Source organism: Nocardioides pacificus, from assembly GCF_054775955.1.
Genome location: NZ_BAAHCI010000008.1, coordinates 115344 through 170789 on the forward strand (window position 1 = coordinate 115344; position 55446 = coordinate 170789).

Here is a 55446-nt window from a genome sequence, read left to right on the forward strand (position 1 = left end):
GCCAACTCACACTCATCGAGGAGATTTGGTCGCTGACCGAGTCGTGCTCCCACCTCCAGGTGAGCGCTCAGACGATCTATGACCTGCGCAGCCAGGGCTGGGGCCCCAGGGGCTGGGTCTGCCCCCGAGCCCGTCGCAGGCCGGCCTGGTGGAGTTGCCCGATCGGTCTGCGGGCAGATTGCATCTCTAGGCGCTGTGCGCCACGAGCACCGGCAGGCGTGCGTTCTTGACGACGTTTTCCGCGACGCTGCCCAGCACACGCTGGGAGAGCCCTCGGCCACGTCGTCCGACCACCAGCAGATCCATGTCCTGTTCGCGGGCCAAGGTGCAGAGGGCCTTAGCCGGTGGCCCCGCGAGCACTTCGAAGGTCGCTTCAGCCACGCCGAGGGAAGAGGTCATTTCAGAAAGTCGGCGGCGGGCGGCTTCGACGTCCGCGTGGTTCTGTTCCTCGGCCGCGTCGTAGGACACGACCTGTGCCAGCACCAACTCTCCGGTGCACGAGGCGAAGAGTCGGCGAGCCGCTGCAACCGCTTCTCGGGACTGAGGCGATCCGTCGTACCCGACCAGCACCCGCAGGCCGCGATTGTGGACCGGGGTGGGGACGTCACCGATCACGATGGGGTGGCTTCGGACGCGTTCTATAGCGATCGGCACGAAGATCGGGCCCAGCAGGGCACCAAGGTAGATCCAACGAGGATCGTGGCCGCGACGTACCATCCAGAATCCCGAGATCAGCCCCAGCGCCCACAGCACGATGAACAACACGGTCCGCTCGTCCATATCCCCATGGTTTCACTGCCGGGCGAATAACGCAGCGGTCATCCGTCCAGAGTGGGGAGGACCTAGGACTCTGGTCCCTCTCGTGCCAGTTCGCGATGCTGCAAGGGCAAGGGCGACGAAGCGTTGCTTGATGTCGTCCCCGGCAACGCCGCGGGAGGGAACCACCATGTGCGCTGAACAGGAAGAGCAGTCGGGTGCCGCGCCGTGGGGTTCGGCGTCTGCCGTCCCGAGGCTGGTGGTGGGCGACGATGGCTCTCCAGCCGCCGACGTGGTGTGGCTCTGGGTGAACAACCACCGCTGGCCGGGATGGCGAATCTCCGTCGTGACTGCCCGCCCCCCCAAGATCGGTGCACCCGTGGGGCCGGAGAGGGCCCACCTCCATCCCTGGGAGCCCCCGAACCCGCGACTACTCCTCGCCGAGGAGGTCGAGGTTGAGCATCTGATCGCCGAGACCGATCCGCGCCTGGCGCTCGACTCGTGCGACGACGCTGCGCTGGTAGCGGTCGGTCCCCGCGGTCATGGACTGTTCCAGCAGTTACACGTCGGGAGTACTACGAGGTGGCTCATTGGGGCACATCGTCCCCTGGCGCCAGTGGTCGTAGTGCGCTCGGCGAAGACCACCAGGAATGTGCTGCTCTGCACGGACGGGTCCGACCACGCGAAGGCGGCACTTGAAACGCTGTTGGCGCTGCCCTGGCTCGCGTCCTGCAGCGTCGCGGTCCTGGGAGTTGATAACGAGCGGAACCAGACCGCAGCCGCAGTGGAGCAGGCCGTCACGCAGCTGCGCCGGCATGGGGTCGAACAGGTCACGCACGAAGTGATCGCCGCGCTTGCCCATACCGCGGAGTTCGACACCCGGTCCGCAATCTTGACCACCATCGCCGACCTTTCCCCCGACTTGGTGGCGGTGGGCGCGCGCGGCACGGGAGGCATTCGAGGGTTGCTCGTTGGCTCGGTGACCGCTGCGGTTGTACAGCACGCTCCGTGCTCAGTGCTTGTCGCCAAGAGTGGGTGACTTCTGGCCGGATGGAGCCTCACGTCCCCATATACACCGTGCCGAGCATGTACACGCCGGCGACGACGAGTAGAAGGACTCCCCGGATCCTGCCATGCGCTGAACCTCGGAAGGGTGTGATCAGCGCCAGCGCGACGAGGCACGCCAGGATAGCGAGCAGCACCTCTGCCACGTCGGCTCTGATCGGATGGATAGACGCCGCCGCGCCTACGATCCATAGGTTGTTGAAGACGTTGCTTCCCAACAGGGTGCCCACACCGATCTCCATGTGGCCGCGGTGGCGGGAGATGATCGTTGTGGCTAGCTCGGGCGTCGACGTGCCAACAGCGACGAGGGTGGCACCGACGACGAAGGGGTCGAGTCCCAAGTCTGCGCCGATACCCTTGGCGGCCAGCACGATGAGACGACCGGCGAGGACCAGGAGTGCCAGACCTGCGATAGAGCTCAACAGCGCGGTCCACCGCGTGCTCGCGCCGAGTTCTTCGACCGCGTCTTGTCGCGCCTTGCGGGCGGCGTTGGTCACGAGCACCAGCCAGCCCATGAAGACCCCGATCAGGATGACTGCCTCCAACCGCACCAGCTCACCGTCGACGAGCGCTAGCAACGTCAGCACCGGCGCGAGGGCAGCGAAGCTGAGCTCGCGGCGCAGCTCGCGCCTGTCCACCACCAGCGGTCCCATGACGAGCACGATCCCCAGAACGCAGGCGATGTTGATCACGTTGCTGCCGAGCGCATCGCCAAGCGCAATGACAGGGGTCCCGGCTAAGGCGGACTGCACGCCCACCGAGAACTCGGGACTGGACGTGGCGAATGCCGCCACAGTAGCGCCGATGATGCCCGGCGGGACCCGCGCCCAGAGGGCCACCCCCACGGCCCCGCGCACAAACAGTTCCCCGCCGGCCGCGGCAGCCAACACCCCCGCTGCCAGCACCAGTAGGTTCATCGGGGGCTGATCGGTGTCGCGGGTGCCTGGGCGGTCTCTGTTGGGAGATGGGCCGCACGGCTGCGGTTCTCGCCGGACGTAGGGGCGTGTCTCACCGGATGCACACTGGCGTTGACGTCGTGCCGGTGAGCGATCGCCGTGTGCCTCAATGGGCTGCGCGACTTGGTGCTGCTACGCGTCTTCATAGTTTGGCTCCCAGCTCGCCTCATTCACACAAGAACCCGGGTGCCCTCGGGCTGAGATCACCCCACACGGTGACGTCTCGCCGCACTGCGTCGACGGATCGCCTTGTCGATCTCTCCTGTGAGCAGCGCCAGCGATGCGATCCCGGTTGCGGCGACCCAGTGCATGGGGTCGAGGGCCACGGTGGCGAACAGGTCCTGGGCGACCGAAACGTGGACCACGAGCACCTGAAGGGCCACTACGAGCGCCAGGCTGCCGAGCAGCGAGAGATTGATGGGCACAGCACTCGAGAAGGCCGACTCATGCTCGCTGCGGACGTTGAATGCGTTCGCGACCTGGAACAGCACGAACGTGGTGAACGCGAGGGTGGTTGCGTAGGGGATGCCACGACTCTGGTCGACGCTTGCCAGGACGGTGAGGGTGCCTGCCGCCATGACTGCGGCGATGATCGCCATTCTGGTCAACCGCGGCCAGGACAGGATGCGCTCGTTGGGGGGCCGTGGTGGTCGGTCCATCGTGCCCTGGTTTGGTCTGTCCAGGCCGAGGGCGAGCGCCGGCGGCCCGTCGGTGATCAGGTTGACCCATAGCACCTGTACGGCGGTCATCGGTGCCGCGAGCCCCGCCAGGACGGCTGCGACGAAGGTGAGAATGGCTGCGATGTTGGTGGTCAACTGGAACCTGATGAACTTGACGATGTTGTCGTAGATTCCGCGCCCTTGCCGGACCGCACGGACGATGGTGGCGAAGTTGTCATCGGTCAGGACGAGGTCGGCGGCCTCCTTGGTGACGTCGGTTCCGGTGCGACCCATCGCAACGCCTACGTGTGCGGCGCGGACGGCCGCGGCATCGTTCTGGCCGTCCCCGGTCATGGCGGTGACATGACCACCTGCGGTGAGCGCGGCAACGATGGCGACCTTATGTGCGGGGGTCACCCGGGCAAAGACGCCTAAGTCGTCGACGAGGCTCTCGAGTTCGCTTGCGCTCATGGTGTCGAGTTGCTCACCGGTGATGGCCCGACCAGTGATGCCGACCTCGGCGGCGATGGCGGCCGCAGTGGCCACGTGATCACCGGTGATCATCTTGACCGCGATGCCGGCTCGGTGGCAGAGAGCCACCGCCTCGACTGCTTCTCGGCGGGGTGGGTCGGCGATGCCTGCGATACCCAGGAAGACCAGGTCTTGTGCCGCGCCAGCGAGGGCTTTCGTGGTCCACTCGGGGGGTGCCGCAACTGCATGCGCGTCGGCGGCGGCCAGGACCCGCAACCCTGCGGAGGCCATCTCTTCGACCGCCTGGAGTATCTGCGTCCTGAGTCCGTTGTCCAGGCGGACCTCTGTGCCGTTGACGAGTGCTCGTCCACAGCGGCGTAGCAGCACGTCGGGGGCCCCCTTGGCCATCAGATCGACGATGCCTGCGTCGCGGGGATGAGCCGTGGCCATGTACTTCGCCTCGGCGGAGAACGGTAGCTCAGCCACTCGCGGTGCAGACGTCCTGAGGGTGGGCACATCGAGGCCGTGCTCGGCCGCGGCGGTGATAAGGGCCACTTCCATCGGGTCACCGACCGCATCGGCGCCGACGCCGGCCGCGTCGTTGCACAGCGCGAATGCTGAAAGGAGCCGTTGGGCCGTACCCGGGTCGTCGACCTGCTCACCCACCGTCTCGGTGGCGGTCGTGAGCTGCCGCACCGTCATCTGGTTGCAGGTCAGGGTGCCTGTCTTGTCGGTGCAGATGACAGTGGCGGAGCCGAGGGTCTCCACGGATGCCAAACGTCGGACGATGGCGCCATGGTCCGCCATTCGGTGCACTCCCACTGCGAGAACGAGCGCAAGAACCGCCGGCAACCCTTCGGGGACTGCTGCCACCGCCAGAGCGACGCCGCGCAAGGCGATATCCGCCAGCTCTTCGCCGCGCAGTGCTGCGGCGGCGGAGTAGAGGATCACCGCGGCGATGCCGATGAGCGCGATTCGGCGTCCAGCGACATCGAGTTGTCTTTGCAGGGGAGTACGCGGCGAGACGGTGTCAGACAGCATCCCTGCGATCTTTCCGACCTCGGTGTGCATTCCGGTGGCAGTGACGAGCAGCTCCGATCGGCCCCGCACCAGCACTGTGCCCGCGTGCAGCATGTTCGTGCGGTCGGCCAAGGCCACCTCGCCGACCAACGTCTCAGTGCGCTTGACGACCGGCATGGATTCCCCGGTCAACGAGGACTGGTCGACCGCAGCGTCATGGGCTTCCAGCAGCCGGCCATCCGCTGGAACCCGGGTGCCAGCATCCAGCACCACTACGTCCCCGGGGACCAATTCGGCCGACGGCACGGTGACGAGAGCGTGATCGCGACGGGTGGGCGCCATCGCGACCAGCAGCTGCTTGAGCGCGGCGAGGCTCCGGGTCGCTTTGCGTTCTTCAACGAAGCCGATGGTCGCGTTGATGAGCACCACGACGCCGATGATCGCCGCATCCTTGAAGTCGCCCACTAGGGAGGCGAGCACGGCGGCGGCGAGCAGGATCAGGAAGAGTCCGCTGCGCAACTGGTCGCCAAACACTCTCCATCCCGCGCGAGGTGGCTTCTCGGCAAGTCGGTTGGGTCCGAACTGCTCCAGTCGCAGGGCAACCTGCGCATCTGTGAGGCCGTACGCCGGGTCGACCCCCAGCTCATCAGCGACCATCGCGGAGTCCAGCAGATGCGCCCCCGCCGGGATGGAGCGATCGGCATGCGTCTCACCAGCACCGACGACGTTCATCGGAGCACCCGACGCGTCAGCTCTGGAAGCCCCTGGTGGCGCCATCGAAGTCGGCGTGTGCAATGCGAGACATCGAAAGCGACGCGAATGCCGCCGCCGGGATTCAAGACGATCCCGCGAGTGCCTGGGGTGTCGTGCATGGTTCGCCTCAATCGGTAGTCGGAACCCCGATGAAGGTCTTCCCCGGCGGTGAGACCGCCCCGTACGCCGGGCTAGTTGGGCCGGGCTGACGACGCATGGTTGTTGGGGTACTCCCCTTCAGTACCTTCAACCTTCCGGATCGAGGGCCCCCAACCAAGGGTCAAATGTCCCTTGCAGGTCCCCCCCGGTCGGTCAAGCCGCTCAACGTCAGCACCGGCGCAGCTCACGGCCAAGCAGCTTCACGTGTGCCGCGGCCATGCGGGCAACTCGAGTTCGATCCGGTGCTGACCCTCGGATGCTTGAGGCACCTACGAGATCCGCCGGCTAGTCCGGCCGCGCCTGCTCGGGCACCACGACCACTGTCGAGTGAGCCCGCTCGATCACCGCGGAGGCGATGGAGTCGATGAGCACGCAACTTAGCGAAGGTATGGGGTGGCGTCCCACGACAATCATGTCGGAGCCGCCACGACGTGGACTGAGCGCTTCATCGACCAAGCCGTGCTTGAGGGACAGCGTCACGTCCACGTCTGGGTACCGCTAGGAGAGTCCCGCGACAGACGCCGAAAGGACGGCGCGCAGATCCTCCAACTCCGGCTCGACAGCCGTCTCACCCCTGGCCTCGCGGAACTGGGCTACGGCGGCTGCTGCATCCCAGAAGCAGTGAAGAACAGTGAGGTGAACCTCGCGCAGGGAGGCTTGGCGATAGGCGAACTCGAGGACCGGTCGCGACTCAGGTGTGGCGTCGGCCCCTACCACTATCCCGGGTCGAGCGTGGGTGTCGGCCGCGGGTCGACAAACCGCCACCGGGCATGCCGCGTGCGCACTCACCGCAGTACTGACGGATCCCAGCAGCAGACTCCGCAGTGCTCCACGGCCGCGCGATCGGGACTGCTGCACGGATAGGTGACATCTGATCTGTGGTGCAGTCCCCTGCGTTGGTACTGGACTGCCAGGGGTTGGTCGGGAGCGTCAGCCCTGGGACGTCACCCTCGTGCGCCTCCGGTCTGATGCATGGTGAGGGGGCCCGTGGCGATCGGGCCGTTCGTCCAGGATCTCGGCCTTCGTCAGTTGGCCCACGCTTCGGCCCACTGTCGCCACGCTCAGGGGGAGGGTGCAGCGATCTCGTCGCGATGCAGGACGTCGCCGACGCGGACCTGCTCGAGCACCTGGGGCGCGGTCGACCCCAAGTTGCCACGCGTCATGGTGATCATCGGGGGACGGGTGCACGCGCACGTGCGTTGCCTCGATGGGGAGGGCGGACCCTCCGTCGGACCCTCGGCCATGCCTCATATTGTCGCCAAAGACTACCAAATCACGTAACATAGGCGTATCAGAGCACTTAGAGACCTTTGGAGTCCCGAATGAAGCCTTCGTCCCCCATGGCCCGCCGGCCACGCGTTACCGCACTGGCAGCCGTCTCGATTCTCGTCTTGAGCCTCGCCGCCTGCGGTGGTGACTCCGACGCCGACACAGGGTCTGGCGGGGCCTCCGTCTCCGGGGAGGGGGGTGAGGTGCGACTCGGCTACTTCCCCAATCTGACCCACGGCACTCCGCTGGTCGGTCTGGCGGAGGGCTTCTACGTGGATGCTCTAGCCGAGGACGGCGCGAAACTGATCGCCCAGGACTTCAACTCCGGGACGGACACCATCGAGGCTCTGCTCGGGGGTGGCCTCGACGCGACCTACATCGGCCCTTCGCCGACGGTCACCGCCTTCGCTCAGTCCGGCGGTGAGGGAGTGCGTGTGATCGCCGGGGCCACCTCGGGCGGCGCAGCGCTCGTCGTCCAACCTGAGATCGAGTCGATCGAGGATCTGCGCGGCAAGATCGTGGCTACCCCGTCGGTGGGGAACACCCAGGACATCGCGGCCCGCTACTACTTCCAGAGCGAGGGATTTGAGACCGACACCGACGGCGGGGGCGATCTCTCGATCCTCGGGCAGGACAACAGCGTCACCGTGCAGGCCTTCCAGCAGGGCGATATCGCGGGCGCCTGGGTGCCGGAGCCCTACGTCGCCATCCTGACTGAAGCTGGCGGCAAGGTCCTCCTCGACGAGGCCGAGCTGTGGCCGGACGGGGAGTTCGTCACCACCCAGCTCATCGTGCGCACTGAGTTCTTGGAGGAGGAGCCCGACCTCGTCGCCAGCCTTCTCGAGGCCCACGCCGAAGCGACCAGTTTCATCAACGACAACCCCGACGAGGCCAAGGCCATCATCGGTGAGCAGTTGCTCGAGCTGACCCAGTCCGAGCTGCCTGCCGAGACGCTCACCTCAGCCTTCGAGTCACTCACCTTCACTAACGACCCGTTGGCCAGCACCCTGCTCGAGAGTGCGCGTCACGCCGAGGAGGTAGAGGTCATCGATCCTGTCGAGGCAGACTTCGCCGACCTCTACGACCTGGGCGCGCTCAACGAGCTCCTGGCCGCGGCCGGCGAGCAGGAGGTGTCGGGGCCATGACCTCGACCCGTGCTCGACGTTCCTTGACGCGATCAGCGCCTCCCCGCGAGCCAGTGCGCTCGGGCGGGCCCGCGGTCACGATCGCGGGCGTGTCCAAGAAGTTCGGCGCCGGCAACCAGTACACGGTTGCGCTCCACGACGTGGACATCACCGTTCACGAAGGCGAGTTTCTGTGTCTGGTGGGTGCCAGTGGCTGCGGCAAGAGCACCCTGCTCAACCTCATCGCCGGTCTCGACATGCCGAGTGCGGGAACCGTCGACGTCGGGGGGCGCAAGGTCGCCTTCATGTTCCAGGAGTCAGCCCTCTTTCCCTGGCTCACGCTGGAGCAGAACGTCGACCTGGCCCTCAAACTTCAGGGGATGCCGCGCTCCGAGCGAGGTCCCCGAGTCCAGGAGCTGCTCGAGATGGTGCGACTCGGGGGACGAGGCACTCGCCGTCCCCACGAGCTGTCGGGGGGGATGCGGCAGCGTGGTGCGCTGGCTCGGGTCCTAGCCCAGGACGCCGACATCGTGCTGATGGACGAGCCGTTCGCCGCCCTCGATGCGATGACCCGCGACAACATGCACGACGAGCTCGAACGTATCTGGACCGATGTCGGCCTGACGGTCGTCTTCGTGACACACAACGTCCGCGAGGCGGTACGGCTCGGGGACCGGACCATCTTGATGGAGTCCGGTCCCGGACGGGTCAAGCGCGAGTACAACATCAACCTGCCGCGCCCGCGCCATCAAGACGACCCCCAGGTGGCGGAGATGTCCGGTCGCCTGACCGAAGAGCTGAAGGCTGAGGTGGCCCGACATGTCCGCTGACATCTTGGAGCGGGCGGAATCAAAGGTTCCGCCTACGTTCGAGCCCCCCAAGCCAAGGGGTGTGGGGGTACGGCTGTGGGCGGCTATGTGGCCCAAGGTGCTGGCCGTCGGGATCGCTGTCGGCGTCTGGCAGGTCGTCGCGTGGTCGGGCTGGAAGCCTGACTATCTACTGCCCGGCCCCGGGCCGACGTTCTCTCGGCTCTGGGAGGCGGCAGCCGATCCGGACGGCCGGCTGTGGAGCTCGCTCGCAACCACTCTGCGCCGGGGAATCTTCGGGTTCATGATCGCGCTCGTCATCGGCAGCCTGCTGGGGATTGCGGTCTCCCGGTGGCGCGTACTTCGGGCCGGGATCGGGTCGATGATCACCGGGCTGCAGACGATGCCGTCCGTGGCCTGGTTCCCGCTAGCGCTGCTGCTCTTCGGCCTGACCGAGAACGCGATCACCTTTGTGATCGTCCTGGGCGCCGCCCCGTCGATCGCCAACGGCATCATCAGCGGTATCGACGAGGTGCCGCCGAATCTTCTGCGGGCCGGTCACATGCTGGGGGCGCGGGGTGTCGACCAATACCGCTACGTGGTGCTGCCGGCCGCATTGCCAACGTACGTCTCGGGCCTCAAGCAGGGCTGGGCATTCTCCTGGCGCAGCCTGCTGGCAGGCGAGCTGCTGGTCAGTGTGCCCGGTGTCGTTGCGCTCGGAAGCGACATGAGCAACGCCCGCAACCTGGGACAGGCTGACCTGGTCCTTGCTCTGATGATCGTCATCCTGATCATCGGCATGGTCGTCGATGCGATCTTCTCCTCGTTCACCAACCGGGTCCGCCGCACGCGCGGCCTGACGGGCCTGGAGAGTGTTCCGTCCTAAGGTCATGGACGGGCCAAGCTCAGGGGGACGCGGAGCGGGAGACGATCTCTCATCAGGGAGAGTTGGGCGACGGTTTCGCATTCAGGCGGAGATGAACGGCGCTCACGCCTGGGTGCGAACGGCGCCGCGGACCACTCCGAACACGTCCCGGCAGACCGAAGCCAGGTGAATGCGCCGGTCCGAACCAAGCGACAGGTGTTCGGGTGGTGGGGAGAATGGGGGATCTCGTGCTTGCGGATCTCGTCTTGGGGTTTGCCGCCGGGCTGGTGATCGCTACCTTGACGGCTCCTGTGGGTGTATCTGGGGCCGTGTTCATGCTGCCCATCCAACTATCCGTCCTCGCTGTCCCGAACCCAGCGGTGACTGCAACGAACCTGCTCTATAACGTGATCGCCAGTCCCGGAGCGTTGTTCAAGTACTCCCGAAACGGGCTCCTATCCGGGCCAATGACGAGTCTGATGCTCGCAGGAACAGTGCCAGGAGTCATGGTTGGCGCCGCGATCCGAGTCTTCCTCTTGCCGGGCCCGCGGACCTTCCGCACGATCGCAGGTGTGGTCTTGCTGGTGTTGGGGCTCTGGCTGGTGTGGCGCACGATCTCGCAGCAGAGACGAGCTCGCCGGCTGGCACCCCGTAGCGTCTTCACGCTGTCACTCGGCGTTGGCGCGCTCGGTGGCGTCTACGGGATCGGCGGTGGATCGATCCTGAGTCCCATCCTGGTCGGATCTGGCATGGCCGTTGCAGTGGTGGCCCCGGCAGCCCTTGCTTGCACGTTTGTGACGTCGATCGTCGGTGCGGGAACATTCACCGTGCTTGCCCTGTTCGCGGACGGCGCGATTGCGCCCCACTGGGTTGTCGGACTGGCCTGCGGACTGGGTGGGCTGGTTGGGGGCTACTTGGGCGCCCGACTCCAGGCGCAGTTGCCCGACCGTGCTCTCCGCCTTCTCCTGGGCTGCATGGCCATCAGCATCGGCGGACTGTACCTGGGGCAGGCCCTCGTCTGATCGGCCCCGGATCCACCCAGCGCCGGGCGTCCTGTCAACGCCTAGCCAAGACTGACCCCCTATTGCCGGGCGGGTTCTACGGCGGGTTCTACGGCGGATTCGAGGTGGTGTGGCGCAGGTCTTCAACTGTGTAGGTCCTGAGGTCCGCACCTTTCGGGAGTACTGGCGCAGCAGGCTGTTGCTGTTCTCGTTGGTCGGGCGTTGCCAGGGCTTACCGGGGTGTGCGAAGAAGACGCCGTCTCGGAAGAGATCGGCGATCAGGTCGTGGGAGGCCTTCTCCGATCCCTGGTCCCAGGTCAGCGTCGGCACATGAGGGTGCCGATGGCCGACGCGCCCCCGGTGCCGGTGATCAGGTCACCTTCCCAGTCACCGACCCGCTCGCGCCGGAGGACGACCTCGGGACGTTCGTCGATCAGCAGGGCAGCAGCAATAGACCTCGGAGTGCGCTCATTGGCTCGACGTCGGCGTCTACGCAACGGGCGCCCAGTCCTGGACTTCGCGGCAAGTTGCCGACACCAGGCTCCAGACGAACCGCCGTCCGAGCTCAGTCTGGCCGGTGAGAGCGAGTCGGAGCAGACCTGCCGACGGTCACCCCAGCGGCCCACCCGGGCGCTTGCCCACCGTCGGGCGCCTGGATCGCCGCGAGGTCGTGCCCACTGCGGGTGAGAAGCCAGGAGGTGAGCGAGTTGGAGTTCCACATTTCACCTGTGTGCAGCTCGTCGCGGCCCCAGGTCGCCGCAGGAAAGGTCGGCACTTGGGCGAGCACCCGGAGGGCCTGGGCCCGGGTGTGGCCGACGCGGCAGGGACTGTCGACCGCCGTGGCGGCGTCAGGGATCGTTCCGTCTCTCCAGCAGCGAACCTCATAGCGGAACAGGGGGCAGCGGCCCCACGACGAGAAGCCGACCGGCCCTTCGAGGACGACGCCGCGGTCGTGGTCCCCGGTTGACCACGCCGGTGCCATCTCGATGGCATGGTCGTGTCCGTCCAGGCGGACGATCAGGGCGGAGTGGTAGAGGTCAGTGGGCTGCCGGTGCTGTCGGCGGGCTGCGAGGGCTTCGTAAAGGCGGCCGCTGCCCCGCACGCATTGTCCGCCGACGCCGGCTCCCAAAGGGAGCCAGTACAGGTCGACGCTCGCGTTGTGACCGAGGTCTTGCTCCGTGGTCACCGTGACCCCGCGTTCCCCGCTGGTGCGTCCTGGGCGGAGCAGATATGGGTCAGGTCCATGTGAAGACGCCGCCGCCGCAGCCTCCGAGCAGCGGAGGAACAGTCGGATTGGAACGACATACCCACCACTCCTGTCCGGTGTCGTAGCTCTTGTCTACTCGGGTGCATCGGCATGCGCCATGGGCGCTTGGCCCGAGACTTGCTGCGGCACGTGCCTTTCGGAGCGAGCCAGGGCGTCGACGACAATGACCGACCCTGCCAGTATCCATATTCGGGGATATGTCAGTCAGCCGCACCGCCGACCTCAGTGGCTTGATTGGAAGCTTGTCCGTTCGGGTGACCCATCACAGTCCTGCCTCACCTTCTCGGCGGAGTCTGTCCGCCGCATCGTAAGGAACAAGGAGTGTCACTCGCGGAACTCGTCGATCACGTCATCGGCGTCGACCCCGACAGGGACCGCATCACCGCCGACAACGGTCGTGGTCATCTGCGAAGTGAGCTGCTGGTTTGGGTCTGCTCCGAGCATGTGCCCTGCTTCATGGGCCGGCCGCGCGCCGCTCGGTCACGCGCGCGATTCGGTCCAGGTCGTGTGCACGCTACGGCGCAGGGCGGCCATGTCTCGGGCCTGAGAAAGGACGCCGATGATGGCGAGTACCACGACCGCGGCGTACCGCCACCAGTCATCGTCAAGGCGGCTGGTGAAATCGCTGTCGGTGAAGCTGGCCGAGTCCAGGGCCCCGGTGAACAGCATGAACCCAGTGACGATCGTGACCGCTCCGGCGGCGGCGCTGAGCAGGACGAGCACAAGCATGGGCACGTCGGCGACCAACGCCCCCACGCCCAGCAGCGCACCGACGACGACCCCGACCAGCACGGCAACCCAGTTCCAGTCGATCCCCAGGGCGATGACCAGGCCAGAACCCAACGTGAAGCCGATCGAGGCCATCACGAGCATCACGCTCACCGCGAAGTAGGAGTACGCAAGCACGGCGAAGACCAGCGCGAAGAATGTCCCGAGCACCCATCCGGTAACGCTGCCCAGGACGTGCTCGTCAGTGAAACCCGCGACGAGTCCCGCGCCGAAGGCGAAGCCCGCAAAGGCTCCCCAGATCGGGAAGACGACACGCAGCAGCAGGCCTCCGCGGAAACAGAGCAGTGTGCCCACAAGGATGGCGAGGACACCCAACGAGACGTCGGTCATGTTCCGAGCGTAGGTATCTCCCCGGGACCCGGACATCATCCCTGAGAGGTGATGTTCGCCCTCGCTCCGCGCGTCAGAGTCCTCTTGCGAGAGGGGTGATCCGGGCCTGGCAGGCCGCAGCGCCTCATCTCATGGCGTGACGATCGGGAACCCCGGGTCCATGGGCGCGAGCATGCTCAGCACACGCTGCAGGGCGCTGGCGTCGCCGTCGACCGCGAGGGACCCGTCGCCGAGGGCCGCAGCCGGGTCCTGCTGGCCGGTGGCCATCGAGATCAACAAGGGGCGGGTGAGGTGCAGCGTCGCGTCCACGTCGGACGGGGGCGTCTCGACCCGCCTGGCGAGGAAGGTGCCGTTGCGGAGCTCGGTGAGATAGGCCGCGTCGAGGTCGGAGAAGATCCAGGCAAGCCGGACCCGGTGATCCCACGCGCGGGGGCCGTCGATGCGGATCGCGAGACTGGCGAACACCTGCTCGACGGTCAGTGCCGAGACCAGCCCGCTCGCAGACACCGGGGTGCCGAATACGCCGTGCCGGAGCTCGTGTGCGCCCGCGAGGTAGGAGCTGCGCCAGGTGCCGTTCTCGGCACCGTAGGCGAGCTGCTCGAAGGTGCGGGCTTGGAGCTCGCGCGCTTCGGCGTGGTGCTCGTCGGCGAAGAGCAGGCGGTCGAGCACCTCCGCGGCCCAGCGATAGTCGCCTGAGTCGAATGCCTCTCGGCCGAGCTCCAGCACAGCGTCGGCACCGCCCATCGCGGCGACGTACCGGGTGGCCAGCTCGACCGGTGGGTGTCGCCAGAGGTGTGCGGGGTTGCCGTCGTACCAGCCGAGGTAGCGCTGGTAGATCGCCTTGACGTTGTGGCTGAGCGAGCCGTAGTACCCGTGCGTGTGCCATGCGGCGTCGAGGGCCGGCGGCATCCGGAGCTGTTCGGCGATCTCCGCGCCGAGGAAGCCCTGGTTGATCAGTCGCAGTGTCTGGTCGTGGACGTAGGAGTAGAGGTCGCGCTGGAGCTCGAGAAACTCCACCGCTCGATCCCGTCCCCAGGTCGGCCAGTGGTGGGAGGCGAAGACGACCTCGAGGTCGTCCCCGAAGAGGACTACCGCCTCGGTGATGTAGTCGGCCCACGCGCGGGAGTCGCGGACCTCCGCGCCCCGGAGCGTGAGGATGTTGTGGAAGGTGTGAGTGGTGTTCTCGGCCATGCACAGCGCGTGGCACTCGGGCAAGTAGAAGTTCATCTCCGCGGGCGCCTCGGTGCCCGGCGTGCACTGGAACACCAGCCTCAGCCCGTCGAAGGTCCGCTCCTGCCCGGTGCGCTCGATGCTCACCGTGGGGGGGACGAGACTCGCAGTGCCGGTCGAAGTGGTCTGTCCGAGGCCGGCCCCGATCTGGCCGGCCGGACCGCGCTCGATCCCGGCGCCGTACATGTAGCCCGCTCGGCGGGTCATCGCTGTGCCCGCGAAGATGTTCTCGGACACCGCGTGGGCCGTGAATCCGGCCGGCGCGACCACCGTCACCCGCCCGGAAGTCACGTCGTCCTCGGAGATGATGCCCAGCGCCCCGCCGAAGTGGTCGACGTGGGAATGGGTGTAGATCATCCCCACCACCGGACGGTGTCCCCGATGAGCTCGATAGAGCTCGTGGGCCGCGGCTGCGGTCTCGGCGCTGATGAGCGGGTCGACCACGACGACCCCGGTGTCACTCTCCAGGAAGCTGATGACCGACAGGTCGTAGCCGCGGACCTGGTAGACGCCGGGCACCACTTCGAAGAGGCCGTCCTCGGCCAGCAGTCGGCTCTGCCGCCACAGACTCGGGTTCGCTGTGTCAGGGCACGGGGTGTCCAGGAAGGCGTACGCGTCCAGGTCCCACACGACGCGGCCGTCGGCTGCGCGGATCTGTCGGGTCTCGCTCCTGCCGAGGAAGCCCCGGGCGACGTCCTCGAGGTCGGCCGTGTCGTGCAACGGCAGATGCTCGGCGGCCTGCCTCAGCCGGTCCCTCGTGGTTGCGCTCGCGCGCTGCTCCATCGTCATGTCCGCGGACCACCTTCAAGGGAGACAACCGTCGTGGCTACTGCCCATCGTGACCGCGGTACGACGATTGGGACTCACACAGCGTGGGTGAAGTGTCAGGCCTCGGATGCGCCCAGGAGACGGCGTACACCTGAGCGAGCGAGGAGGAGCACCAGCACTAGCCCTGTCACCGACACGAACCCGCCCAGGCTCACAGCATCGCCGAAGATGACGTTCACCAACGCGAGCACCACGGCCTTGCTCCCGGCAGCGACGCCCCACAGCGAGAGCGAGGCCAGCACCTGGGCACGGCGCGTGGTCGCGGCGCGGATTCGGGCGAGGATGCGGCCCTTGGCCATGATGACGACCTCGAGCGTGATCTTGAGCAGAGCTGCCGTGAGCAGAGACAGCGTGAACCCCTCACTGATGATGGAGGGCACGTGCTCTACGGCGAGATTGAGGACGATGACGTAGACGAACACGTCGACGACGTCGACAGCGCGGGCATGAGCCTCGTGCCGCGGACGGACGTGCGGGCGGGGGCTCATCTCGACCTCCTAAGGGGGCGCCGCCCGAGGTACCCCTCGGTGCCTGGTCGTGCCGTCACGCCGTGGGCAACGACGCTCATCACGACGGTCATGGCGAAAAACGTCAGGATGCCGTTCGTCTCCACTCGGGGAGCGTTCCACGGCTCAGGCGCCGGCGCCTCACCCGCTCCGGAGTATGTCGTCCTCCCTCGGTGAGCATGGACCACCCGCACCGATGCTGCACCGTGACCGTCGTTCGGGTGACTCCACCCGGAAAGGGGGAGGCGTCCGCATCCGGGCGAGCCAAGACTGGGACCAGATCGGGGCACAAGGCCTCGGCGAGGGAGGGTTCGGCCATGTCGTTCTTGGACATCGTGTGGTTCATCCTGATCAGCTTCGCGTTCGTGGCATACCTCATTGTGATGTTCGCGATCATCGGCGACCTGTTCGCAGACCCCGAGGCCTCGGGCCTCGCCAAGGCCGCCTGGTTCATCGCGCTCATCCTCCTGCCATTCCTCACGTCGATCGCCTACCTGCTCGTGAGGGGCAACAAGATGGGGGAGAGGAAGCTCCGTGAAGCGGAGCTGCGGCGACAGCAGCAGGAGACCTACATCAAGCAGGTCGCCGGTTCTGCGGGCCCGGCGGGGGAGATCGTTCAGGCCAAGGCGATGCTCGACCTCGGCGCCATCACGCCGACGGAGTTCGAGCGACTCAAGGAGAAGGCGCTGGCGTAACTCCCTGCGGTCGTATCGAACGCAGTTCGAGTCGACGTTCCTGGATGCCGACATGGAAGCGAGGCGGGCGTGAGGGAGCGCGAGACGCAGGTGCGGCCCGTCGATGTCGTCACGGGAGTGGGCATCGAGGTACTCGGCGTGACTGTGGGCGTCACGCGTCGAGCCGGCTCGGCGCTGTCCCCTCTCGCCTCTGCCGTTCTGCGACCGCGTCAGCTGCATGCGGGCTCGCGCTGGGTGGCTCTGGGGGAGCGTGGGCGAGCCTTCCGCACACACCTGCTCGACGAGCTCGCAGGACGCCTGGATGTGCTCGTGCCTCTCGTGCTCACGGAGGTGCTGCGCCGTGCGGACCTGACCGACCTGATCCTGCAGAACGTCGACCTCGACGGGGTCGCACGGGGCTTGGATGTGGATGGGCTTGTGAAGCGGGTGGACCTCGACCCCATCATCGACAGGGTCGACCTGAATGCCGCCGCGGAGCGGCTCGACCTCGACGCGGTGATGGCCCGGCTCGACCTCACAGCGATCATCCTCGAGCGCGTGGACCTCGATGGGGTTGTCCGAGCTGTGCTGGATCGACTCGACCTGGTGGGCCTGGCTGCCCAGGTCATCGACGGTGTGGACCTTCCAGAGATCATCCGTGAGTCCACCGGCTCCATGGCCACCGACACCGTCCAAGGTGTTCGGATGCAGGCCATCGTGGCGGACGAGGCGGTGGGCCGTGCCGTGGACAGACTCCTACTGCGGCGCCGAGGCAGGACCACTGAGACCTCGTCCGCTGACGTAGCGTCTCTCCTCGGTCCGGCGAGCGTCCCCGCCCAGCACGACCGCCCTCACTGAGGTGCACGGTGGTCGAGAGCGGAGTCTCCCCACTGCCGCGGGGGGCACGGCCCTACCAGGGTCGGCGCGCCGGGCTCGTGAGCCGGCTGGTCGCGGCAGGCATCGACGCCCTCGTAGTGGTCCTCTCCTTCCTCGTCGGCTCTCTCGGGATCGCGGTCTTCCTCTTCCTGTTCGACCCTCGCAGCTTCACCGTCCCGGCTCTGGGCCCTGTCGCCGGCCTGACCTGGGGCTTCCTGGTGCTGGTCGTCTACGAGACGCTTGCCTGGTGCCTCACTGGCCGCACTTACGGAGGCCGCGTGCTCGGGCTGAGGATCGTCGGCCCCACCGGACGGCGGCTGGGGATCACGGCCGCGTTCGCCCGCGCACTCCTCACCGCCTGCTTCCCCATCGGCATACTGTGGGTCGCTGTCAGTCGCGAGAACAGGTCGGTCCAGGACGTGGTGCTCCGTACGTCGGTCATCTACGACTGGCAGTCGCAAGGCGAACTGCGCCTCCCACGCAGTGACGCGGAGCGTGCGCCCGACTCTGCGTAGCGGCGGACCCGTCCACATCCTCGACAGCTGGTCGGCACCCGACGACTGACGGCCGGATCCTCACCCTCTGCGGGGGACGCCCATCGCCTGCGCCGGCCCTAGCGTGGATGCATGAGCCACGGGTCTCGCGGTGCGTGACATGGTCGACCCCAGTCCACACGCGACAGTTGGTGGACGGCAGTCCGGGCCGGGGCGCCCGCTGGCCCACGCGGCGACCCTCGTCGGCCTGCTGGCCCTGTTCTTCTCGATGCCGGTCACAGCCGGCGAGCCCGTAGTGGTGCTCCTGCGGAGCGGTTCGATCGCTCTCCTGGGGGTCGTCCTCGTCGCCTGGATCGTCGTCCGGCAGCTGCGTGGCTCCGGGCGGCGAGAGCTGGGCCCGCTCCAGCTGGTGATGCTGGCCGAGATCGTCGCCTGCGCCTTCGCGCTCGCCTACTACGTGTTGGCCACGCAAGGTGACCACGTCGCGGGCGTGCACACTCGCCTCGATGCGCTCTACTTCACGCTGACGACGATGACGACAGTGGGTTATGGCGACGTCCGCGCCACCTCCCAGCTGGCTCGCGGAATCGTGTGCGTCCAGCTCGCCTTCAACCTCGCCTTCCTCGGAGCGCTGGCGCGCCTGATTCAGCACCGGTTGGGTGCCCCACGAGGCTGATCGTCGCCGGATCGTCCAGGGGGCGGTCGGGACCTTCGGCTCTCCCTGCCCTCGTCACAGCCTCACTAGCGTGGAGAAATGACCGACACGCGCGTGGCGGTGACCTCCGCGGAACGACTGGACCCTCCAGCTTCCACCGCACCGTCGGCCTCGCGGTTCCGCACGCCCCCACCGTCCTCCCGCGAGTTCATGGTCCTGCGACCGCGACTCCTCGCCCAGGTGGACGAGGGCCTTTGCCAGCCGCTCACCGTGATCACGGGGCCGGCGGGGACCGGCAAGACGTCCCTTGCCGAGTCCTGGGTGTCGGAGAATCGGGACCAGGTCCACGTGGCCTGGCTGACCCTCGACGTCGAGCACAACCAGGCAGGCGTCTTCTGGCGCGATGTCCTCGAGGCCCTGCGCGGCAACGGCATCGATCTCGCCCACGTCGGTCCTCCGCTGCTTCCCGACGTCGTTGATCGTTCCTTCCTGGAGGACGTGGCGGCCCTTCTGGGTGATCTGCCCGACCCCGTCGTCCTGGTCCTGGACCAGCTCGAGCGCATCACTGACGAGCGGGTGCTGCAACAGATGGGTTTCGTGCTGGACGCGGCGCAGCCGGGTGTCCGGGTGATCGCTACCGCGCGTGGCGAACCGGGTGTGCTGACCCGTCGACGGCGGCTCCGTGGGGACATGGCCGTCATCCAGGCGGCCGACCTCGCCTTCACGTCGGTGGAGACCACCCAGCTGCTCGAAAGGCACGGCCTGGACCCACCGGACGACGCTGTGGCGGCACTCCAGCAGAACACCCAGGGCTGGGCCGCAGGTCTTCGGTTGTGCGCCCTCGCCATGCGCGAGCACGGTCTCGAGGCCGCCCCGACCGGTGGCCCGTGGGCGGAGCGTCGTCTCGCCGGCTACCTCGTCGACGAGGTGCTCGACGCGATGTCCGGCAACACCCGTGACCTGCTGCTGCGGATGTGTGTGGTCGACCGGGTCGAGCCCGGCCTCGCGCAGGCCCTCACCGAGCGCTCGGACGCAGACCGGGTCCTGCGCGAGCTCGCGGGTGACGACCTCTTCGTCACCACGGGCAACGTGGTGGAGGGGCGGTGGTTCCGGATCCATCCGCTCATGCTCGAGGTGCTCCGCGAGGAGCTCTCTGCCCAGGGCCACGTCGTCGTCGCAAGTCAGCACGGGAGAGCTGCTCGGTGGTACGACGCGCAGGGCGACTTCACGCGCGCTGCGGTGCACCACGTGGCTGCGGGATCCTGGCGTGAGTCCTGTGCGAGCGTGGTGCGCAATCTGGGGGTGGTCGAGCTTCTCGAGCACCGGGCGCCGAGGCATCTGGCGGAGGTGCTCGAGCAGCTCCCTGAGGGCCACGATGCGCCTGAGGTGCGCGCCGTCCAAGCTGCCATGGACCTGGGCGCCCAACGGCTCGACCGTGCGACCGAGCGCTTGGTCGGGCTGGAAACGCTGGGGGAGGCCCCTCTAACCGGCGGCGGGTTGCGCGCGTCCGTGGCGCTCATCCGGCTCGTCAAGGCCGCACCGCTGTGTGACATCCCCGCGGCGGTCGACGCGTGGGAGGCGATGGAGCCCGCCTTGACCGGGGTCTCGTCCCCGAAGGCTCGGGCCCAGGCACGGGCCGTTGCCCTCACGGCCCTGTCCAGCGCCCTGCTGTGGGGCGGGGATCACGCGGCGTTCGAGCAGACACTGGGCGCGGCGAGCGAGGCGACCGAGGCCGATGGGTGTGAGTACAGCCGGATCTCCGTACGCGGGCAGCAGGCGCTTGCGGCGTACCGGCGCGGTGCGCTCCGCGATGCCGCACGGCTGGGCGAGGAGGCGTTGCGCCTGGGGCGGGCGCACGGCCTGGCAGCGTCGCACCGGACGGGGGTTGGCCACCTGGCCATGTCGGCCGTGGCGTTGGAGTGGAACGACCGAATCGGTTCCCAACGTCACATCGAGAACGCTGCACTGACTGCCCAGGTCCAGAACGAGCCTGCTCTCGGCGCGGCCGTCAAGCTCGTGGTCGCGTACCATCACGCACTGGACGGCCGTCGCACGCTGGCGCTGTCGACGATCGCGGACGTGCGGGCAAGCGCCAAGGGCAATGCTCTGCCTACGTGGATCGGGGAGCGTGTGGTGGTCGCCGACGCGATGGTCCGGATTCGGTGCGGTGACGTGGAGGGCGCGGCGTCGGTGCTGGACACCGCCCCCAGTGCTGGCGCCGATTGGCTGCTCGCGCGTGCGGTGGCTGCCTACAACAGCGGCGATGCCATCCATGCCCAATCCCTTCTCACCTCGATCGCCACCGACGACCAACTCACTGTCGAGGGTGGGGACGTCTATGCGCACCTGTTGCAGGCACGCATCCAGTTCGACCATGGAGACGTGCCTGCCGCACGCCGCGCCGTGCGCGATGCTCTTCGGGCTGCTCGCCCCGAGGGACGACGACGACCATTCGTGGAAGCGCGCGCCTGGCTCGAGCCACTCCTCACCAAGGACTCTGAGCTTGCCCGTTCGAGCACCTGGATCGGTACGGGGCTCGCGTCACGCACACGTAGCGATGACGACGTCGTACCGGTACTGGTCGAGCCGCTCACGTCACGAGAGATAGCCGTACTGGGCTTGATGGCCCAGGTGATGACCGTTGCCGACATCGCCGAGGACCTGCACATCTCGGCCAACACCATCAAGACTCACCAGAAGAACCTCTACCGCAAGCTCTCAGTTGCTCGCGCGCACGACGCCGTACGCCGGGGGCGCGACCTCGGACTCATCTGACGGGCGACAGGACCTGAGGCAGGGGCAGTCAACCGCTCATCGAGCCAGATGCTTCGTCCTGCCCCCTCGTCGGAAGTCCTCGAACCCCAGCCGCAGACCTTCGGTGACTTGTCCGTCCAGAAGGTCCTCGGCGATCGCCGCGTCCAGGGCACCTGGACCGCTTGCCACGCCGATCACCTGCAGGTCCGCTCGGAGTTCCTCGTCACCGGGCAGCGCCGGCATCAGGGCCAGCATCCAGTCCAGAACCTTCAGGAACGCCATGGTGGGGGGCCGACAGACGTTGACCGGCGGGACCGGCGGCGGCAACCACAACGGCTCGTCGTCCTCTCCCGAGACGGGTCGGACCGCAAGGACTCTGGAGGGGGCCCTGTCCCCGGTCGCGTCGTGCTCCCGACGACACTGACCCACTGCCAGGCAGAGGTCCGTGGCGCACCTGAGCACAGCCACGGCATCGGTGGACCCCTCCGATTGCCACGACGGCCCCGTCAGCAAGGACGCCCGCCGGGAAGCCTCGGGATCCTCGGGTACGTGACCGACCACGTCGGCGTACAGGTCGAGAAACGTCGTGGAGGCGCTTCTACCGACCGGAGTGTCGTGTCGAACCTCGACGAGCACCGGTCCCCGACGCAGGTCCAGCCAAGCGCAGAACCGAGCGGCAGGGGCCCCCGTCTGCTCCACCAGGCCGGCGACTGCCAGGGGAAGCTCGCCGTGCAGTACCCGATTCATGCGGTACCCACTCGCACCGCCCTCAGGTGTCAGGACCAGCTCATGCAGGACGCCGTAGAGCCTGACCGTCGGCAGGCCGGACACGAATGCCTGGCGCGCGACCTCCGCCCGCAGCGACATCACACCTCCTCGTAAGGCTGTGTCCCCGCTCTGGGTTCACCGGGCTCTCAGCGTCCCCTCGCCGTCGAGTCAGCTGCGGTGTGACCGTGGCCTCTCGTAGCGATCCAACAGCACCCAGGCGAGCCTCGTCAGAGCGACCGAGAAGACGGACACCATCAGCGTGAACGTCACCGCAGGGACGAACCCACCGATGTGCAGGCTCGACGTGAACGCGGAGGCGATCCAGATAGCCATGCCGTTGACGACGAGCGTGAGAGTGGCGAGCACGAGGAGGTTGCTCGGCTTGGGAAGCACACGCAGGGCCCCGTGAGCGATGACGTTCGCCAGACCGATCAGGACGGCCACGAACAGAGCCGTCGCGGGTCCACCTCGGAAGTGGGCATCCGGGGTCGCCCACGCCCCCAGCACCACCGCTGCGGCGAGCAGCACCCATCGCACAAGGAGCGACAGGAGCAGCCCGAAGCCTCGAGACGGCTCGGACGCAGCGGCAGCCGCAGGGACGTCCTTCATCCGGCGAAGACCTCGCGGAGCGCCGCCTCCTGCTCGTCACTGACATTGGTGAAGATGAGCTCCGGTCGGTGGTCGGCGAACGCCTGCTTGACCTTGTCGACGACGGCGTCGGACGACATGACGAACAGCGCGGACGTTCCGGGCGTGACCTGGTCTCGAACCCTGTCGATGAACCGGTCGTCGATGCCGACGTCCTTCAGGGACCCGGTGAGTGCTCCGGAGGCCGCTCCGATAGCGGCTCCCAGCAGCGGCACGAGGAAGATCATGCGGAACAGCAGGCCCCAGAAGGCTCCGCCCAACGCGCCGGCCCCGGCGAGGTTGTGCAACTGCCGGGTCTTGGGACGCTTCTTGCCTTGTTCCCAGCTGACGGTCGCGGCGTCGTGGATCGTGATCAGGTGCTGACTGGACAGTTCCGCAAGGATGTCGGTCGCCCCATCGGCGCCTTCAGCTGTGTCGAACCTCCAGACGGTGAGCGTGCTCATCCTCGTCTCCTTCTCCGAGTTCCTTCCGTCGATTCTCGCCACCACATCGCGCCGCAGCCTCCCCTGTTCCGGGTGACGGGCTCGGTCAGCGCGGTGCCACCGGTACGCCGTAAGGGTCGCCCTGGGCAGAGCCGATCGGCACCACTCGGCTGCCGAGGGGCAGCAGGGCAAGCGGCACCATCTTCCAGCAGGCGATCCCGAAGGGGATCCCGATGACCGTCACGCACAGCAACAGGCCGGCGAGGAGGTGAAGGATGGCGAGCTCCCAGCCGAAGACCAGGATCCAGACGACATTGCCGAGTAGGGACCACACCCCGGCGTCATGGGCACGGACCACGGTGCGCCCGAAGGGCCAGACGACGAAGCCGGCCAGACGGAAGGCGGCGATCCCGAAGGGGATGGTGACGATCAGCACGAAGGCGACTGTGCCCGCGACCACGTAGCCGAGGGCGAGCCAGAACCCCGCGAGAACGAACCAGAGGACGTTGCCGATCGTGCGCACGTCTTCAACCTAGGTGACCACGCGACGACCCGTCTCGCCCAAAACGGGGGAGCCGCCTTCCGAGTCTGGCGCCGGGGGACCCGTCCTAGCGAGAGATAGCGGCCAGGCGCTCGCGCAGGTCCTCGATGCGGCCCTGGTCCCAGCCGGATGGTTGCACCACCGCGTACCACCCACTCAACGGCTGGGTGCCGTACCGGTGGCCGTGGTCCTCATCGAAGTCGTTGCTCACCGCCATGTCGACGGCGAGCTGTAGGAACGTGGTGACGGGCGTCCATGTCATCGCAGGGTTCACCGCGGGGTCCAGCGGCTCCTCGAGCCAGTCGGGCTCGTCGTACGTCGTGTGCCAGTCCCACCACACGATGGGGTCGTCGGCCTGCTGGAGGAACACCGAGTGTGCCGTCTTCCCGACGATGTCGCGCTCGCGGGTGACGAAGCGGAAGGTCCGGCCGTCCCCGACGAGGGGACGGATCTGGGGCGATCCCGGCCGGCGGATCCGCTCGGCCTCCCGTCGCAGGTGCATGGTCTCTGGAGGTCCCACCCACAGGGCGCCATCGACTCGCTCTCGGCTGTCGGCCAGGGAGTCGAAGGCCTGGGCGCCACCGAAGGAGCCGAGGCTCTCGCCAGCGATGTAGAGATGGGGTCGTTCGGTTCCCAGCGTCGCCAGATGCTCCTCCACGGCATCGACCAGGGCCACAGCAGTGTCGCCCGCGGCCGAGGACTCCGACACGAAGGCGAGGGGGCTGGGCAGGTGCGAATACTGAACCGTGACGGTGGCGATATCGCCATCGTGGAAGTACTCCAGCGGCTGCACGATCTGCTCGTTGACCCACCCCGTCCCGGTCGGGATGACCACCAGCACCGCCTCCCGCTCGAAGCCACCGAACGCCTCGAGCTCCTCCATCGCCAGGTCCACCCGCCCCTCGACATCGTCCGCGGAGGCACGACCCACGAAGACCCGGATCGGCTCCTGGACCTGGCCGATGGCGAAGTCCTCGAGCTCGTCGGCGGTGGGGCCGCGGGTCAGGAAGCGGCGCCCCTCGCGGCCGGCCTCGTCCCACTCGACGGCTGAGTCGGGCCCGCCGGAGCGGAGCGTGGAGGTGGGCGGGGAGGGGGCGCCGTCCAGGTTGAGGTCGCCGAGGGCGAATCCGGAGTTCAGGCCATCGAGGGTGCGTTGGAGGACGAAGGCGTTGAGGGAGGCCAGTGTCACCCAGGCCACCAGCACCAGTGCGAGGCCGCCGGCGATCCAGGCCGGGAGCATCCGGGCCCCGAACCGCGTGGTCCTTGCCCAGACAAGCTTCAGTACCCGGCCGACGAGGAAGAGGAGGGCAGCCAGGGCGATGGCCAGGAGCAGGGTTCCCCCGTACACGTACCAGAAGGATGCCCGTTCATAGCCGAGACGATTCCAGGTCCAGCGATGCTGCTCGACAGCGGTCGCAACGCCCCAGACGGCGTACCCGAGGGAGGCAGTTGCCACCGCGATTCGGACCTGTCGGTTCCGCTCCCGGCCGAAGGGCCGCATCCCCCAGCCGAAACGGGAGCGCAGGGCCTTCCCCAGACGAGTCAGCCCCAGTCCGATCGCGTATCCCGCGGCCACCGCGAGACCGGCGAGCACACCTTGGAAGAGCCACGAGCGAGGTAGCAGGGAGGGGGCCAGCGACTGGACGAAGAGCCACGCGGCCAACGTCGTCCCGAGCAGACTCGGACGCTCGAGCACGCGGAGGCAGAGGTCCTGGGACATCGCGCGCGGGCGCTTCATGCCGCGCGTTCTGACCTATGGCCCAGGTCCCACGTCATCGCAATGCCTCCTGGAGAGGATCCGCTGCTCGATGCTGTCCATCGCGCGTTGCATCTGACTAGGGTCGGAGTGCCCTTCACGCCGGTCTCAGCCCTATCGGCGTGGACGGTGAGCGCCCCGTCACCCAAGGGGTTCGTCTGGGGATTCGGGTGCCCTCGGGACCGCGCGTTGTCATACTGGAGCATGCCGGTGGTCCCCCGAGTCCTGACCGCGATAGGAGTCGCGCTCCTCGTGCTGGGCGCCGCGGCCGGCGTCTTCAATCGCGAGGTGTTGGACGCCGATCGGTTCCTCACCCATGTCGACGCCGTGCGCGCCGACCCTCCGGTCTCGCAGGCCCTGGGCCGTCTGCTCACCGACCGGGTGATCGCCGCACAGCCCGACCTGACGGCACTCCGTCCTCTGCTGGAGTCCGCAGCAACGGCAGTCGTGGCCAGCCCCAGGACCAAGGGGGCGGCACGCGCGGCCGTGACGCCGCTCCATCGGAGCCTCACGGGTGCCGAGCGGAGCCCAGTCGTGCTGCGGCTCGCCGACGCCGGCGCCGTGCTTGTGGCGTCCGCTAGGACACTGTCGCCCCGGGTGGAGGCCGCCCTGCCCGCCGACCTGGACGTGCGTCTTTCGCAGTTCGCCGGCGCGGGCTCAAGCCAGGAGGCGATGTGGCAGGCGCACCTGTCCACGTGGCTGGCCCGCGTTGCGCCTGGCCTCGGAGTCGTGCTCCTCTTCGTGGCCGGCTGGCTGCAGGCTGCTTCGAGCCGTCTGCGTGGCGCTCTCGCCTCTGTCGGTCGTGGGACCGTCGCCAGCGGGGTGACCTTGGCCCTGCTGCTCGTGATCGTCGGCTTCCTTGTCGGCAGGGCCGACGTGACGGTGCTGCGCGGGGCGCTCCAACGAGCCATCTGGGCGGAGCTCGATGGCGCGTTCTGGGCTGCCGCGGCGCTTCTCGTGTCGACGGGGGGCCTGCTCGTGCTCGCGACCCGACCAGAGGGGCTGCCGAGGCTCCGCTCCATGGCCGCCCTCAGGTCCGGACCCGTCGGTTCCCGATGGTCCCCCAGGTGGGCAGCGGCAGTGGTCGTGCTGGGCGGAGCGCTTGTGCTGCAGCCTCTGGGAGTGCTGGGTGCCCTGGTGCAGACAGCCGGCGCAACGATCGCGCTCCTGGGCGTGGTGTCGTTGCTCGTCTCCGCCGCAGGGGCGCTGCGGGCGCGCTCGGCACGGCGCGGCACCGAACGCTCCGACCCACCGGTGGGCGCAAGATCACGTATCGCGATCGTGGTCGGGGCCGTCGGCCTGCTCGCCGCCTACATGATGGGCGCTGTCCCCGCCGACGAGCTGAAGCCGCTCTCGACGGAGGCGACCGGCCCGCCAATCTGCAACGGTCACATCGAGCTGTGTGCGCGCCGTTACGACGACGTCGCGTTTGCTGCGACCCACAACTCAATGGCCGCGGCCGACGAGGCGGGGTGGTTCTTCGCCGAGCAGCCCGATGGGATCCTCAGCCAGCTCGACCATGGCATCCGGGTGTTCCTCATCGACAGCTGGTACGGGCAACACACCTCGCGCCCCGGTGTCATTGCCAACACCGACGGTGGGTGGGCCGCTGGCATGGCCGAGGCACGCCGCACGATCGGACCCGGGGCGGTCGCCAGCGCGATCAGGCTGCGCGACGCGTTCGACCTGAGGCCTCATGGTCCGGTGAAGCCCTACCTGTGCCACTCACTGTGCGAGCTGGGCTCGACGGACTGGCTCCGCGTCATGAAGGACGTCGCCGCCTGGATGCGCGCGCACCCGCGCGAGGTTGTCACCTTCTTCGTCCAGGACCAGGTCAGCCCCGAAGACACAGCCGAGCTCGTCCAGCGGGCCGGGCTGCGCCCCTTCGTCCATCTGCAGCAGGAGCGTGAGCCGTGGCCGACGCTCGGCTCCATGCTCGCCTCAGGTCGGCGTCTTGTGTTCTTGATGGAGAACGAGAGCGGGGGGTCCGCCTACCCCTGGCTGCTGGATGGGTTCAGCTGGGTGCAGGACACGCCGTTCCTCTTCCGGTCACCGGCGGCTTTCAGCTGTGCCCCGAACCGGGGAGACGTCGATGCCCCGTTGTTCCTCCTCAACCACTGGATCACCGCAAAGGCCCGTGAGGTGAGCAGTGCCCGAGCGGTCAACTCGCGAGAGATCCTGCTGTCCCGCGTCGAGAAGTGCGCGGCCGAACGCAACCGACTGCCCAACTTCGTGGCCGTCGACTTCTACGATCAAGGCGACCTGCTGGACGTTGTCGACACAATCAACGGCCTGTGATCCTGCTGCAGCCACCGGTTCCACTGGCAGGCTGTCCAGCGGTCGCCGATACGGTTTCCGGGTCATCACGAGGGCCAGGTTGGAGAGCACCTGGGTGACGTCGAAGGGGTACGACATCAGTGCTTGCCGCCCGGGCGGTGACCTCGGGCCTCCGATCCCTCTCTCTGTCCCCTCGAACTCCAACCTAGACCGCTTTCTGGGCGGTGCAGGGTCGTTCTGCTGAATAGAGGGACCTTCTCCTCTGGAACGGAGGCGGCCCCCTGTGATCGCCTGCGGGTAGGCCCTCCGAGGAGTGGAGACGGACGTGATCATCTTCGGCAATGCGCTCCTGGCACGGCGGGTCCGCGTCGGGCTGGGCACCCTGATCGTCCTCGTCCTCGTGGGCGTTGTGTCGGGTCTGGTCGTCGGGGAGAGCCTCGCAGCTGTGATCCAGGCGCTGCTGGGGCAGATCGGCGACGAGCCCCCTCCGACCCGATGAGGCAGCACCCGCTCGCCCTGCCGTCTGACCGCGCTAGTCGGAGCTGAAGGGCGCGTTACACCGCTTCACGTCGCCTGCGCGATCCAGGATCGTCGCCGGGTCGCAGTTGGGTGCGCATCCATCGCACGAGCTGCGCCTCTCGCACTTCAGTCAGCGGATCGTTCTGGCAGATCGCGTGAAGCAGCACATGGGCGAGACGGTCGATGTCGGCTCCAGAGCGTCGTGACCATCGCAGCAACACGGCGTACGCGGTGTGCGAGTTGACGCCGTAGAGCAGCATCATCACGCCCTTGGCCTGCTCGATCTTGGTGACCTGGTGGGCACTGTGGACGACTGGGCCGACGTGCGCCAGCGCCGTCATGTGCGCAACGCCTCTTCGAGCGCTGCGTGCGCGCGCAGACCGATATCGGTCGGTCTCTCGAGCAGGGCTCGAGCGACACGTGCACGCAGGTGAAGCAAGACGGCGTCATCGCCTGCCGCAAGCTCTCGCAGGCGGGCTGCAGCGACGTCGACCGAGCATCGGTCGGACGTAATGACGCGGAGCATTTGCAGAACGGTCAACTCGATGGGTCTATGAGCCCGACGGGACGCCGACCTAGCGGAATGAGCCGAACGCGAAGGCGTGGACAGAAGGGTGGAAAACAAGACGAGCACCTCGAGAGGTCGCCGGACAAGAAAGGACAGCCACCGGTGTCCTGGGGTGACTCGATTCCGTCGTGGTCCGGGACGGACTTCGTTGTGTGGCTACACGACAACAGGTGGAGCGACACCTGGCAAGCCCCCAGTGCGGAACAAGAGACCAAGGTCCCCATCTGATCGGCTGCTGCGTGCGGCTCACGCGCCGCTGAGTGCCCTACGGGCGGCCTGCCGGCTCGTCTCGCACGATGAACCAGACTGTCTTGCCCTCGTCCCGGGTACGCACTCCCCAGTCGGCGGAAAGCCCCTCGACCAACAGCAGTCCGCGGCCGTCGGTCGCCTCGCAGTCCGTGGCTCGCATGACGGGTGGGATCCGGGACTGGTCCGACACCTCGACCTGGACTTCGCGGTCGTGCCAGGACATCTGCACCAGCACGCGACCCCTCCCGTGCCGGATCGCGTTCGTGGTCAGCTCGCTGGTGAGCAGCAGGACGTCCTCACGCGACTGGCGCGAGTAGTTGGTCAGACACTGGCTGATTCGCCCACGTGCTTGGGCGGCCGAGTCGGGACCTGCCGTGAAGACCCAGCCCACCCGCTCTGGTTCGGAGCACGGTGAACTAGTTGTCTTCATATACCTCCGGTACCCGAGGCCGGTCGTCCCACGCCGGACAGGGCCGGCTCGCCACGTTTGCTGGAGCGCCGTCATCGGCGGTGAGCGCGAAGAACGAGGCACGCTCAGGTCTTGACGGCAGTCACGTCCCGGGGTGCCACGAGTCGGGGACCACAGCGACGGGGACCTGGGCGTAGTGGAGGACGCGTCGAGCGACTCGACCGGATGCCAGCAGGATGCGCCGTTCGCGGCGTCCGAGGACGACGAGCTGGGCGTGGGCGACGTCAGCGAGAATGACCGTGGCCGGATGGCCGTGCCGTTGTCGGATCTCTACGGCGACGGTGGGGTGGGCTGCCTGGGAGGGGGCTAGCGCGGACTCGATCATCACCCGATGGCGTTGGACCCATTCTTCCACTGAGCGCGGTCCGGCCAGGGGCTCGGCGGTGATGAACGGGGGCCATTCCCAGCCATGGGAGACAACGAGGGGACAACCACGCCGTTCGGCCTCGGCGAACGCGAACTCGAGCAGACCGGGGGTTGTCCCGGCGGGGTCCACTGCGAGCACGATCGGCTCGCGTGCATGCGCCTCAGGGTCCCAGTCCTCGGGAACCACGACGGTCGGGAGGGGGGCTCGGGCGACGACGGCCACCGCCACCGAGCCGAGAATCAGCTGCGCGAATGTGCCGGCGCCGCGCCTGCCCACGACGAGGAGGTGTTGACCTCGTGCCCGGGCAAGAAGACCGCTGACCGCCCCTCCCACCGAGAGGATGGTGCGGGTGTTGAGCTCCGGTGAGGTCTTCTCGAGCTGGTGCTTGAGGTCGGCGAGCATCTCGCGCCCGGGGGAGTGCTCAGCGGTGATCGTGGCTCCCGGGGGGAGGTCGCCGTCCTCGATCACGTGCACCAGATCGAGGCCGCGGTGTGTGTCGCGGGCGTAGCGCGTCGCCCAGGCCAGTGCCCCCCTGTCGTGGGAGGCGTCGGCGATGCCGACGACCAAGCTCTCGCCCCTCTCCACATCTTGAGGGTGGGTCGGTTGCAGGGTCAGGAGTCCGCGTTGTTCGGCGTCCTGCAGATCGGAGCCGGCGCTCGCGAGCAGGTGGTGGGCCAGGTCCTCGAGGGCGCGGGCCGCGGCGAGCTCGTCGCCGATCTCGGCGATGTCCCGGTCCTGCGGGTGGCGTCTCGCGAGACCGACTCCCTCGATCGTGGCCGCGGTCGCCTGGCGAGTCTCGAGCCGGGCGCGGGCATGGGTGCGATGCTCATTCTCGTCCAGGAAGACTTTTACGTACCAGGTCTTGGTGGTCGGCTTGTCAGATGCGGTGGGCATGTCGACTCCTCGGCAGACGGACTGGGTGGGCGAGTCAGCCAGTGCGGCTGGGGCCTCGACCGGCCCGTCCTGGCCTCAGGACACCTTTGCTCGTGGCGCTCGTGCTAGGGGCATTGGGCCTCAAGGTCCGCCGTCACACGTTGAGACCTAGGAGCACCACGGCGTTGGCGACGCTGGTGACGGTGGCTTGGTGGCTTCGCGCGTGGAGCCTGATGCGTTCGAATGCCTGATCCGTGCTGATGTTTCTCTTGGCTGACAAGACGCCCTTGGCCTGCTCGATGATCACCCGACTCACGAGCGCGTGCTGCAGCTGCGCGATCACGTTGACCTGGGATGCACCCTGCATGGCATTGAGGAGGAAGAGGGTCGTGACGTCGGCCACGAGCGCTGCCGCGTCGAGATCCTCCTGCAGCCAATCACGTGGGGATCGCGAGCAGAGATCAATGGCACCCAGCGTCTGATCGTGCGTGTGGAGAGGAAGCGATGCTACCGAGGCGATGTCGACAGTGGCGGCTGCCGCACAGTAGGCGGGCCACCGCGCGTGTTCCCTTGGCAGATCGTGGACGGGGACCACTCGACCGGTCTGATAGGCCACCAGACCTGGACCTGCCTGGCTCTGCTCCTGGGCATGCTCGATTGCGGCGATCCCGGCGCCGTGGACTGCCGGGAAGCTCAGCCGGCCGTTGTCCGCCAGACCGACGGCGACTCCGTCGAGGGCGAACAGTCCGGTCATCATGACAGCCAGGTGGGACAGCGGCCCCGAGGTCTCAGGACTGACCGCGAGGTGCCCCACGTAGTCGGTGAGGGCACCTACGTAGTTCTGCTGGTCATACATCGGGATCTCGAGACGAAGGATGCCTGATCACCCGAGCGGCGAACTCGGTCCTTCGTCCTTCCCCTCTCTGTCCCCCTCAAGTTCCAAACTAGACCTGCTGCAGCTGTGTCGTAACCCTTCGGAGGGGGAGTTGCGCCAGTCCCTCAACCGGTCATGGAACACATCTCCAGGCACGACGGTGATCGAGGTCTCGCCCTGTTGCTGCTCGATGTCCGCGCGCGTAGCGTCAGGAGCACGGGGGAATATGCGGGTCCGGGATTCACGCGTGTTGAGCTGGTGAGCGAAGTGGGCGCCGAGTATCTGGTGCGGATCTTCCTGCTCGGCGACTTCGTGATCCTGCGCCCAGACGGGACCCCGATCCCTGACCACGAATGGCGCACGGCCAAGAACCGCGATCTGCTGCGGTTGCTGGCCCTGCACAGCGGAGCTCCGGTGTCGGTGGCAGGCATCGTGGACAAGCTCTGGGGGGATACCCGCGGGGACCGGGCGAGGGCCAGTCTGGGCACGGCGATCAGTCACCTGCGCCGAACGCTCGGACCTTCCTGCGTGATGCGGCGGGGAGACACCATCACGCTGGAGCGCGCCTGGGTGGACGTGACGTCCTTCGAGAAGACGGCCCTCGCCGTGCAGAAGGCTTGCAGTAGAAGCGACTTCACGACCGCGGTGGCTCTGGCACAGTCGGGGGACTACCTGCACGTCGGAGAGTTCCGCGCCTCGGACGACGACACTGGGTGGGGCGAGGCCGTGCGTGCGTCGCTCGCGGCACTGGAAGGCGAGTTCGCACTCAACGTGGCCGAGGCCGCCCTCGCGTTGCACGAGTGTGGAGTCGCGCTCGACCATGCCCGTGCCGCCGTCGAACTGAACCCGGCAGACGAACCGGCTCACCGGGCGCTGATGCGCGCCTACGCCGGGCTGGGCGAGATCGGCGCCGCGGTCCGTGCCTTCGAGACCTACCGCGACTACGTCGCCGATGAGACACATGCCGCGCCCACCGCGCAGACCCTGGATCTGTACCTGGAGCTCCTGCGCACCAGTGGTCAGTAACCGCTCAGGGGCAAGGTCGTTCAACTCGCCTTCGCGCAACGACCGGTGCGGGTCCTAGGCCCCTGGCGAGGCCGTGGCGGGGCGACGACACTGTGATGCAGGACTCAGGGAGGCTCCTCATGGAGACCCGATCGCTGGACCTCGACGGCTTGCAGACTCTGATCGACGTGCTCGCTCGGCGTGGGTACACCGTGCTCGGCCCGACCGTGCGTCAGGGCGTGATCGTCAACGCTCCCGTGCGAGGCGTCGGCGATCTCCCGCTGGGATGGGGCGACGAGCAGGATGCCGCCCACTACCGCCTGCGCCGACGCACCGACGGCGCGGTGTTCGGCTTCGCCGCCGGTGTCCAGTCGGCCAAGCCTGTGTTCTTCCCGGCCGAGCAGGTGCTGTGGCGGGGGCGACGTACGGCGACCGGTTTCGACGCCCAGGTGCCCGACCCGACCGCCGAGGGGCCCTACGCACTGTTGGGCGTGCGCTCGTGCGACCTGCACGCGGTGGGCATCCACGACACCGTGCTGCGCGACCGCGGCTTCCGTGACGACGCCTACGCCGCGCGCCGCGAGGACGCGTTCGTCGTCGCGGTCACGTGCAGCGACCCCGCGGGGACCTGCTTCTGCGCCTCCATGGACACCGGTCCGCGCGTCCGAGAGGGGCACGGTGCACCCTTCGACCTCGCGCTCACCGAGCTCATGGAGGGTGGCGGGCATCGCTTCCTCGTGGAGGTCGGCAGCGAGCGCGGCGCCGAGATCGTCGACGAGATCGGCGCCGCCCCGGCTGCGGACGCGGACCTCGAGCTCGCCGAGCGGGTGGTCGAGCGAGCGTTGTCGCGGATGGGGCGCAGGCTCGACACCGTGGGGCTCAAGGAGCTGCTCTACGCGAGCGCGGAGAGCCCGGTGTGGAACGACATCGCCCGGCGCTGCCTGGCCTGCAGCAACTGCACCGCGGTCTGCCCGACCTGCTTCTGCACCACCGTCCAGGACAGCACCGATCTGAGCGGGGACCGGGCTGATCGGAGCCGGGTGTGGGACTCGTGCTTCAACGCGGACTTCTCCCACGTCCACGGAGGCAACGTCCGCGAGTCCACGCGGGCGCGCTACCGGCAGTGGATGACCCACAAGCTGGGGGCCTGGATCGACCAGTTCGGGACCTCCGGGTGCGTGGGCTGTGGGCGCTGCGTCACCTGGTGCCCGGCGGGGATCGACATCACCCAGGAGGTCGCTGCCCTGCACAGCGCGGCGGGGGGCGACCCATGACCGCGCCGATGCTCCCGCGGTGGTTCACGGTCAGCTCCACTCGCCACGACATGCACGACACGCACACCCTGGAGCTGGCGCCGCTCGACGGCCGTCCGCTCGCCTTCGTGCCGGGGCAGTTCACGATGCTGCTCGCGTTCGGGGTGGGCGAGGTGCCGATCTCGATCTGCGGTGATCCCGCCCACCCGGAGGTGCTGGGCCACACCATCCGCGACGTCGGCTCGGTCTCGCATGCGCTGGCCACGGCGCCGCCCGGCTCCGTGCTGGGGGTGCGCGGCGCGTTCGGCACCGGATGGGAGGCCGAGCGGGGGCGCGGTGGCGACGTGGTGATCGTGGCCGGCGGGATCGGGCTGGCGCCGCTTCGCCCGGCGATCCTGCAGATCGCCGCCGACCGCGCGGCGTACCGCCGGGTGCTGCTGCTGTACGGCGCCCGCGAGGCGGGGGAGATCCTCTACCCCGAGGAGCTGAGCGCCTGGGCCGAGCAGTCCGGCGTGGAGGTCGAGGTGATCGTCGATCGCCGGACACCGCCCTGGCGCGGTCGGGTCGGCCTAGTCACCGAGTTGGTGGCCGAGGCCGGCTTCGACGCCAGGCGGGCACTTGCGCTTGTGTGCGGCCCCGAGGTGATGATGCGCCACACGGCCCAGACGCTGGTCGAGCGCGGGGTGGCGCCCCACCGGGTGCGGCTGTCCCTGGAGCGCAACATGGAGTGCGGGATCGGGCTGTGCGGGCACTGCCAGCTCCGTGAGCTCTTCTGCTGCCTGGACGGGCCCGTGCTCGGGTTCGACCGGCTCGAGTCGCTGATGAGCCGGGCGGAGCTGTGACATGACGACCGCCACCACGACGACCGCGACCACGACGACCGCGACCACGACGTGCGGGCCCAAGCGGCCCAAGCTGGCGGTGTGGAAGTTCGCCTCCTGCGACGGGTGCCAGCTGACCGTCCTGAACTGCGAGGACGAGCTGATCCCCCTCGCCGGCGCGGTGGAGATCGCCTACTTCCCCGAGGCCACCCGTGCTGTCGTGAAGGGCCCCTACGACGTCTCCCTGGTCGAGGGGTCGATCACCACCCCCGACGACCTCGAGCGGATCCACGAGGTGCGAGGCGTGTCCCGCCGGCTGATCGCCATCGGCGCCTGCGCGACCGCCGGCGGGATCCAGGCACTGCGCAACTTCGCCGACGTCGCCGAGTTCCGCTCGGTCGTCTACGCCCACCCCGAGTACGTCGCCACGCTCGCCCGGTCCTCCGGGATCGCCGAGCACGTGCCGGTCGACGTCGAGCTGCGCGGGTGCCCGATCGACAAGCACCAGCTGCTGGAGGTGCTGGCCGCCGAGCTGCAGGGGAGGGCGCCCAGGATCGCCACGCACAGCGTGTGTGTGGAGTGCAAGCGCCGAGGCAACGTGTGTGTCACCGTCGCTGACGGGACCCCCTGCCTGGGACCCGTCACCCAGGCCGGCTGCGGGGCGCTCTGCCCGTCCTTCGCGCGCGGCTGCTACGGCTGCTTCGGGCCGCAGGACACGCCCAACACCTCCGCGATGGCGCAGCGGCTCACCGAGCTCGGGGTCAGCGAGCCGGAGGTGCTGCGGGTTTTCCGCACCTTCAACGCCGCCTCGGCGGCATTCTCGGGCGAGAGCGTGCGCCACGAGGGGGGTGCGCGATGACCCACAAGCACCGGGACGGCGGGCATGTCCTGAAGGTCGACCCGCTCGCCCGGGTCGAGGGCGAGGGCGCGTTGCACATCGTCTACCGCGACGGCGACGTGACCGACGTACAGCTGCGGATCTATGAGCCACCGCGGTTCTACGAGGCGTTCCTGCGGGGACGCTCCCACACCGAGCCGCCGGACATCACTGCGCGGATCTGTGGGATCTGCCCGGTGGCCTACCAGATGAGCTCCTGCTGGGCGATCGAGGATGCGTGCGGGGTCAGCGTCACCGACGAGATCCGGGCACTGCGCCGGCTGCTGTACTGCGGCGAGTGGATCGAGAGCCACGCCCTGCACGTCTATCTGCTCCATGCCCCGGACTTCCTGGGCTACGACGGGGCGGTGGAGATGGCGAGCGACCACCCCGCAGTGGTCGAGCGCGGCCTGCGACTGAAGAAGGCGGGCAACCGGCTGATGGAGGTCGTCGGCGGCCGGCCCGTCCATCCGGTGAACGTGCGCGTCGGCGGCTTCTACCGGTTCCCGAGCATCGAGGAGCTGACCACGATCCGGCCGGACCTGGAGCGGGCGCTGGAGGACTCGCTCGAGACGGTGCGCCTGGTCGCAGGCTTCGATTTCCCCGACTTCGAGCAGCCTTACGAGTACCTCGCCCTGCGACCGGAGACCGGCTACCCGATCGAGGCGGGGAGCGTGGTGACGACCAGCGGAGAGGCCTTCGCGGTGCGGGAGTTCGCCTCCCGGATCGAGGAGTGGCACGTGTCGAGCTCGAACGCGCTGTACGCCCGGCTCGATGGTGGAGCGCGCGGTCCGTACGCCGTGGGCCCGCTGGCCCGTTACACGCTCAACTGCGACCGGCTCTCCTCGCCGGCCCGCCGTGCGGCCGCTGACGCCGGACTCGGCGAGAGCTGCCGCAATCCGTTCCGGTCCATCGTCGTGCGCGCGGTCGAGCTGGTCGAGGCCTGCCACGAGGCGCTGAGGATCATCGACGCCTGGACCGGCGCGGGGCCGGCGAGCATCGCGGTGCCGCCCCGGGCCGGGGAGGGGTACGGCGCCAGCGAAGCCCCACGCGGCGTGCTGTTCCACCGTTACGTCCTCGACGGCGCCGGGATCATCCAGGACGCACAGATCGTGCCCCCCACCTCGCAGAACCAGGCCGGCATCGAGGCAGACCTGCACGCGATGGTCCGCACCTGGGCGGACCTGGACGAGCACGCCCTGCTGCACCGATGCGAGCACGCGATCCGCAACTACGACCCGTGCATCTCCTGCGCCACTCATTTCCTCGACCTGACCGTGGAGGGGTCATGACCGAGTCGGCGCGGGGCGCGCTGGTGATCGGGCTGGGCACCCCCGACGCCGGGGACGACGCGGTCGGGGGCGTGGTCGCCCGGGAGGTGGCGACCCGGCTGCCCGCGGTGACTGTCGTCGACCACGAGGACCCGACCACGCTGCTGGACCTGTGGGCAGGACACAGCCCCGTGGTGGTGGTCGACGCGGTCCGCTCCGGGGCACCGGCCGGCACCGTGCACTGGCTGGCGACCGGTGCTGCGGGGCCGCCGCTGGGCGCCGGGGCATGGAGGAGCAGCGGGCGACGAAGCACCCATGCGGTCGGGCTCGCGGAGATGGTCGAGCTCGGTCGCGCCCTCGGACGGCTGCCGGAGAGCCTCGTCGTCGTCGGCGTCGAGGCGGGCGGCCTCGACCACGGCGAGAGCCTGACGCCGAGCGTCTCCGCGGTGGTGCCCGTCGCCGCGGAGCGCGTCTGTGCGGTCGTCGGGGCCACCGTAGGGCCGGCCGCGGGGCCCGCCGCCGGGGCGGCCGGGGGAGAGGACGGCAGCGATGTGTCTAGGTGACCTCGCCCAGGTGATCGACCTGGTCGACGACAGGACCGTGCGGGCCCGCGTCCGGGACCGGACCGGCACCGTCTCGCTGCTCACCCTGAACGGCCCGGTCGCCGCCGGCGACTGGCTGCTGGTCCACTCCGGGTTCGCGCTGGCGCGCGTCACGGAGGAGGAGCGGCTCGAGGCGGAGCGGATCCGGGGCAAATCCCGGGACGAGGACTGATGACCATGATGACGACCGGGACCAGGCGCGCAGGGATCCTGCTGGCCTTGATGACCGCGCTGATCAGCGGAGTCGCGGTCTTCCTCAACGCCGACGGGGTGCGGGCCTTCGGCGACCCCACGGCTTACACGACCGCGAAGAACCTGGTCGCCGGCGTGATCCTGCTGGCGGTGGCCGGGGCCGGTCGCCGTACCGGGGCGCATCTCTCCCGGCCGCGGACGCGAGCCCAGTGGGGTGGCCTGCTGGCGATCGGTCTGTTCGGGGGGAGCGTGCCGTTCGTCTTGTTCTTCGAGGGGCTCTCGCGCGCGAGCTCCGCACAGGCGGCCTTCCTGCACAAGACGCTGCTGATGTGGGTCGCGCTGCTGGCGGTGGTGTTCCTCGGCGAGCGGTTGAGCGCCGTGCACCTGCTCGCCATCGCCCTGCTGGTGATCGGACAGGTCGGCCTGGTCGGGGGAGTGGGCGGTCTCGGCGGCCCGGAGGCGATGATCCTGGCGGCCACACTGATGTGGGCCGTCGAGGTCGTGGTCGCCAAACGACTGCTCGCGGAGCTGTCCTCGTGGACCGTGGGCGTGGTGCGGATGGGGTTGGGATCGCTCGTCCTGCTGGCCTGGGTCTCGACGCGGGGCGACCTGGACCTGCTCACTTCGATGACGCCCAACCAGGCCGGGTGGGTGCTGCTCACCGGAGTGCTGCTGGCCGGCTACGTCGCCACCTGGCTCGCCGCCCTTCAGCGGGCACCCGCCGTGGACGTCACTGCGGTGCTGGTGCTCGCCGCCCCGTTGACCGCGGCGCTGGGGGCCCTGGCCGACGGGGTGCCGCTGGCCCCCCAGCTGGACTGGCTCGGCGTCGTGCTGGCGGGCGGGGCGCTGGCGCTCTGGGCGAGCTGGCGCAGCCGCCCCCTGCCGGTCACGGCCGGGTGAGGGGGTGCCTCATGATCGGAGCCCTGCGCTTCGCCCGCTACGCCTACCCGCCCAACGAGCTCGGGTACTGCGGACCGGATGCCTCGGGCCAGCTCCTCGAGCAGGTCGCGGCAGGGGTGGCGGACGGGGACCTGCGCCGCCTGCTGCGGGGGTTCGACGGGGCCTGGCCGTACCTCGAGCTGATCGCAGCGTCGAACGGGATCGGCGACCCGCTCGACGACCGGGTGGTCGAGGCCTACTGGATCGGCAACCCACTGCTGGACCGGGTCGGCGCTCGGCGCCTGGGGGACTCGCTGGAGAGTCGCTTCCGGCGACGTGCCGGACCCTCCTGGTCGGGTTTGGTGGCTCCCGTGCCCGACGGCGCCGTCCCGCACCACTCCTTCCACGTCTTCGGGATCTATCCCTGGCTCGGTCTGCTGCGTGAGGGACGGCTGGACGAGCCGCTTCGGGTCCTCGACCGCTGTCGGATCCGGTGGGGGCAGGTCTGCTCGGTGAGCGGAGGCGAGGTGGTGGTCCGGTCGCGACCGCTGGTCTGGGACGGGCGACGGCTCGCCCTCGGCCCCGCCGCCGCGGAGAGGGCCGTAGCCAGTCGGGACCAGCGTGGCCTGGCCGGCGCCCTGCGTCCTGGTGCCTGGTGCTCGCTGCACTGGGACTGGGTCTGCGAGGAGCTGGACAGTCGGTCCCTGACCCGGTTGCGGCACTACACCCTGCGGCAGCTGGCTGTCGTCAACGCGCTGGCGGTCTCTGGTCCCGCCTCGGTGCTCTCGTGAACAGCTCGCGCGAGGCCCGACGTGGTCGACGGAGGCATCCGTCCCCTGCAGCCTTCCATCCAACGGACGATGAATCATGTGCTGGTGGATGCCCTGATGAGCGGACCCATCGACGCCACGGGCGTGGCGCTCCACGTGATCGCCAGACGATCGCTGTGACGAGCCACGGTTGACTGCCTGCCCTCTCGAACGGTGATGGAACCATCGGACGTCTGGCCCTGTTGGGTCTCACGTCAGAGGGTCACGCTGAATCCATGGCAAGGAATCGTCGGTCGAGAGGAAGCCGGGCCAGCCTGCCGCCGCGCTGGTTCATCGTGCTGTTCTGGCATGGACATCGCCTGCTGCTGCGGGTCACTCGCGGCCGGGTGGGTCTGTGGCGGGCGAGTCCGGAACGGTGGGGGGCGATGCGGCTCACGACGACGGGCCGACGGACAGGCAGGCAACGGCAGGTCGTCGTCGGCTACTTGGAGGACGGCGACAATCTCGTCACGATGGCGATGAACGGGTGGGGTGCGGCCGAGCCCGCGTGGTGGTTGAACCTCGTGGAGCATCCCGAGGCGATCGTGCAGACGCGCGATGGATCGCATCGCGTCCGCGCGCATCGTGCGACGGGGGAGGAACGCGAGCGGCTGTGGTCTCGCTGGGCCGAGGTCGACGACAACCTGGACGCCTACGCTGCGCTGCGACCGAGCCAGACGGCCGTGGTGGTCTTCGAACCAGCGGATGAGGCGAATCTCGCGGCCTGATACGTGTCGCGTCCGGCCGCCCGATGGATGCCTGACGCCCACCGCTGGGGCCGTTGGCCTCTGCCGCTGGTTCCCCGCTGCGCGGACCATGAGGGGGAAGGGAGGCGCGATCGTCATGTGGACGATCACGCCCGCCTTCACAAGTCCTGATGCTCCCCTCCTGTGGGTCCGCGATGGCCGCCCGAAGGTTGACGCGGCGGTGAGGGCGAGGCAGCGGGTCACGTATTGACTTGTTGAATCCGTGCGTCGTCCCCGGTGGGTGCGGCACCTTGCACGAGGAAGTGACAGCAATGAGCACTCTGACGACCCCGGTCGTCTATCCCGTCCACGTCGATGCCGAGCTAGATCCGCAACTGAGTCGCGGTCTCTGGCTCGTCAAATGGCTTCTGGTGATCCCGCACTACGTGGTGCTGGTGTTCCTGTGGCTGGCCTTCGCCGTCACGAGCATCGTCGCGTTCTTCGCGATCCTGATCACGGCTCGCTATCCCCGGGCGCTCTTCGACTTCAACGTCGGCGTGATGCGGTGGAGCTGGCGTGTCGCCTACTACGCCTACGGCGCCCTCGGCACCGACCGCTACCCGCCGTTCACGCTTGCTGAGGTGCCGGACTATCCCGCGCACCTGGAGGTCGACTATCCGGAGCACCTGTCCCGAGGGCTGGTCCTGGTGAAGTGGTGGCTGCTCGCCATCCCGCACTACCTCGTCGTGGGCCTGTTCATGAGCGGCATCGGGTACGGCGCCAGCGATCCCGAGGAGGGATGGCTGGTGAATGTCAGTCTGATCGGTCTGCTCGTCCTGGTGGCGGCGGTGACGCTGTTGTTCTCCGGGCGCTATCCGCGGCCGATCTTCGATCTGGTTCTGGGGCTGAACCGTTGGGTGCTCCGGGTCGCCGGCTACGTCGCGCTGATGACCGACCGCTATCCGCCGTTCAGTCTCGACCAGGGGGGCCACGAGCTCCCGACCGGCGAGCACCGGTCGGTGAGCACCGAGCCTCCGCCCGTCCCGATCGCCGGTGCGGCCGCTGACACCCGGTCACAGACGGCATACGGGATACCGCCCTCGACTCCGGAGCCGCGTCGCACCGGTTGGACAGGCGGCCGGGTGCTCTCCCTGCTCCTGGGATCGCTGCTGGTGGCGATCGGGCTCGGATTGGGAGTGGGCGGCGGCTTCCTCGCCGCCGCCGACCAGACCGCGCGCGACGCCGACGGCTTCTTGGTGAGCCCGCAGGAGGGGCTCGTCAGTGACGGCTTCGCCATCGTCTCCGAGGACGCCCGGGTGCACAGCGATGGCGTGCTCGGTGCGCTCCCCGATGATGTCATCGGCGACGTGCGTCTGTCCGCGGAGCAGGCCGGTGACACTGACCTGTTCATCGGGATCGCTCCCACCGTGGACGTCCGGGCCTACCTGGCGGGCGTGCAGCACGACGTCCTGCTGGACCTCCCTTCGTCCGGGCCCGTCTACCGCTCCGCCGATGGCGGGCAGCCGTCCACTGCGCCGGACGAGCAGACCTTCTGGGTCGCCGAGGCGAGCGGCGCGCAGCCGGAGCTGACCTGGGCGCTCGAGGACGGCGACTGGACTGCCGTGGTGATGAACGCCGACGGGTCGGGCCAGGTCGCGGCCGAGGTCTCGGTGGGAGCAGAGGTTCCCATCCTGGACACCGTGATTGCGACACTCCTCATCGCAGCCGGGATCGCGCTTGTGCTCGGCGGCGTGCTCATCGCGGTGCCGGTGCGGTCCGTCAGTGACGAGAGCCGTCATGCAACGCCGTGAGGTGGGTCGGACTCGCGGTGCAACGGCGCGGCCGTGATGCGGGCGTGATGTCGATGCGGCGCTCGCGCCCCCGGTGGCCGGTGGCGAAGTGGATCGTCCTCCTCGTGGTCGGGATGCTCCTGCAGGCAGCTGGGTTGGGGCTAGGTCCGCGACACTACGCCGAGGACGATCTCAGCCCGGTGGCTGTGGCGGGCCTCGCTCTGACCGGGGTCGGCCTCGCCGTCATCGTCTGGGCAGCCTGGCGGATCCTGGCTGGGATGCGACGTCGGTGGTGGGGCGCCGTCATCGCGCCCGTGCTCGTCTTCAGCTATCTGACCGCGTGGACGCTCGGGCAGGCGGTGGCCGCGTCCTTTCCACCGCGTCCTGCGCTGGGTGAGGCCACCCCGGCGGACGTGGGCCTCGCCTACAGCGACGTCAGCTTCCCCAGCAGCGACGGCGTCGAGCTGGCGGGTTGGTACGTTCCGAGCCGCAACGGCGCGGCTGTGGCGTTGCTGCACGGCGCCGGGTCCACCCGGTCGGCGGTGCTGGACCATGCCGTGGTCCTCGCCGAGCACGGATACGGCGTTCTCCTGTTCGACGCTCGCGGACACGGCGAGAGCGCCGGTGAGGCCATGGACTTCGGCTGGTACGGCGAGTCGGACGCCAGGGGCGCTGTGGACTTTCTGGCCCGCCGGCCCGACGTCTCACCGGATCGCCTGGGGCTGGTCGGGATGTCGATGGGAGGCGAGGAGGCCATCGGCGCGGCTGGGGGCGACGAACGGGTTGCGGCGGTGGTGGCTGAAGGGGCGACGAACCGGGTGGCGGCCGACAAGGGCTATCTCTCGGACTACGGGGTACGCGGTGAGGTGCAGCAGGGGATCGACGGCGTCACCTACTGGCTCACCGATCTGCTGAGCGACGCCCCACGACCGCTCTCGTTGCGTCGTTCGACCGCTATCGCCTCAGCGCGGTCGGACCCCACGACGTTCCTCCTCATCGCCGCCGGAGACGAGACCGACGAGGGGCTCGCTGCCGACTACCTTCAGCAAGCCGGCCACGGCTTGGTCCAGACGTGGACGGTGGAGAACTGCGGCCATGTCCAGGGACTCAGCACGGCACCGGCGCTCTGGGAGGAACGGGTGATCGACTTCCTGGAGGAGTCCCTGGACGGAGCACGCAGCTGATCTCCGGCCTGCCGCATGTGGGACAGGTTGACCAGCGCCCACCCGATCACCACCAGTCCAGTCCACAACACGACGGTCCCGCGCACGCCGATCGCCCCGGCGAGCTGCCTGTAGTGGCCGTGCCCCTCCGGGGACGCCCCGCGCGAAGCGCGAGGGCGTACCGTGTCGAAGTGAGACCAGTGCCCGCCCGGCCCCGGCTCCGGCGCGGCAGGGGAGAGCGTGATGGCATCCGGTAGAGCCAGCGAGGGAAACCTGAGCCTGGGGGTCTTCGCGAGCTCCCGCAAGGAGAACGAGCTGCGGCTGCCGCTGCACCCGCGTCACCTGCCACGGATCTCGGCGGAACTTCAGCAGCGCGTCTTCCTCGAGGAGGGGTACGGCGAACGCTTCGGCATCGCCGACGAGGAGCTGCGGGCCCATGTCGCAGGCTTCAGGACCCGCGACCAGCTGGTGGCCGAGTGCGACGTGATCTTGAACCCCAAGCCGGTGCTCGACGACATCGAGCAGCTGCGGCGAGGGCAGGTGTTCTGGGGGTGGCCCCACTGCGTCCAGGACGCCGAACTGACCCAGGTCGCCATCGACAAGGGACTCACGGTCATCGCCTTCGAGGCGATGAACCACTGGAACCGTGACGGGTCCTTCAACCTGCATGTCTTCCACTCCAACAACGAGCTGGCCGGCTACGCGTCCGTGGTCCATGCGATGCAGCTGACCGGGACGACGGGTCACTACGGGCCACAGCTGCGAGGGGTCGTCATCGGGTTCGGCGCCACTGCCCGAGGTGCTGTACTGGCACTCAACTCCCTGGGCGTGAGCGACGTGGACGTCCTCACCCATCGCGAGGTCTCGGCAGTCGCCTCACCCATCCACGGCGCCGGGTTGCTGCACTTCGACCGTGACCAGGGCACCGGCCGAGCTACCCACGTGACCACGCCTGAGGGTCTGGTGCCGACGGGGTCGTTCCTCGCCGGTCACGACGTCGTCGTGAACTGCGTGCTGCAGGACACCGATGCTCCGGAGATGTTCATGACCGCCGACGACCTCTCGGCGATGAAGCGTGGTTCGCTCGTCGTCGACGTCTCCTGTGACGAAGGCATGGGATTCAGCTGGGCCCGTCCCACGTCGTTCGACGCCCCGGTGTTCGTCGTCGGGGACAACGTCACCTACTACGCCGTCGACCACAGCCCCTCGCACCTGTGGAAGTCCTCGACGTGGGTGAACAGCGAGGCCCTGCTGCCGTTCGTCGGATCGGTCCTCGAAGGCGGTGACGCCTGGGACGCTCACCCGACCATTCGTCGTGCCATCGAGATCCGGGAGGGCGTGATCCAGAACCAGGCGATCCTGACCTTCCAAGGCAGGTCTCCGCAACACCCTCACTACCCCTTGGCCACCTGACGGCACCGGCAGCGGGGCTGACCGAGCCGGATCGTCATGGGGGTGATTGTTACGGTGGGGACGACCAATCACGAGCATCGCTCCTGCTTTTTGCCGGGCTGGCTCGACTCGTGCGCTGACACCGCGCGCGGCCGACGAAGGGTCTGCGATGACGTTGATGTGGCTTCTGGCCGCCCTTGCGACGGTGCCCGTCCTCGTCGTACCGCTGACCAGTGCGCTGGGGCGTCGAGCGGGGTGGCCGTTGGCTGCCGCCTTCCTCGCCCTCGCCGTCGTGATGGTTCCATCCGCGCGGGACGTCCTGGGCGGTGCCGAGGTGACCCAGTCGGTGGCCTGGCTGCCAGCCCTGGACATCAACCTGGCGCTGCGCCTGGACGGGCTGGGCCTGGTCTTCGTGATGATCGCCTTGATCATCGGGGCTGCGGTCTTCCTCTACTCCGTGGAGTACCTGGAGGAGGGGCGCCAACTCGGCTTCTACCTGTGGATGACCACCTTCGCCCTCGGCATGGTGGGTCTCGTCCTGGCTGACGACCTCATCCTGTTCTTCGCCTGCTGGGAGATCACCTCCCTGGCCTCGTTCCTGCTGATCGCCCGCTCCGGCTACGGCGCCGAGTCCGCCTCGGCCCGGACCCTGTTCATGACGTTCTTCGGCGGACTCTCGCTGCTGATCGCCATCGTCTTGATGATCGCCGCCACCGGTACGACGTCGCTGTCGCAGGCGCTGGTCTCCGACGTGTGGGCCGATCGCCCCGGAATCACCGCCGCGGTGGCCGTCCTGGTCGCCGTCGCGGGATTCACCAAGGCAGCGCAGTTCCCCTTCCATCCCTGGCTGCCTGACGCGATGGCCGCTGCCACCCCGGTGAGCGCCTACCTGCACGCGGCCGCGGTGGTGAAGGCGGGGATCTTCCTGCTGCTGCGCTTCTCCGAGGCGTTCTCCGAGGTGCTCGTGTGGAACGCGCTCCTGATCAGCGTGGGACTCTTCACGGCGGCGATGGCGGCGCTCTTCGCCTTCCAGCAGCACGACCTCAAGCGGCTGATGGCCTACTCGACGGTGAGTCAGCTGGGGCTGATCACCGCCGCCATCGGGGTCGGCACCGAGAAGGCGCTGACCGCCGCCGTCATCCACACGATCGCGCACGCGCTGTTCAAGTCGGGGCTCTTCATGATGGTCGGCGTCATCGACCACTCGGCCGGCACCCGGGACATCCGGCGTCTCCCGGAGCTGCGGCGGGTCATGCCGTGGAGCTATGCGACCGTGATCCTCGGCACGGCAGGCATGGCCGGGATCCCGCCGCTGCTCGGCTTCGTGAGCAAGGAGACGATCCTCGGCTCGATGCTGGAGGCCCCGGGTCCCGCCTGGGTGGGGATGCTCGCCCTGGCCGCGGCCGGGACCGGTTCGGTCCTGACGTTCGCCTACAGCGCCAAGATCGTGCTCGGAGCGTTCGTCGACGGGGAGCGCGAGCTCAAGGACTGCCATGGTCCGCGTGCAGGGCTCTTCCTTCCCGCCGCGGCTCCCATCTGGGTCGGGCTGCCGCTCGGGCTCGCTGTAGGCGTGCTCGACACTCCGGTCGACCGCGCCGTCCAGGCGATGGGGAGCTCGGCGGCATACCCGTTGCAGCTGTGGCACGGACTGGCCCCGGAGCTCTTCGTGACGGTGGCCGCCATCGCGCTCGGCGCGGGCCTGATGACGCGGCGGCGGACGCTCTACCGCCTGGTGGAGAACGACTTCCTCCCCGGGACCGGCGCCGACGCGCTCGAGCGCATCTTCGCCACGTCGGGAGTGCTGGGCCGCAAGCTCGCCAGGACGGTTGCCGCCGACCACCCCCGGCGCCACGTGGTCCCGCCGCTCATCGTGCTGACCCTCCTCCTCGGGATCGGCAGCGTCGCAGTGCTCGCCTCGGGCGACCTGCCCGCGACCCAGCCCGACCTCTGGCGCCCGGTCGACATCGGACTCCTGGTCCTCATCGCACTCGGTGTCATCGGCACCTGTCTGGCCGACTCCCGGATCGCCGCGACGGTCTCCCTGGGCGGGGTGGGGATCGCGATGACCGTGCAGCTGTTCGCGCTCGGCGCGCCCGACGTCGGTCTGACGCAGCTGATGGTCGAGGTGCTGACCGTCCTGGTCATCATGCTGGTGCTGCGTCAGCTCCCCAACCGCTTCGGTCCGTCCCATCTCCGTCGACGCAGCGGCCCTCTCGTCCTGGGCGTCGCTCTCGGGATCTGCGCAGGGTTGGCCACCTGGCTGCTGACCGGGCGTCGCGAGAAGTCGGTGCCGGCCGACTACTACCTCACCGAGGGGACCGAGGTCACCGGCGGCGACAACCTGGTCAACGTCATCCTGGTCGAGTTCCGCGCTCTGGACACCCTGGGCGAGGTGGCGGTCCTCGGTCTGACCGGGGTCGCCATCGTGGCCGTCCTCGCCACCATCCCCTCGCGGACCTTCGACCCGCCGCGCCGGACCCGCCACTCGTCGCTGCGTCCCACCGGTGCGCTCCGCGACCCCCAGGCCCGATCGGCACTGATCGACCCGCAGAGCAACCTGCGTGCGCTGCAGCTGCTGCTGCGGTTGGTCGTGCCGATCCTGCTCGTGCTCTCCGCGGTCGTCTTCTGGCGCGGTCACAACGCGCCGGGTGGTGGCTTCATCGCGGCCCTCGTCGCGTCGGCGGCGGTGGCTCTGGTCTACCTGTCGCGCCCCGACGACCGGGCGGTCGGCTCGCCGCGGCTGCACGTCGCGCTGATAGGCGGTGGCGTGCTCACCGCGCTGGTCACCGGCCTGATCGGGTACGCCGACTCCTCCTTCCTGCAGCCGCTGTACGGCACGTTCGCCGGCACCAAGCTCAGCACGTCGCTGCTCTTCGACATCGGCGTCTACGCCGCTGTCCTCGGTCTGGTGATGGTGGCCTTCGACCGGCTCGGAGCCGCACCACCGGATGTTCCCGTGGAGGAACCCGTGGTCGAGACAGCGACCGACCGGACCGAGAAGGGGGTCGTGTGAGCGTCCTACCGATCACTGTCGCGATCCTGGTCGCCGGCGGCGTCTACCTGCTCTGCCAGCCGGGTCTGGTGCGCATCGTCTTCGGGATCACCCTGCTCTCGCACGGTGCCAACCTTGTCCTGCTCGCCTCCGGCGTCTCCGCCTGGCGAGGTGAGCCGCTGACCGGCGCGGGTGACCGGGCCGACACCGGCGACCCCTTGCCGATGGCCTTCGTCCTCACCGCCATCGTCATCACCCTGGCCGTCACCGTCTTCATGCTCGCGCTCGCCCGCATCGGCCGCGACGACGACACCCGGCACATCCCCGACTCCGGAGAGGACCACCGCGGATGACCGGCTCCCTCCTGCCGCTCCTGGTCGTAGTTCCCCTGCTGGGTGCCGCTCTCGGTGCCCTCGTCCCCGGGGGCGTCGCCCGGGTGATGCTCGTGCTCAGCCCGGTGCTGAGCACCATCGGCGGGATCGCCCTGCTCGTCACGCACGAGGACACCCCCGTGCTCGCCCACGACGTCGGCGGCTTCATCCCCGGGATCGCGATCCCGCTCGTCTCCGACACGTTCACCGCCGTGATGATCACCGTCACCGGCCTCACGACCACCGCATGCATCGTCTTCGCGTTGATCACCGGAGAGGCCCGGCTCCGCTTCTTCCCGACCCTGGTGATGATGCTGTCAGCCGGAGTCAACGGCGCGCTCCTGACGGGCGACATGTTCAACCTGTTCGTCTTCATCGAGGTGATGCTGCTCCCGTCGTACGCGCTGATCGCGATGACCGGCACGTGGCGCCGACTCGGTGTCGGTCGGCTCTTCGTGGTGGTCAACCTGGTGACGTCGACGATCCTGTTGATCGGCATCGGTCTGGTCTACGGCGTCGCCGGCTCAGTGAACCTGGCGGTCCTGAGCGGCATGGACGCCGGCGATCCGCGGTTCCAGCTCGCGGTCGGCGTGGTGCTGCTCGCGCTCACCATCAAGGCCGGTGTCGTCCCCATGCACGGCTGGCTGCCCCGGGCCTACCCCGCCACGTCAGCCACCGTGATGGCGCTCTTCTCGGCGCTGCACACCAAGGTGGCGATCTACGCGGTCTTCCGGATCCACCAGACCGTGCTCGACGGTGCCGCGCAGTGGATGACGCTGCTCCTGGTGCTGTTCACCCTCACGATGCTGGTCGGTGCCTACGGCTCGCTCGGGGAGCGGATGATCCGGCGCAGCCTGGCCTGGCAGATGATCGCCGGTGTGGGCTACATCCTGGTCGGGGTGGGGATCGGCACCCAGCTCGGGATCGCCGCCGGCATGTTCTACATGGTCCACCACATCCTCGTCATGGGCTCGCTGCTCCTCAGCTCCGGTGCCATCGAGCACGCCTACCGCACCCACCAGTTCGTCGGCCTGTCCGGGCTGATGCGTCGCGAGCCGCTCCTCGCCGTGGTCGTGGCGCTGGGGATGATGTCCCTGATCGGATTCCCGCCCTCCTCCGGCTTCTTCGGCAAGGTGGGCATCGCGCGAGCGGCCGCCGACCTCGACGGCTTCCACATCTGGCTGGTGCTCGGCGCACTTCTGATCGCCAGCGTGGGCACGCTGCTGGCGATGTCTCGGCTGTGGGCCGACGTCTTCTGGGGTCCCCCCTTCGAGGAGATGCCGTCACGGGGCGAGGGGCACAGAAAGCCGCCTGTCGTACCCGACGACACCCGGATGCGCCGGCGGACGCTGGTGCCCGCGGGGGCCCTGCTCCTGGTGTCCCTCGCGATGTTCGTCGTGCCGGGGCCGCTGTGGGAGCTGTGCCTGCAGGCCGCTGACGGACTGCTCGACGTCACCGCCTACGTCGAGGCGGTGACCGCGTCATGATGCTGCTCCGACTCTTCGGTCTCTACGCGCCCTGGCTGGCCTGGCAGCTCACGGTGTCCGTGCTGCGCCTGGCCGCGGACGTGTGCACCCCTGGCTCCACCCAGCGCCCCAGGATCGTCAAGCTGCCCCTGGGGGATCTCACGGACCTGGAGGTCACCTTGTTGACCAGCTCGATCACGATCACTCCCGGCACACTGGTGCTCGGGGTCTCCGCTCAGGAGGGGGCCGAGGCGCGCGCAGCGTTCGTCCAGTCGCTCTTCGGCGAGGACCAGGGCGCGGTGGACGCCGAGCTCCGCGTGATGCGGGACAAGCTGTTGGCCGCCACCCGTGGGGGAGGCGAACGATGACCGGCCTGGTCGTGGCCGCCATCGTGGTGGTCCTCATCTCCTCGGCCCTCGGGTCACTGCAGATCGCGCGCGGACCCGACGACGCCACCCGTGCCGTGGTCGGGGACCTCCTCTTCTTCTGCGCGACAGCGGTGTTCGTCCTCGTCGGGGTGTTGAGCTCCACCGCGGTGTTGTACGACGTGGTGCTCCTCGCCGCACTGTGCGGCATCCTCGCGACCGCGGCTCTGGCCCGCATGCTCACCCGGGGTGAGCGATGAGCTGGCCCGACGCCGGCGCCCTGGTCGCCGGCCTGCTGATGCTGCTCGGGTCGCTGTTCTTCGCCGTCACGGCGATCGGCATCCTGCGCTCCCGCGACGCCATCAGCCGGGTCAACAACCTCAGCCCCGCCACTGGGGCCGGCCTTCCCCTCATCATCATCGGCGCAGCGCTCCACGATCTCGCAGCAGGCGACCTCACCGTGCTCGACGGGGTCAAGGCGGCCCTGGCTGTCGGGGCCGCCCTGGTCGTGTCGTCCGTGGCCAGCAACATGTTGGGGCGCGCGGCCTACCGCAGCCAGCAGGAGCTCGACCCACGCACCCTGGGCAACGCACTCGAGCCGTTCCAGGAGGTCGAGGAGCCCCATCGCGACGAGTAGGTGACCTCCGGGTGGACCGCGCGACTCAGAGGCTGCCGCCGCTGCATCCGACGCAGGTGACGGCCCAGGGGCGCATCTGGAGCCGCGCCATCGGGATCCTGCCGTCGCAGGTGACGCACGTGCCGTAGCCGCCGGTGGCCATCCGCGCACGAGCCGTCCCGGCCTCGTGGAGGAGCCGCTCCACGGTGGCGCGGTAGGCGGTGCTCACCGGGTCGTGGCTGGTCGCCGGCAGCGCGTCCAGCTGCTGCCTCCGCGCGGTCTCCAGCCGGAGCAGGTAGTCCGACACCTCGCCGGGTGCCGTCAGGTCCACCTTGCCGGGATCGGGCAGCTCCAGGAGTGGGGCGCGGGGATGTGCGGGCGCGGTGCTGAGCGTGTGCGTGGTCATGGTCGTCCTTGGGCAACGTCACGCCGAGAAGGCGCGCGAACGAAGGAGGACGCCGACTGACGGCGTCCATGGGAGGGGTCGACTCAGGACAGAGGCGGTGCTCGGTCGATGCTGCGACGCAGCGTGTCGAGACCGCGGATGCCGCGGGCCTCCTCGCTGAGCCGCACGGCCAGCAGCACGGCACCACTGGGCACGTGAGCGGGCAGAGACGAGCGAGGCGTCCGCGCCTCCATGACTCGCCCGATCGTCTCCATGCTCGGACCATAGCAACGACGCACCGAAAGGCAACCTCCTGCGGCTCAGACGGGATCGGGGCCCTGGCGAAGGGGTACAGCCGGGACCAGGACCATGGCAACGAGGAGAGGTGGGACCGTCATCGCGCTGCTCACGTTCGGACACGGAACCTCGACCCGCGAGGCGATCACCGACCTGCTGGTGGACGCCCGGACGCGCCTCGTGGTCGACGTACGACGCTTCCCGGGCAGCCGCCGCCATCCCCACGTCGCGACCGACGAGCTCGCCGCGTGGCTCCCGGCCGCCGGGATCGACTATCGGTGGGAGTCGCGGCTGGGAGGCCGGCGTCGCGTTCCGCCGGAGCAGGCTGGCGCGGACCCGTGGTGGCGGGTCGAGGCGTTCGGCGCCTATGCGGCCCACACGCGGACGGAGGAGTTCCGCACTGCCATGGGCGAGCTGCTGGACGAGGTCTCGGCGCCTCGCGAGGAGGGGATCGTCGTCGTGATGTGCAGCGAGAGCCTGTGGTGGCGCTGCCACCGCCGGCTCATCTCCGACGTTGCGGTCCTGCTCCACGAGCAGCCGGTGCAGCACCTGGGCCACGACGGCAGGCTCACCGACCACGTGCCGGCAGCGGGGGCGCGGGTCAGCCCCGACGGGCTGCGCTACGACCGTGAGGAGGGGGAGGAGGCGTCACCGTCGTGACACGTGGACGTTGTCGCGGAGGTGGAAGCGCCGGTGGGCGGTGACGGCTCGCGAGACGCCGATCCGCGGCGAGGCGACGATGGCGGCCGGGTCCAGGGGCGGGCGCTCGATCAGGCGCAACGGGGCGGAGGCCAGGTCGTGGCCGTACAGCCCGTGCGTGATCGCCAAGGCCTGACAGAGCTTGCCGGGCCCGCTGGCCAGGTCGGCTCCGGCCCGTCCGCCGCGCAGGAGACTCATGGTGGCCTCGCCCGCGAGCGGCTCGACCGCACGGAGGAGAGCCCCCTGGCCATATCCCGCCTCCCCGGTCACCACGTTGCAGCAGTGGTGGCCGCGCATCCGATAGACGTAGAGCCGGCCTGCCGGCCCGAACATGGCCGCGTTGCGCTCGGTCCGTCCGCGATAGGTGTGACTGGCCTCGTCGTCCTCGTCGTACGCCTCGGTCTCGACGATCCGGGCCCGCAGGAGCTCACCGGTGTCGAGCCGCCGCTCGAGCTCGCAGCCGAGCAGGCGCCGTGCGGCGGCCTCCGACCGAAGGCGGAGCCACCCGAAGTGAGCCGGTGATGTCAGGACCATGCTCCTTCCTCCCAGGGATCTCCCACTGCGCCTGACCGCCTCGCCCAGGGCCGCCCGAGCGTACGTCTGAGGAGCAGGGTTCCGTCAGGAACGTTGCTATGGTAGGGCGCATGGAGGCACTCCTGGCAGCGTCGCTCTCGGCCCCGGCCGAGCGTTGCCACCTGCCTTCGCACGTGCCGTCCGGAGCCGTGCTGCTCGCGATCGAGCTCAGCGAAGAGGCCCGCGGCATCACCGGGCTCGACGTCCTGCGCCGCAGCGTCGACCGCGCCCCGCCCACGCAGTCCTGATCCGCGCCCTCGGGCGACGCCGTCGCGGCGTCGCCTCCCTTCGCGTGCGCCCCCGGCCGTCGGTCGCGGGCTCCGCGGCGTAGCCCAAGGACTGACATGACCACCAGCACCACTGCAACGACTGGGACAGCGTCCCGGAGCTCCGTGTCGGAGGCCGCTGCCGACAGAGCCTTCCCGATCGCCGGGCCCGTCGAGCGACGTGGGGCTCCGACCCGGGGCCGGTTCCCGGCCGCCGGCTCCGCTGCGCTTCCACGCGGGCGGGAGCCTGAGGAAGGAAGAGGCTGATCCGCCGTGCCGCGGAGCGTGGCCGTCGTCGGAGCCGGGATGGTGGGGCTCTCCACCGCGTGGTTCCTGCAGCAACACGGCATCCAGGTGACGGTCTATGACCGTGACCACGTCGCCGCCGGCTCCTCGTGGGGCAACGCGGGCTGGCTGACGCCGGCGCTGACCGCCCCGCTGCCGGAGCCCGCGGTGCTCGGCTACGGGATCCGCGCCGTGCTCAACCCGTCGTCGCCGGTCTACGTTCCCCTGCGCGCCGACCCGCGCCTGCTGCGCTTCCTCGCCGGCTTCGCCCGACACAGCACGGCCCGGCGGTGGGGTCTGGGCATGCGGGCCTACGGGCCTGTGAACCGGCGCGCCCTCGAGGTGTTCGACGAGCTCACCGACGCCGACGTCCACGCCTCCACCTTCCCCGCCGACCCCTTCCTCGCCTGCTTCCGCACGGCGCAGGAGAGCGTGGCCCTGATCGAGGAGCTCGAGGAGATCCGGGCTGCCGGGCAGGAGGCGACGTACGACGTCCTGTCCGGCGACGAGGCTCGTGCTGAGGAGGCCTCCCTGTCGTCCGAGATCGGCGCGGCGGTGCGCCTCGACGGACAGCGCTACCTCAACCCGCCCGCCTTCCTGCAGGCGCTGGCGTCTGCGGTGCGAGAGCGGGGCGGGCGCATCGTGGAGGCCGCCAGCGTCACCGACGTGCGGCCCAGCGCGGGCGGGGTCCGGGTCGTCGGCTTCAGTGAGGCCGGGCAGGTGCCCCTGGATGCGCCCTTCGATGCGGTCGTGCTGGCCAACGGCGCCTGGCTCGGCCCTCTCGCCCGGAGGTTCGGGGTGCGGCAGCCGGTGCAGGCCGGTCGCGGCTACTCCTTCAGCGTCGCCGGCGACCCGCTCCCGCAGGGACCGGTGTACTTCCCCACCCAGCGGGTCGCCTGCACCCCGCTCGCCACCTCGGACGGCCCTCGGCTGCGCGTCGCCGGGATGATGGAGTTCCGCGCCCCCGACGCCCGCCTCGACCAGCGCCGCGTCCGCGCGATCGTGGAGGCGGCACGTCCGCTGCTGCGCGGCGTCGAGCTCGACCGCCGCGAGGACGAGTGGGTCGGCTCACGGCCCTGCACCGCCGACGGTCTGCCCCTCATCGGCGCGAGCAGGGAGCCGAACGTCTTCATCGCCGGCGGACACGGGATGTGGGGCATCGCGCTCGGGCCGTTGACCGGGAAGCTGCTCGCCGAGCGGATCGTCACCGGCATCACCCCGCCCGAGATCGTCGCCTTCGACCCCCTGCGGTGAGCCGTCCGGCGCGCCGCCCAGCCTCATCAGGAGCCGTCATGCTCGACCAGGACCTTCAGGATGCGACCCTCACCCGGCGACCGGACGTGGGCGACCCGTGGTGCGACCACACCACGCGCTCGTTGCGACGTGCGCAACCACCCCCGGCCTCTCAGCAGAGACCCCCGACCAGTGAGATCAGGTTCTGGGGATACCTCGCCCTGACCGGGCTGCTGGCGACGCTCGTGCCGCTCACCGCCGCCCTGGGGGCCAGGCTCGTGGACTCCACCGGGTCCCGCGTCCTTGCGGGGCTCGCCATCACGCTGATCACCGCTCTGGCGGTCACCGCGTCAGGGGCAGCCACGGACGCGGCCCACGAGACCCTGCGGGACTGACGAACGACCTGCGTGCGACCCTGGGGCGGTCCAGGGCAGGAGTGACGACACGACGGAGGCGACGGTGCGAGGTGCGCTCGTCGCCTGCGCCGCGGTGCTCGCGCTGGTGCTGACGGGGTGCGTTCCGGCCGAGGACGATCCGACCCCCTCGCCGACGCCATCGTCAGCCCCGCCCTCGGCCCCACCGTCAGCCCCGCCGTCAGCTCCCCCCTCAGACCCGACTCCACCCCCGACGTCGGGCTCCGCGTCGGGCTCCGCGTCGGAGGCGCTGGCGTCGCTGCCGGTCAAGGGACGGGCTCCGATGACCGGCTATGACCGTGCCCGGTTCGGTCAGGCGTGGCTCGACGCCGACAGGAACGGCTGCGACACCCGCAACGACATCCTCGCCCGCGACCTGGTCGACGTCGTCTTCGCGCCCGGCACCGGCGAGTGCCGGGTCAGCCACGGTCTGCTCACCGATCCCTACACCGCCCAGACGATCGCCTACCTGTACGGCGACGGGACCCTGGTCGACATCGACCACGTCGTCGCTCTCGGCAACGTGTGGGTCACCGGTGGCTCTGCCTGGGACATCACGAAGCGGGCCGCGATCGCGAACGACCCACTGAACCTGCTCGGCGTCGACGCCTCGGCCAACCGGCAGAAGGGAGCCGGCGACGCGGCCACCTGGCTGCCGCCGAACAACAGCTATCGGTGCTCCTACGTCGCACGCCAGGTCGCCGTGAAGGCGAAGTACGGGCTGTGGGTGACGCCGGCGGAGCGCGACGCCGTCGAGCGGGTCCTGGCGCGTTGCCCGGGGGCGCCGCTTCCCCCCGACTCCGGCGCACCGGTGGAGGTGGACCAGAACATCACCGGTCCGGGTGCTCGACCAGAGTCTGCCCTTGAGCCCGAGGGTGGATCTCACGACAGCGCGACGGCGCCGTTCGAGAACTGTGACGCCGCACGCGCGGCAGGGGCGTCACCGGTCCGACGGGCAGATCCGGGCTACGGGACCCACTTGGACGGCGACGGCGACGGCATCGCCTGCGAGTAGCCGGGTCGCCGTCGGCGGGTGCACCCGGGTTCAGTCGCCCCGAGTCTCCACGAACGTCGCCAACGCAGGATCGTCCGTCACGAACCGAGAGA

The 55446-nt window shown here is 69.0% G+C and carries 57 protein-coding genes and 1 pseudogene (1 of these 58 cut by a window edge); 37 read left to right on the forward strand and 21 right to left on the reverse strand.

The window, feature by feature from the left end; all coding sequences use genetic code 11:
• Positions 1-186 precede the first annotated feature (186 nt).
• Complete coding sequence (locus tag ACYU7L_RS12690) at positions 187-780, reverse strand: universal stress protein (RefSeq protein ID WP_460797112.1); 594 nt, start codon at positions 778-780, stop codon at positions 187-189.
• A 592-nt stretch (positions 781-1372) separates the two neighbouring features.
• On the opposite strand from ACYU7L_RS12690, the gene ACYU7L_RS12695 reads away from it, so the two are divergent.
• A complete protein-coding gene (locus ACYU7L_RS12695; protein WP_460797114.1) occupies positions 1373-1795 on the forward strand; it encodes a universal stress protein in 423 nt (140 codons plus the stop codon).
• Positions 1796-1814: 19 nt separating this feature from the next.
• Here ACYU7L_RS12695 and ACYU7L_RS12700 read toward each other — a convergent pair whose 3' ends face one another.
• The 4 genes from ACYU7L_RS12700 to ACYU7L_RS12715 form a co-directional block, all read right to left on the reverse strand.
• Positions 1815-2738 (reverse strand): sodium:calcium antiporter, encoded by a 924-nt coding sequence (locus ACYU7L_RS12700; RefSeq protein ID WP_460797116.1) that lies wholly within the window; start codon positions 2736-2738, stop codon positions 1815-1817.
• Between the two features lie 242 nt (positions 2739-2980).
• The gene (locus ACYU7L_RS12705) at positions 2981-5659 is read right to left on the reverse strand and encodes a cation-translocating P-type ATPase (protein ID WP_460797118.1); all 2679 of its coding nucleotides are present in this window, start codon (positions 5657-5659) and stop codon (positions 2981-2983) included.
• 465 nt (positions 5660-6124) lie between these two features.
• On the reverse strand, positions 6125-6253 hold the full coding sequence (locus ACYU7L_RS12710) for a hypothetical protein (RefSeq protein WP_460797412.1): 129 nt from the start codon (positions 6251-6253) through the stop codon (positions 6125-6127).
• A gap of 84 nt (positions 6254-6337) precedes the next feature.
• The gene (locus ACYU7L_RS12715; RefSeq protein ID WP_460797121.1) at positions 6338-6697 is read right to left on the reverse strand and encodes a universal stress protein; all 360 of its coding nucleotides are present in this window, start codon (positions 6695-6697) and stop codon (positions 6338-6340) included.
• Positions 6698-7311: 614 nt separating this feature from the next.
• On the opposite strand from ACYU7L_RS12715, the gene ACYU7L_RS12720 reads away from it, so the two are divergent.
• The 4 genes from ACYU7L_RS12720 to ACYU7L_RS12735 all read left to right on the forward strand — a co-directional run bounded on the left by ACYU7L_RS12720 (position 7312) and on the right by ACYU7L_RS12735 (position 10925).
• Positions 7312-8253 carry an ABC transporter substrate-binding protein gene (locus ACYU7L_RS12720; protein WP_460797123.1) on the forward strand — a complete coding sequence of 314 codons (942 nt, stop codon included), beginning with the start codon at positions 7312-7314 and terminating at the stop codon, positions 8251-8253.
• 89 nt (positions 8254-8342) lie between these two features.
• On the forward strand, positions 8343-9062 hold the full coding sequence (locus ACYU7L_RS12725) for an ABC transporter ATP-binding protein (protein WP_460797125.1): 720 nt from the start codon (positions 8343-8345) through the stop codon (positions 9060-9062).
• Between the two features lie 97 nt (positions 9063-9159).
• Complete coding sequence (locus ACYU7L_RS12730) at positions 9160-9924, forward strand: ABC transporter permease (protein WP_460797128.1); 765 nt, start codon at positions 9160-9162, stop codon at positions 9922-9924.
• 215 nt (positions 9925-10139) lie between these two features.
• Positions 10140-10925, forward strand: a complete 786-nt coding sequence (locus ACYU7L_RS12735; protein ID WP_460797130.1) for a TSUP family transporter — start codon at positions 10140-10142, stop codon at positions 10923-10925.
• 1726 nt (positions 10926-12651) lie between these two features.
• Here the strand turns inward: ACYU7L_RS12735 and ACYU7L_RS12740 are convergent.
• The 3 genes from ACYU7L_RS12740 to ACYU7L_RS12750 all read right to left on the reverse strand — a co-directional run bounded on the left by ACYU7L_RS12740 (position 12652) and on the right by ACYU7L_RS12750 (position 15836).
• Positions 12652-13290 (reverse strand): TM7S3/TM198-like domain-containing protein, encoded by a 639-nt coding sequence (locus ACYU7L_RS12740; protein ID WP_460797133.1) that lies wholly within the window; start codon positions 13288-13290, stop codon positions 12652-12654.
• Between the two features lie 129 nt (positions 13291-13419).
• A complete protein-coding gene (locus ACYU7L_RS12745; RefSeq protein WP_460797135.1) occupies positions 13420-15309 on the reverse strand; it encodes an alkyl/aryl-sulfatase in 1890 nt (629 codons plus the stop codon).
• 95 nt (positions 15310-15404) lie between these two features.
• Entirely contained in the window at positions 15405-15836 is a 432-nt protein-coding gene (locus ACYU7L_RS12750) for a hypothetical protein (RefSeq protein WP_460797137.1), read from the reverse strand.
• 335 nt (positions 15837-16171) lie between these two features.
• On the opposite strand from ACYU7L_RS12750, the gene ACYU7L_RS12755 reads away from it, so the two are divergent.
• The 5 genes from ACYU7L_RS12755 (at position 16172) to ACYU7L_RS12775 (ending at position 21328) form a co-directional block, all read left to right on the forward strand.
• Entirely contained in the window at positions 16172-16549 is a 378-nt protein-coding gene (locus ACYU7L_RS12755) for a PLDc N-terminal domain-containing protein (RefSeq protein WP_460797139.1), read from the forward strand.
• Positions 16550-16618: 69 nt separating this feature from the next.
• Entirely contained in the window at positions 16619-17386 is a 768-nt protein-coding gene (locus ACYU7L_RS12760; protein WP_460797141.1) for a hypothetical protein, read from the forward strand.
• Between the two features lie 8 nt (positions 17387-17394).
• Positions 17395-17919, forward strand: coding sequence for an RDD family protein (locus ACYU7L_RS12765; RefSeq protein WP_460797143.1), 525 nt, complete (start codon positions 17395-17397; stop codon positions 17917-17919).
• 139 nt (positions 17920-18058) lie between these two features.
• Positions 18059-18574: a potassium channel family protein gene (locus ACYU7L_RS12770; RefSeq protein ID WP_460797414.1), complete on the forward strand. Its 516-nt coding sequence runs from the start codon at positions 18059-18061 to the stop codon at positions 18572-18574.
• Positions 18575-18652: 78 nt separating this feature from the next.
• Positions 18653-21328 (forward strand): LuxR C-terminal-related transcriptional regulator, encoded by a 2676-nt coding sequence (locus tag ACYU7L_RS12775; protein WP_460797145.1) that lies wholly within the window; start codon positions 18653-18655, stop codon positions 21326-21328.
• A 36-nt stretch (positions 21329-21364) separates the two neighbouring features.
• On the opposite strand, the gene ACYU7L_RS12780 is transcribed toward ACYU7L_RS12775, so the two are convergent.
• The 5 genes from ACYU7L_RS12780 to ACYU7L_RS12800 form a co-directional block, all read right to left on the reverse strand.
• A complete protein-coding gene (locus ACYU7L_RS12780; RefSeq protein ID WP_460797147.1) occupies positions 21365-22174 on the reverse strand; it encodes a DUF1254 domain-containing protein in 810 nt (269 codons plus the stop codon).
• Between the two features lie 69 nt (positions 22175-22243).
• Positions 22244-22684 (reverse strand): phage holin family protein, encoded by a 441-nt coding sequence (locus ACYU7L_RS12785; protein ID WP_460797150.1) that lies wholly within the window; start codon positions 22682-22684, stop codon positions 22244-22246.
• Positions 22681-23166 (reverse strand): DUF1269 domain-containing protein, encoded by a 486-nt coding sequence (locus ACYU7L_RS12790; RefSeq protein WP_460797152.1) that lies wholly within the window; start codon positions 23164-23166, stop codon positions 22681-22683. The genes ACYU7L_RS12785 and ACYU7L_RS12790 overlap by 4 nt, the downstream gene beginning before the upstream one ends.
• A gap of 85 nt (positions 23167-23251) precedes the next feature.
• Positions 23252-23668, reverse strand: coding sequence for a YccF domain-containing protein (locus tag ACYU7L_RS12795; RefSeq protein WP_460797154.1), 417 nt, complete (start codon positions 23666-23668; stop codon positions 23252-23254).
• A gap of 85 nt (positions 23669-23753) precedes the next feature.
• Positions 23754-25424 carry an alpha/beta-hydrolase family protein gene (locus tag ACYU7L_RS12800; RefSeq protein ID WP_460797156.1) on the reverse strand — a complete coding sequence of 557 codons (1671 nt, stop codon included), beginning with the start codon at positions 25422-25424 and terminating at the stop codon, positions 23754-23756.
• Positions 25425-25652: 228 nt separating this feature from the next.
• Here ACYU7L_RS12800 and ACYU7L_RS12805 point away from each other — a divergent pair, with 228 nt between their 5' ends.
• Both ACYU7L_RS12805 and ACYU7L_RS12810 read left to right on the forward strand, forming a co-directional pair.
• Entirely contained in the window at positions 25653-27740 is a 2088-nt protein-coding gene (locus ACYU7L_RS12805) for a hypothetical protein (protein ID WP_460797158.1), read from the forward strand.
• Between the two features lie 304 nt (positions 27741-28044).
• Complete coding sequence (locus ACYU7L_RS12810; protein WP_460797160.1) at positions 28045-28218, forward strand: hypothetical protein; 174 nt, start codon at positions 28045-28047, stop codon at positions 28216-28218.
• A 55-nt stretch (positions 28219-28273) separates the two neighbouring features.
• On the opposite strand, the gene ACYU7L_RS12815 is transcribed toward ACYU7L_RS12810, so the two are convergent.
• From ACYU7L_RS12815 to ACYU7L_RS12830, 4 genes are all read right to left on the reverse strand, one after another.
• Positions 28274-28579 (reverse strand): ANTAR domain-containing protein, encoded by a 306-nt coding sequence (locus tag ACYU7L_RS12815; protein WP_460797162.1) that lies wholly within the window; start codon positions 28577-28579, stop codon positions 28274-28276.
• Between the two features lie 492 nt (positions 28580-29071).
• The gene (locus ACYU7L_RS12820) at positions 29072-29446 is read right to left on the reverse strand and encodes an ATP-binding protein (RefSeq protein ID WP_460797165.1); all 375 of its coding nucleotides are present in this window, start codon (positions 29444-29446) and stop codon (positions 29072-29074) included.
• A gap of 160 nt (positions 29447-29606) precedes the next feature.
• Positions 29607-30785 carry a universal stress protein gene (locus tag ACYU7L_RS12825; protein WP_460797167.1) on the reverse strand — a complete coding sequence of 393 codons (1179 nt, stop codon included), beginning with the start codon at positions 30783-30785 and terminating at the stop codon, positions 29607-29609.
• Positions 30786-30918: 133 nt separating this feature from the next.
• Positions 30919-31620 (reverse strand): GAF and ANTAR domain-containing protein, encoded by a 702-nt coding sequence (locus ACYU7L_RS12830; RefSeq protein WP_460797169.1) that lies wholly within the window; start codon positions 31618-31620, stop codon positions 30919-30921.
• Between the two features lie 153 nt (positions 31621-31773).
• Between ACYU7L_RS12830 and ACYU7L_RS12835 the strand changes: the two genes are divergently transcribed.
• The 19 genes from ACYU7L_RS12835 to ACYU7L_RS12925 all read left to right on the forward strand — a co-directional run bounded on the left by ACYU7L_RS12835 (position 31774) and on the right by ACYU7L_RS12925 (position 50209).
• Positions 31774-32664 carry an AfsR/SARP family transcriptional regulator gene (locus ACYU7L_RS12835; protein ID WP_460797172.1) on the forward strand — a complete coding sequence of 297 codons (891 nt, stop codon included), beginning with the start codon at positions 31774-31776 and terminating at the stop codon, positions 32662-32664.
• 119 nt (positions 32665-32783) lie between these two features.
• On the forward strand, positions 32784-33917 hold the full coding sequence (locus tag ACYU7L_RS12840; protein WP_460797174.1) for a 4Fe-4S dicluster domain-containing protein: 1134 nt from the start codon (positions 32784-32786) through the stop codon (positions 33915-33917).
• The gene (locus ACYU7L_RS12845) at positions 33914-34738 is read left to right on the forward strand and encodes an FAD/NAD(P)-binding protein (protein WP_460797176.1); all 825 of its coding nucleotides are present in this window, start codon (positions 33914-33916) and stop codon (positions 34736-34738) included. The genes ACYU7L_RS12840 and ACYU7L_RS12845 overlap by 4 nt, the downstream gene beginning before the upstream one ends.
• A gap of 1 nt (position 34739) precedes the next feature.
• A complete protein-coding gene (locus ACYU7L_RS12850) occupies positions 34740-35576 on the forward strand; it encodes an NADH-quinone oxidoreductase subunit B family protein (protein WP_460797178.1) in 837 nt (278 codons plus the stop codon).
• The gene (locus tag ACYU7L_RS12855) at positions 35573-36886 is read left to right on the forward strand and encodes a Ni/Fe hydrogenase subunit alpha (protein WP_460797181.1); all 1314 of its coding nucleotides are present in this window, start codon (positions 35573-35575) and stop codon (positions 36884-36886) included. Before ACYU7L_RS12850 ends, ACYU7L_RS12855 begins: the two co-directional genes overlap by 4 nt.
• A complete protein-coding gene (locus ACYU7L_RS12860; RefSeq protein ID WP_460797183.1) occupies positions 36883-37428 on the forward strand; it encodes a hydrogenase maturation protease in 546 nt (181 codons plus the stop codon). The genes ACYU7L_RS12855 and ACYU7L_RS12860 overlap by 4 nt, the downstream gene beginning before the upstream one ends.
• Positions 37415-37639, forward strand: a complete 225-nt coding sequence (locus ACYU7L_RS12865; RefSeq protein ID WP_460797186.1) for a HypC/HybG/HupF family hydrogenase formation chaperone — start codon at positions 37415-37417, stop codon at positions 37637-37639. The genes ACYU7L_RS12860 and ACYU7L_RS12865 overlap by 14 nt, the downstream gene beginning before the upstream one ends.
• Positions 37639-38559, forward strand: a complete 921-nt coding sequence (locus tag ACYU7L_RS12870) for a DMT family transporter (RefSeq protein WP_460797188.1) — start codon at positions 37639-37641, stop codon at positions 38557-38559. Before ACYU7L_RS12865 ends, ACYU7L_RS12870 begins: the two co-directional genes overlap by 1 nt.
• A gap of 11 nt (positions 38560-38570) precedes the next feature.
• A complete protein-coding gene (locus ACYU7L_RS12875; RefSeq protein WP_460797190.1) occupies positions 38571-39329 on the forward strand; it encodes a DUF6390 family protein in 759 nt (252 codons plus the stop codon).
• Between the two features lie 254 nt (positions 39330-39583).
• Positions 39584-40075: a nitroreductase/quinone reductase family protein gene (locus ACYU7L_RS12880; RefSeq protein WP_460797193.1), complete on the forward strand. Its 492-nt coding sequence runs from the start codon at positions 39584-39586 to the stop codon at positions 40073-40075.
• A gap of 290 nt (positions 40076-40365) precedes the next feature.
• Positions 40366-41844, forward strand: coding sequence for a DUF4389 domain-containing protein (locus ACYU7L_RS12885; RefSeq protein ID WP_460797195.1), 1479 nt, complete (start codon positions 40366-40368; stop codon positions 41842-41844).
• 47 nt (positions 41845-41891) lie between these two features.
• Positions 41892-43007: an alpha/beta hydrolase gene (locus tag ACYU7L_RS12890; RefSeq protein WP_460797199.1), complete on the forward strand. Its 1116-nt coding sequence runs from the start codon at positions 41892-41894 to the stop codon at positions 43005-43007.
• 222 nt (positions 43008-43229) lie between these two features.
• Entirely contained in the window at positions 43230-44399 is a 1170-nt protein-coding gene (locus ACYU7L_RS12895) for a N(5)-(carboxyethyl)ornithine synthase (protein WP_460797201.1), read from the forward strand.
• Between the two features lie 148 nt (positions 44400-44547).
• On the forward strand, positions 44548-47391 hold the full coding sequence (locus tag ACYU7L_RS12900) for a DUF4040 family protein (protein WP_460797203.1): 2844 nt from the start codon (positions 44548-44550) through the stop codon (positions 47389-47391).
• Positions 47388-47723, forward strand: coding sequence for a sodium:proton antiporter (locus ACYU7L_RS12905; RefSeq protein ID WP_460797205.1), 336 nt, complete (start codon positions 47388-47390; stop codon positions 47721-47723). Before ACYU7L_RS12900 ends, ACYU7L_RS12905 begins: the two co-directional genes overlap by 4 nt.
• On the forward strand, positions 47720-49228 hold the full coding sequence (locus ACYU7L_RS12910) for a monovalent cation/H+ antiporter subunit D family protein (protein WP_460797207.1): 1509 nt from the start codon (positions 47720-47722) through the stop codon (positions 49226-49228). The genes ACYU7L_RS12905 and ACYU7L_RS12910 overlap by 4 nt, the downstream gene beginning before the upstream one ends.
• Positions 49225-49575: a Na+/H+ antiporter subunit E gene (locus tag ACYU7L_RS12915; RefSeq protein ID WP_460797208.1), complete on the forward strand. Its 351-nt coding sequence runs from the start codon at positions 49225-49227 to the stop codon at positions 49573-49575. Before ACYU7L_RS12910 ends, ACYU7L_RS12915 begins: the two co-directional genes overlap by 4 nt.
• Entirely contained in the window at positions 49572-49832 is a 261-nt protein-coding gene (locus tag ACYU7L_RS12920; RefSeq protein ID WP_460797211.1) for a monovalent cation/H+ antiporter complex subunit F, read from the forward strand. The genes ACYU7L_RS12915 and ACYU7L_RS12920 overlap by 4 nt, the downstream gene beginning before the upstream one ends.
• The gene (locus ACYU7L_RS12925) at positions 49829-50209 is read left to right on the forward strand and encodes a monovalent cation/H(+) antiporter subunit G (RefSeq protein WP_460797215.1); all 381 of its coding nucleotides are present in this window, start codon (positions 49829-49831) and stop codon (positions 50207-50209) included. The genes ACYU7L_RS12920 and ACYU7L_RS12925 overlap by 4 nt, the downstream gene beginning before the upstream one ends.
• Positions 50210-50234: 25 nt before the next feature.
• On the opposite strand, the gene ACYU7L_RS12930 is transcribed toward ACYU7L_RS12925, so the two are convergent.
• Together ACYU7L_RS12930 and ACYU7L_RS12935 are read right to left on the reverse strand one after the other, a co-directional pair.
• Complete coding sequence (locus tag ACYU7L_RS12930) at positions 50235-50594, reverse strand: TraR/DksA family transcriptional regulator (protein WP_460797217.1); 360 nt, start codon at positions 50592-50594, stop codon at positions 50235-50237.
• 83 nt (positions 50595-50677) lie between these two features.
• Positions 50678-50848: a hypothetical protein gene (locus ACYU7L_RS12935; protein WP_460797219.1), complete on the reverse strand. Its 171-nt coding sequence runs from the start codon at positions 50846-50848 to the stop codon at positions 50678-50680.
• Positions 50849-50942: 94 nt separating this feature from the next.
• Here ACYU7L_RS12935 and ACYU7L_RS12940 point away from each other — a divergent pair, with 94 nt between their 5' ends.
• Complete coding sequence (locus ACYU7L_RS12940; protein ID WP_460797221.1) at positions 50943-51530, forward strand: DUF488 domain-containing protein; 588 nt, start codon at positions 50943-50945, stop codon at positions 51528-51530.
• Here ACYU7L_RS12940 and ACYU7L_RS12945 read toward each other — a convergent pair.
• Positions 51519-52103, reverse strand: coding sequence for a DNA-3-methyladenine glycosylase (locus ACYU7L_RS12945; protein WP_460797223.1), 585 nt, complete (start codon positions 52101-52103; stop codon positions 51519-51521). The genes ACYU7L_RS12940 and ACYU7L_RS12945 overlap by 12 nt on opposite strands.
• A 110-nt stretch (positions 52104-52213) precedes the next feature.
• Here ACYU7L_RS12945 and ACYU7L_RS12950 point away from each other — a divergent pair, with 110 nt between their 5' ends.
• The 5 genes and pseudogenes from ACYU7L_RS12950 to ACYU7L_RS12970 all read left to right on the forward strand — a co-directional run bounded on the left by ACYU7L_RS12950 (position 52214) and on the right by ACYU7L_RS12970 (position 55354).
• Positions 52214-52390: a hypothetical protein gene (locus tag ACYU7L_RS12950; protein ID WP_460797225.1), complete on the forward strand. Its 177-nt coding sequence runs from the start codon at positions 52214-52216 to the stop codon at positions 52388-52390.
• Positions 52391-52681: 291 nt separating this feature from the next.
• Positions 52682-53947 carry an NAD(P)/FAD-dependent oxidoreductase gene (locus ACYU7L_RS12955; RefSeq protein ID WP_460797227.1) on the forward strand — a complete coding sequence of 422 codons (1266 nt, stop codon included), beginning with the start codon at positions 52682-52684 and terminating at the stop codon, positions 53945-53947.
• A gap of 38 nt (positions 53948-53985) precedes the next feature.
• On the forward strand, positions 53986-54321 hold the full coding sequence (locus tag ACYU7L_RS12960) for a hypothetical protein (protein WP_460797230.1): 336 nt from the start codon (positions 53986-53988) through the stop codon (positions 54319-54321).
• A gap of 64 nt (positions 54322-54385) precedes the next feature.
• Positions 54386-55138: pseudogene (locus tag ACYU7L_RS12965) on the forward strand (HNH endonuclease family protein); the annotation flags it as partial.
• A gap of 18 nt (positions 55139-55156) precedes the next feature.
• Positions 55157-55354: an excalibur calcium-binding domain-containing protein gene (locus ACYU7L_RS12970; protein WP_460797416.1), complete on the forward strand. Its 198-nt coding sequence runs from the start codon at positions 55157-55159 to the stop codon at positions 55352-55354.
• A 30-nt stretch (positions 55355-55384) separates the two neighbouring features.
• Here ACYU7L_RS12970 and ACYU7L_RS12975 read toward each other — a convergent pair whose 3' ends face one another.
• Positions 55385-55446, reverse strand: the 3' end of a protein-coding gene (locus ACYU7L_RS12975; RefSeq protein ID WP_460797232.1) for a hypothetical protein. 136 nt of this gene lie beyond the right edge of the window; only the last 62 of its 198 coding nucleotides appear in the window; the start codon falls outside the window, past its right edge; the stop codon is at positions 55385-55387.

Bases quoted from the DNA above. Each gene is read 5' to 3' on its own strand.
- ACYU7L_RS12690 (WP_460797112.1), bottom strand. From the start codon at position 780: ATGGACGAGCGGACCGTGTTGTTCATCGTGCTGTGGGCGCTGGGGCTG.
- ACYU7L_RS12700 (WP_460797116.1), bottom strand. From the start codon at position 2,738: ATGAACCTACTGGTGCTGGCAGCGGGGGTGTTGGCTGCCGCGGCCGGC.
- ACYU7L_RS12705 (WP_460797118.1), bottom strand. From the start codon at position 5,659: ATGAACGTCGTCGGTGCTGGTGAGACGCATGCCGATCGCTCCATCCCG.
- ACYU7L_RS12710 (WP_460797412.1), bottom strand. From the start codon at position 6,253: ATGATTGTCGTGGGACGCCACCCCATACCTTCGCTAAGTTGCGTGCTC.
- ACYU7L_RS12735 (WP_460797130.1), top strand. From the start codon at position 10,140: ATGGGGGATCTCGTGCTTGCGGATCTCGTCTTGGGGTTTGCCGCCGGG.
- ACYU7L_RS12740 (WP_460797133.1), bottom strand. From the start codon at position 13,290: ATGACCGACGTCTCGTTGGGTGTCCTCGCCATCCTTGTGGGCACACTG.
- ACYU7L_RS12745 (WP_460797135.1), bottom strand. From the start codon at position 15,309: ATGACGATGGAGCAGCGCGCGAGCGCAACCACGAGGGACCGGCTGAGG.
- ACYU7L_RS12750 (WP_460797137.1), bottom strand. From the start codon at position 15,836: ATGAGCCCCCGCCCGCACGTCCGTCCGCGGCACGAGGCTCATGCCCGC.
- ACYU7L_RS12755 (WP_460797139.1), top strand. From the start codon at position 16,172: ATGTCGTTCTTGGACATCGTGTGGTTCATCCTGATCAGCTTCGCGTTC.
- ACYU7L_RS12770 (WP_460797414.1), top strand. From the start codon at position 18,059: ATGGTCGACCCCAGTCCACACGCGACAGTTGGTGGACGGCAGTCCGGG.
- ACYU7L_RS12775 (WP_460797145.1), top strand. From the start codon at position 18,653: ATGACCGACACGCGCGTGGCGGTGACCTCCGCGGAACGACTGGACCCT.
- ACYU7L_RS12780 (WP_460797147.1), bottom strand. From the start codon at position 22,174: ATGTCGCTGCGGGCGGAGGTCGCGCGCCAGGCATTCGTGTCCGGCCTG.
- ACYU7L_RS12785 (WP_460797150.1), bottom strand. From the start codon at position 22,684: ATGAAGGACGTCCCTGCGGCTGCCGCTGCGTCCGAGCCGTCTCGAGGC.
- ACYU7L_RS12790 (WP_460797152.1), bottom strand. From the start codon at position 23,166: ATGAGCACGCTCACCGTCTGGAGGTTCGACACAGCTGAAGGCGCCGAT.
- ACYU7L_RS12800 (WP_460797156.1), bottom strand. From the start codon at position 25,424: ATGAAGCGCCCGCGCGCGATGTCCCAGGACCTCTGCCTCCGCGTGCTC.
- ACYU7L_RS12815 (WP_460797162.1), bottom strand. From the start codon at position 28,579: ATGACGGCGCTGGCGCACGTCGGCCCAGTCGTCCACAGTGCCCACCAG.
- ACYU7L_RS12825 (WP_460797167.1), bottom strand. From the start codon at position 30,785: ATGCCCACCGCATCTGACAAGCCGACCACCAAGACCTGGTACGTAAAA.
- ACYU7L_RS12830 (WP_460797169.1), bottom strand. From the start codon at position 31,620: ATGTATGACCAGCAGAACTACGTAGGTGCCCTCACCGACTACGTGGGG.
- ACYU7L_RS12835 (WP_460797172.1), top strand. From the start codon at position 31,774: ATGGAACACATCTCCAGGCACGACGGTGATCGAGGTCTCGCCCTGTTG.
- ACYU7L_RS12840 (WP_460797174.1), top strand. From the start codon at position 32,784: ATGGAGACCCGATCGCTGGACCTCGACGGCTTGCAGACTCTGATCGAC.
- ACYU7L_RS12845 (WP_460797176.1), top strand. From the start codon at position 33,914: ATGACCGCGCCGATGCTCCCGCGGTGGTTCACGGTCAGCTCCACTCGC.
- ACYU7L_RS12850 (WP_460797178.1), top strand. From the start codon at position 34,740: ATGACGACCGCCACCACGACGACCGCGACCACGACGACCGCGACCACG.
- ACYU7L_RS12855 (WP_460797181.1), top strand. From the start codon at position 35,573: ATGACCCACAAGCACCGGGACGGCGGGCATGTCCTGAAGGTCGACCCG.
- ACYU7L_RS12860 (WP_460797183.1), top strand. From the start codon at position 36,883: ATGACCGAGTCGGCGCGGGGCGCGCTGGTGATCGGGCTGGGCACCCCC.
- ACYU7L_RS12865 (WP_460797186.1), top strand. From the start codon at position 37,415: ATGTGTCTAGGTGACCTCGCCCAGGTGATCGACCTGGTCGACGACAGG.
- ACYU7L_RS12870 (WP_460797188.1), top strand. From the start codon at position 37,639: ATGACCATGATGACGACCGGGACCAGGCGCGCAGGGATCCTGCTGGCC.
- ACYU7L_RS12875 (WP_460797190.1), top strand. From the start codon at position 38,571: ATGATCGGAGCCCTGCGCTTCGCCCGCTACGCCTACCCGCCCAACGAG.
- ACYU7L_RS12880 (WP_460797193.1), top strand. From the start codon at position 39,584: ATGGCAAGGAATCGTCGGTCGAGAGGAAGCCGGGCCAGCCTGCCGCCG.
- ACYU7L_RS12885 (WP_460797195.1), top strand. From the start codon at position 40,366: ATGAGCACTCTGACGACCCCGGTCGTCTATCCCGTCCACGTCGATGCC.
- ACYU7L_RS12890 (WP_460797199.1), top strand. From the start codon at position 41,892: ATGTCGATGCGGCGCTCGCGCCCCCGGTGGCCGGTGGCGAAGTGGATC.
- ACYU7L_RS12895 (WP_460797201.1), top strand. From the start codon at position 43,230: ATGGCATCCGGTAGAGCCAGCGAGGGAAACCTGAGCCTGGGGGTCTTC.
- ACYU7L_RS12900 (WP_460797203.1), top strand. From the start codon at position 44,548: ATGACGTTGATGTGGCTTCTGGCCGCCCTTGCGACGGTGCCCGTCCTC.
- ACYU7L_RS12910 (WP_460797207.1), top strand. From the start codon at position 47,720: ATGACCGGCTCCCTCCTGCCGCTCCTGGTCGTAGTTCCCCTGCTGGGT.
- ACYU7L_RS12915 (WP_460797208.1), top strand. From the start codon at position 49,225: ATGATGCTGCTCCGACTCTTCGGTCTCTACGCGCCCTGGCTGGCCTGG.
- ACYU7L_RS12920 (WP_460797211.1), top strand. From the start codon at position 49,572: ATGACCGGCCTGGTCGTGGCCGCCATCGTGGTGGTCCTCATCTCCTCG.
- ACYU7L_RS12925 (WP_460797215.1), top strand. From the start codon at position 49,829: ATGAGCTGGCCCGACGCCGGCGCCCTGGTCGCCGGCCTGCTGATGCTG.
- ACYU7L_RS12930 (WP_460797217.1), bottom strand. From the start codon at position 50,594: ATGACCACGCACACGCTCAGCACCGCGCCCGCACATCCCCGCGCCCCA.
- ACYU7L_RS12935 (WP_460797219.1), bottom strand. From the start codon at position 50,848: ATGGAGACGATCGGGCGAGTCATGGAGGCGCGGACGCCTCGCTCGTCT.
- ACYU7L_RS12940 (WP_460797221.1), top strand. From the start codon at position 50,943: ATGGCAACGAGGAGAGGTGGGACCGTCATCGCGCTGCTCACGTTCGGA.
- ACYU7L_RS12945 (WP_460797223.1), bottom strand. From the start codon at position 52,103: ATGGTCCTGACATCACCGGCTCACTTCGGGTGGCTCCGCCTTCGGTCG.
- ACYU7L_RS12950 (WP_460797225.1), top strand. From the start codon at position 52,214: ATGGAGGCACTCCTGGCAGCGTCGCTCTCGGCCCCGGCCGAGCGTTGC.
- ACYU7L_RS12960 (WP_460797230.1), top strand. From the start codon at position 53,986: ATGCTCGACCAGGACCTTCAGGATGCGACCCTCACCCGGCGACCGGAC.